This window comes from Priestia megaterium, from assembly GCF_023824195.1.
Lineage (GTDB): Bacteria > Bacillota > Bacilli > Bacillales > Bacillaceae_H > Priestia > Priestia megaterium_D.
Genome location: NZ_CP085442.1, coordinates 1966574 through 2024244 on the forward strand (window position 1 = coordinate 1966574; position 57671 = coordinate 2024244).

A 57671-nucleotide genomic window follows, 5' to 3' on the forward strand; every position below is an offset into this window, starting at 1 on the left:
TGCCGATTATTGATTATCACTGTCACTTAAATCCACAGGAAATTTATGAGAATAAACAGTTTAAAACGTTAACTAACGTTTGGCTAGATGGAGATCACTATAAATGGAGACTGATGAGAGCCAACGGAATTGAAGAAGAAAAGATAACAGGGTCAGCGAGTGACTATGAAAAATTTCTCGCGTGGGCTAAAACAGTTCCGATGACAATTGGGAATCCGCTATATCATTGGACGCATCTAGAGTTAAAGCGTTTTTTTGATATTGATGAAATATTAAATGAACATACGGCACCGTTTATTTGGGAAAAAGCAAACGAGAAATTACGCAGCGGTAAGTTTGGTGCAAGAGATTTTATTACACGTTCTAACGTAAAAGTTATTTGTACAACGGATGATCCAACAGATTCATTAGAGCATCATATGAAACTAAGAGATGTCCAAGAGTTTGGGACCCAAGTACTTCCAAGCTTTCGTCCGGATAAAGGGCTTGAAATCAATCAAGAAGGGTTTAAGAGCTGGATTGCAAAGCTGCAATATTGTTCACATCATTCCATTCACACCTATGATGATTTGTTAAAAGCTCTTGAAAGTCGAGCTCGTTTTTTTCATTCCATGGGAGGGCGTTTATCTGATCACGCACTAAATAAAATGGTATATATGAAGACTTCAAAAGAAGAAGTTTCGGAGATTTTCTTAAAAGCCTTAAAAGGTGAAGGCGTAAGTACTGAGGAAGAAAGTAAATACAAGTCATATACGTTAATCTTTTTGGGGAAGCTGTATAATGAGCTAGGTTGGGCAATGCAATTTCACCTTCATGCTCTTAGAAACAATAACACAAAAATGTTTCGCCAGTTAGGGCCGGATACAGGGTATGACTCGATGTATGACGGACAAGTGGCAGAGCCTCTCGTGAAACTTCTTGATCAAATGGAAGTACAAAATAGTTTGCCAAAGACGATTTTATATTCATTAAATCCAAAAGATAATTATGTATTAGCAAGTATAATTGGCAGCTTTCAAGGAGACGGTGTTCCCGGCAAACTGCAGCTCGGCACGGCTTGGTGGTTTAATGATCAAAGAGAAGGTATGTTAGAACAAATGAAAGCGTTATCAAATATTGGGTTATTTAGTCGTTTTATCGGTATGTTAACAGATTCCCGAAGTTTTCTTTCATATACAAGACATGAATATTTCAGAAGACTAGTATGCAGCTTAATCGGTACGTGGGTAGAAGAAGGGGAAGTACCTAATGACCAACAGTTGCTTGAGCAAATTGTAAAAGGAATATGTTATGAAAATGCTAAAGACTACTTTAGCTTCCCAGCCTACACGCTGCAAAATTAAAGACGCAAAACAGTTTAAAGAATTGCAAGGGGAGAAGGGGGATTACCATGAGTGTTGTGGCAACAGAAAGAAAGGTTGAAATAAAAGTAGAAGAGAAAAATCTTAGTGTAAAAGAAAAAATATCTTATGGTATGGGTGATTTTGGTAACGGTTTCATGTTTGATTTAGGGCAATTGTATTTGTTGAAGTTCTTTACAGATGTGGCAGGCATCCCTGCCGCGGCTGCGGGAGGAATTTTTCTAGTAAGTAAGTTATTTGCGGCAGTTTGCGACCCAATTGTTGGTTCGTCCATTGATTACCGAAAAAACATAGGTGCTAAAGGGAAATTCCGGCCGTATTTACTATTCGGAAGTATGGTGTTGGCCATTTTAACCGTACTTACTTTTATTTCTCCAAACCTTTCACCGGCGGGTAAATTAATTTATGCGTACGCTTCTTATATGATTTGGGGAATTGGCTATTCATTTGTCAATATTCCATACGGATCGCTAGGCGCATCCATGACTCAAAATACTTCTGATCGCACGTCTCTTGCTGCTTTTCGTCAAACAGGATCATTAGGTGCACTGTTTGTAACCAGCATTGCTGTTGTACCGCTCATTCTGTTATTTCCAAATGAAAAAATCGGTTATCCCGTTGTCATGGGAATTATGTCGGTCATTGGAATCATCGCTTTTTATGTATGTTATCGCAATTGCAAAGAACGCATTGTCGTAAAAGAGAGTCCAAAAGAAAAATTATCAGTCAAGTCTATTTTTAAAACGTTTGTAAGTAACAAACCTCTTTTAATTTTAGTGTTTATGACGGTATTTACCATTTCAGCTTACAATATTAAATCAGCTATGCTTATTTACTTTGCACAATATAATTTAGGAAATGTTAAATTGATGGCTTACATGAACTTTATTATTATTGGTTCATCCTTTCTAGGAGTCATTATGCTGCCAAAGCTTGTTAGCCGATTTGGAAAAAAGCAAGCGGCAATGATTGGCTTAGGCATCAGTATTGCAGCGGACACAGTAAATTTCTTTATGCCTTCTAACGTCGTAATTTTTACGATTTTAGCAAGTATTGCTTTTATAGGTATCAGCATTCCTAACGGGATTACATGGGCATTTGTATCAGATATTATTGATTACGGTGAATGGAAAACAGGCGAAAGAAAAGAAGGCACAACGTATTCACTGTTCAACTTTTCTCGAAAGCTCGCTCAGTCGCTATCCGGCTTCTTATCAGGTATTGGTTTAGGGTTAGTTGGGTATATCCCAAACGTGGCACAAAAGGCAGGTACATTAGTGGGGATTAAAAGTTTGCTGTTACTATATCCTGCTATTGCTTTATCCATTGCTGCAGTGATTATTGGTTTTATGTATAAGCTAACGGATAAGAAACACGCGGAGATTGTCCAAGATATTCATGCTAGGTCTTAGTCAAAACTGTCATAACATTTACCATTTGCTTATTATTCCTACTAAGTTGTGATATCCTTATAATAAAAATCAATACTGATTCATTAAAGGAAGGTAAATGAAATGGGTGTTACAATTAAGGATATTGCAAAACTAGCAAACGTATCACATACAACGGTTTCACGTGCATTAAACAATAGTCCGCTTATTAAAGAAAAAACAAAAAAGAAAATTTTAGATATTGCAAATACGCTTAACTATATTCCTGATTATCATGCGAAAAATTTAGTTCTACAAAAATCTCATACAATTGGATTGTTTTTTACGAGCATGGCAAACGGTACGTCACCAAGTTTTTTAGTGGATAGTATTAGAGGGGTAAGTAAAGTGATTGATGTTCAGTATAATTTATTTGTAAGAGGCATTGACGATTATGATGATTATACGTACATCAATAATAAACGTTTTGATGCGATTATTTTAATGAGTCAAAGCGATCGTGATAACACCTTTATATACAACGTAGTAGAAAAAGGCATCCCGTTGATTGTGCTCAACCGCCAAGTTGACGATTCATCGATTATTAATATTTTGTCAAATGACAAAGAAGGAGCCTACAAAGCCGGCGAGTATTTGATTGAATTAGGTCACAGACATATTGCGATCATAGAAGGAATAGAAGGCTTTAAATCAACTCAGCAGCGGAAAGAAGGATTTTTTAACTCGTTAATTGATCACAATGTATCTATTCGCCAAGAGTATATGATTCAAGGGAATTACGATATGCAAAGCGGATATGAAGGAATGAAAGCACTGTTAAGGTTGAAGCAACCGCCTACTGCTGTTTTTTGTTCAAATGATGATATGGCAATCGGTGCAATGAATGCCGCATTCGAGTCTGGGCTAAACGTACCCAATGATATCTCAATTATTGGATTTGATGATATTGAATTAGCCAAATACACCACTCCTTCACTAACGACCGTCAAAAGACCAATCGAGAAAATCAGCATGACCGGAGCAGAAGCAGTTTTATCATTAATGAACAAAGATGACAAAAATATGCTGCAAAATAAAGTTTTAATTAATACCGAATTAATGGTTCGCCAGTCTGTAAAGTCACGCTCATCTATGTAGCCGGTTATTTAGTATAACCGGCCCAAAAATGTTAACGTTAACATTTTTATGATTAAAATAATATAAAAATCTATAAAAACAACAATGTTAATGTGTGCAAAGAAGGAGATGCTAACATGAAGTTAAACCGTCAAATGCAAGCTGACACACGTATATACCCAGAAAAAGTTCTGCAGTTTGGAGAAGGCGTATTTCTAAGAGGGTTTGCTGATTGGCAAATTCATCAAATGAACAAACGCACTGCATTTAAAAGCAGTATAGTAGCTGTCAATCCAAGAATCACGGGAAATGCAGGTAAATTGAATAAGCAAGACGGTTTGTTTACGGTTTCTCTTCAAGGAATTCAAGACGGTAAAGCAGTCAAAGAACACGAAGTAATTGAATCTATTAGCCGCGGTCTAAATCCATATGAAGATTATGAGGCGTATATGCAATTAGCGGAGAAAGAAGAGCTAAGATTTCTTATTTCTAATACAACAGAAGCAGGCATCGCATTTTTAGAAGAAGACCGCTTAGAACATGCACCGCAAAAGAGTTTTCCAGGTAAAGTCACGGCATTTCTATATAAGCGGTTTAAAGCTTTTCAAGGAGACCCCACAAAGGGGCTTATTATCCTTCCTTGTGAATTAGTGGAGCGAAACGGGGATTTGTTAAAGAAAATGGTATTACGCTATGCCGACAAATGGAATTTAGAAAAGAAGTTTACCGAGTGGATACACGAAGCAAACGCTTTTTGCTGCACACTTGTTGATCGAATTGTGCCAGGTTATCCAAATGATGAAAATACGCTCAATGAACTGAGTTATGAAGATGAGTTTTTTGTGATTGCAGAGCCATTTTACTTATGGGTTATTGAGGGACCAGAGTGGGTGAAAGAGGAGTTTCCCGCGGAAGAAGCTGGTTTACATGTGAAATTTGTGAACGACATTGCACCGTATGCGCTGCAGAAAGTCAGAATTTTAAACGGTATTCATACTGCTATGATGCCTGTTGCGTATTTAGCGGAACTAAATACGGTCAGAGAAGCAGTCGAAGATGAAGTAATCGGAACGTTTATTCGAAAGTGTCTATATGAAGAAATTATTCCTAGTTTACCAGTTTCGGAAGAAGAGTCTTTGTCATTTGCTAAATCTGCATTAGAACGCTTTCAAAATCCGTTTATCCACCACGAATTAATGAGCATCTCTTTGAACAGCATGACAAAGTTTAAAACGCGAAACATCCCAACTCTTAAAGAGTACGTTGAAAAGCAAGGAGCGCTGCCTGCTTTGCTTACATTTTCTCTCAGTGCCCTCATTTCTTTTTATAAAGGGAAAAGAGAAGGAGAAAAAATTGAACTATCAGATGACCCTGCAGTTCTAGAAATGTATGAATCTCTTTGGAATACGTATGACGGTACTGAAAAAAGCATTTCTTACATTGTAAAAGAAGTGCTGGGATATAAAGAGCATTGGGGAGAGGATTTAAATATGATTACTAGCTTAACAGAAGCCGTAACGAATGGAGTCTTAGCCATTGAAACTTTCGGAATGAAACAGGCAATGAAAGAAATTCTCTATGTAACCGCAACTAAACAGTAAGAGGTGAAGCATATGAAAGAAGTAATTCGTATTCATCAGGAAGATAATGTAGCAGTAGCTTTACGAGATTTTTTAGCACAAGAGAACCTTATGGTTGATGGAAAAGAAATTTCTCTAAAAGAAGAAGTGAAACGGGGACATAAAATAGCTCTTACGCCAATTTCAGCGGGCGGCAACATTATAAAATATGGTTTTTCAATCGGGCATGCGACTCACTCTATTTCACCTGGTGAATGGGTGCATACGCATAACGCAACAACAAATTTAAACGACGTTAATGAATATAAGTTTCATCAAAAGTTAGCAGTTCCTAAACAAAAAAAACAATCGCTAACGTTTAAAGGATATCGCCGCAAAAACGGAGATGTTGGAATTAGAAATGAGCTTTGGATTGTTCCAACGGTAGGGTGCGTCAACGGTATAGCCGAACAAATGATTAAACAGTTTCAAAAAGAAATAGGGGATATCTCGCCTTTTGAGCATGTAACCGTTCTAAAACACAATTACGGATGTTCTCAGCTCGGTGATGATCACCGTAATACAAGAACCATGCTTACGAGAATGGTACAGCATCCAAACGCTGGAGGAGTATTAGTATTAGGGCTCGGATGTGAGAATAATAGCTTAACAGAATTTAAACAAGTGCTAGGTACAATTGATGAGAGCAGAGTGAAGTTTTTACAATCTCAAGACGTCGAGGATGAAGTTGAGGCAGGAGTCGCCTTACTAAAAGAAATTTATGATGCTGCTAAAGACGATAAAAGAGAAGACGTTGATATTTCAAGGCTCAAAGTAGGTCTTAAATGCGGTGGATCAGATGGATTATCAGGTATTACAGCAAATCCGCTGCTCGGCAAATTCTCCGACTGGCTCATTGCTCAAGGAGGCACAACGGTTTTAACGGAAGTGCCTGAAATGTTTGGAGCAGAGACCTTGCTCATGGAAAGAGCCGTTGATGAACAAACATTTGATAAAATTGTTGATCTTGTTAATGATTTTAAAACGTACTTTCTCAATCATAAACAGCCGGTGTATGAAAATCCTTCTCCCGGTAATAAAGCAGGCGGCATTACAACATTAGAAGATAAATCACTTGGTTGCACTCAAAAAGCAGGCACGGCCCCAGTCGTAGACGTGTTAAAGTACGGAGACAGCTTACAAATTAACGGTTTAAATTTACTAAGTGCTCCTGGAAATGATTTAGTTGCCTCAACTGCTTTAGCCGCTTCAGGGTGTCATATTGTACTTTTTACAACAGGAAGAGGAACGCCGTTTGGAACGTTTGTGCCCACTATGAAAATTTCCACAAACACCGCTCTTTATAACAAAAAGCCGCACTGGATTGATTTTAATGGAGGAGTGCTGGTTGAAGGCGACACGGAAGAAGCTACGTTAGAAAACTTTATTGAGTACATGATTGGAGTTTCTAGCGGAAAGCTTGTAAATAATGAAAAAAATGATTTTAGAGAAATGGCCATTTTTAAAACAGGCGTTACTTTATAAATAAGTCGGTTACTAGATTGTTAAACGAAAGGAGAAAAGCTAGTGAAAAAATATGTGCTTTCTTTGTTTGTGATGACTCTTATTCTTGTTTTACCGTTTTCTGCCCAAGGGGAAGCTCTTTCAGCAAGTGAAAAAATAACAGCAGTTAAAGAACAAATTCAGCCTCCTTCATTTCCAAACCGTACGTTTAATGTTAAGCGGTACGGAGCAGCAGGAGATGGAAAGTCTAATTGAACGGCTGCTTTTAAAAAAGCAATCGAAGCGGCTAACAAAGCAGGAGGAGGGCGCGTTGTTGTTCCGCCAGGAACTTATGTTACCGGTGCGATTTATTTAAAAAGCAATGTAAATCTTCATGTAATGAAAAAAGCTACGATTAAGTTTAGTCAAAATCCTGAAAAATACTTGCCTGCTGTTTTAACAAGATGGGAAGGCGTGGAGCTATATAATTATTCACCGCTTATCTATGCCTATAACGAAAAAAATATTGCGATTACAGGAGAAGGTACGTTAGATGGACAGGGTGATAACGAACATTGGTGGCCCTGGAAAGGAAAAAAGGAGTTTGGATGGAAAGAAGGCGAGCCGAATCAACAGCAAGATCGCGATTTGCTGTTTAAAATGGCAGAAGAGAAAGTTCCTGTTAAAGAGCGCGTATTTGGTAAAGGGCACTATTTGAGACCTAGTTTTATTCAGCCTTATCACAGCAAAAATATCATGATAAAAGGTGTAACCATTTTAAATTCGCCAATGTGGCAAATCAACCCCGTCTTAAGCGAGAACATTTTAATTGATGATGTAAAAATTATAGGTCACGGTCCTAATAATGATGGAGTAGACCCTGAATCGAGTAAAAATGTGCTTATTAAAGATTCTTATTTTGACAATGGAGATGATTGTATTGCGATTAAGTCGGGGCGTAATGCAGATGGAAGAAGAATCAAGGTACCAAGTGAAAATATTATTATTGAAGGAAACGAAATGAAAGATGGCCACGGAGGCGTTGTGATCGGCAGCGAAATATCAGGAAGCGTCCGGAACGTATTTGCTCAGCACAATGTTATGGACAGTCCCAATCTAGACCGGGCGCTGCGTATTAAAACAAATTCAGTTCGCGGCGGAACGATTGAAGATATCGACTTTAGCAACAATACGGTCAAAAGCGTTGGCAGTGAAGTGATTCAAATAGACATGTACTATGAAGAAGGAGACACAGGGAATTTTACGCCCGTCGTTCGTAATATCAACATAGAAAATTTGCAAAGTAATGGAGGGAAATACGGCTTATGGATTCGAGCCTATGAACGTTCTCCCGTCACAAACCTAACGATTCGTCATTCTAATTTCCAGCATGTTGCAACACCATTATTAATGGAGAATGTAAAGAATCCTGTGTTTGAAGAGTTTTGTATAAATGGAAGCTGCATGAATACAAACCGTTAGAAGGTGTGTTCATAATTGGCTTCAAGTAAGAGATGGGACAAAAATATTTTAGTAGAAGAAAAAGCCGCACAATTAATTGAGATTAATTGTGCGGCTTTTTTTCGTTGTAATGACAAACGTAGGTTTAATGTGGTAGTAGCTTCTAGCTGCTTATTGGAGGGCAAGACCCCGTCGGAGGGGAAGCGACGAGAAGGCTCAGCGCTTCCCCTGGAAAGCGAAGTCTTGCACGGGAATCAATAAATGATATGTTTGTGTGTTAATAATGGTAAAAAACTGCTCTGTAATTTCTGCTATTTTATAGATGATTCAAATGACTCGTATTAATTAATAGATAACATGTGTAAAAGAAATGACTTTTAACGATTATTTTCTTAGCAATTTATTACCTAAATGTCGATATGGGAAGTGTAGGGGAAGTTATATAAAAGAATTATAAAAACATTTGTCTTTGTAAGCGTTTTATTATCTTTTTTAATGAAGAGCAAAAAAAGGATGTTTTTCTCTAAAATTTTACCATTGAATATTTTGAATAAAGTTCATAAAATAAACTTGTAAGCGTTTTAAAAGATTAGAAAGTATGTATCTTGAAAGTTGAATAGAGATTTATTTATGAAGAAAATAAATGTGATTTTTTTGCTTTTGATCATCGTTTCCGAGTAGACCTTAACAAGTAGCAGCAAAACGTTCATTTAATGAAATAAAGAAATAGATAGGAGTAGAGAAAAATGTACATCGGTGTCGATTATTACCCTGAACATTGGCCAGAGAATATGATAGAAGAAGATATCCAAGGCATTAAAGAGCTAGGATCAAACATGGTGAGAATAGGAGAGTTTGCTTGGCATCTAATGGAGCCTAAAGAAGGTGAATATGACTTTTCCTTTTTTGATAGCGTTATCAAAAAGCTTAAAAACCAGAATATTGATGTTATGTTTGGTACGCCTACTGCCACTTTTCCGGCTTGGCTTGCGAAGCAATATCCTTCTATTTTATCAAAAGATGAAAATGGGGCGGTCAGGGCATTTGGAGGAAGACGTCAATATTGTTTTAATTCTCCTATTTACCGGCAGTATAGCGCTCAGATTACAGAACAACTAGTAAAGCACTACTGCTTAGAAGAAGCAATCGTAGCATGGCAGGTTGACAATGAATTTGGCCATGAAGGCAGTGACATGTGTTACTGTGAACAATGCCATAAAGAGTTTCAGCAGTTTTTGGAAAGAAAATATAAAGATATTAATGAGCTAAATGAAAAGTATGGCACTATTTTCTGGGGACAAACATATAACGACTTTACCGAAGTGCCTATGCCTGTAAAAACAATTACAACACACAGCCCTTCGTTAAAGCTAGACTGGGCGCGCTTTCGCTCTTTTTCATTAAACAGATATGCTCACGAACAAACAGCGATTGTGAAGAAATATAAAGGTGATCATCAGCTGTTGACAACGAACGTATCAGGAGGCTTTTTTGATAAATGGTTCGATCACGAAGAAAACCTCGAAGTAATGGACTTTGTATCCTATGACAATTATCCGGTATGGGGCGGTCAAACTGAGCCGATCACCCCGGCTCATATTGCACTGGGACATGATTTTAATAGAGGCTTGTTACATAAAAACTTCTGGATTGTAGAGGAATTAATGGGTGCTCAAGGTCATGATGTCATCGGTTATCTTCCGCGACCTAATCAGGCAAAAATGTGGTCTTATCAAGCGTTTGCTCATGGATGTACGAATATGCTGTATTTCCGTTGGCGCGGAATGACAAGAGGAGCTGAGCAATACTGCTATGGAGTTGTAGGTCACGATAATCACTATGGAAGACGCTACAAAGAAGTTCAGTCGTTATTTAGTGAAATCGTTACTTACGAACATGTACTTGAGTCTGATATTAAATCCAATGTTGCCGTTTTGTATGACTATGAAAATATATGGTCATGGCGCTTTCAGCAGCAAAGTGAAGGGTTTGACTTTACGCAAGAGCTTCTTAGAGGATATACACCGTTTTATAAGTTGAATACACCTATTGATGTTATTCCTGCTGCGAGAGATTTTTCAAGCTATAAAGTACTGGTTGTTCCGGCTTTGCAAATCATTGATGAAGAACTAGGTAGAAAATTTACTGAATTTACTGAAAACGGAGGCGTCATCGTTTTTACTTTTAGAACCGGCATTAAAAACAAACAAAATAACATTCATTTTAAACAGACGCTGCCGGGATATGTAAAAGAAATAACAGGAATTGAAATTCATGAAGTGGAAGCACTGTCTTCTACTCAAAAAGCAGCTATTAAAGGAAAAGGACAGTATGAAGGAGAACAAGCAAGTGCTTCCGTGTGGAGAGATATTATCACGCCAGTAACAGCTGAAGTGCTGTATGAGTATGATGATCCATTTTATAGTCAAGCGGCTGTAACGAAAAATCAGTTTGGTCGCGGAACGGTTTATTATGTTGGATGTGGAATTGAGGAGCAGATTTTTGAAAAAATTGCGCTTGATATTGTAAAACAACAGCATATTGAGCATACGGAAAGTGAAGATGGAATTGAAGTATATCCTCGTAAGCTTGGAGAGAAGAGTTATTACTTCCTCATGAATCATACGCAAGAAGTAAAAGTATTTAAAGATATTGTTCTGCAGCCTTACGAAAGTCGAGTTGTGGAAAATATGCAGCCGTAATAGAAGGCTAGAATCTCATAAAGCAATGAGATTCTAGTCACCAATGATATAAAAGCGTTTTATAGGAGAAGGGAGTTAAGTTATATGAGCATGGGGGTACAGTCAAAAGTTTCTCTAAAAACCGTATTATCATACGGAATGGGGAGTTTTGGAAACAATATTATTTATGCGTTAACAAGTACATATTTAATGATTTTTTATACGGATAGTGTAGGATTAAATGCCGCAGCTGTAGGAACTTTATTTCTTATTGCTAGGATATGGGATGGAATTGCAGACATTATTATCGGAATGATTGTTGACAATACAGAAACGAGATTTGGTAAGTTTAGGCCTTATCTTTTAATAGGCGGATTTTTTGCAGCCGTTGCTACAGTCGCGTGTTTTATTAGTCCTGATCTTTCTCATACAGGAAAATTAATTTATGCTTATATCACCTATATCGCGTGGGGAACAAGTTTTGCCATCATGGATATTCCCTATTGGTCGCTTTCGGCAACGATTACACAAGATGTAAAAGAACGAAATAAAGTAGTGGCTTTTCCTAGAACCATTGCAGCAGTAGGCTCTTTATTTGCTAGTTTATTAACTCTTCCACTAGCTCATTATTTTGGAAATTGGTTTATGCTTAGTCTTATTTATGCGTGTATCTTAATGATTACAATGATTATTACATTTTCAGGAGTAAAAGAAACCTATACCGTAAAAAGACAGGAAAAGCAGACGCCAAAAGCAGTTTGGAACTTATTTATTCAAAATAAACCGCTGCGCTACCTGATTTTCTCGATGCTTTTAGTTGAAACGATTTTAACGATTCGAACTACTTTTTCTATTTACTATTTTAAATACAATTTAAATGCAGAGAATATCGCGTCTCTTTATTTAACCTTATTTTTTACAGCACAAATTTTAGGAGCGATCGCGTCTCCTTTTATTTCAAATAAATTTGGAAAGAAACGTGCAGCAATATGGGGAATTGCCCTAAATGCTGTAGCTACTCTTACAATGTTTGTAACTGGTTTTCACGTTATGCCGGTGATGGTTTTAAGCTTTTTAGCTTCTTTCGGCGGTGGAGTTAGCAACATTGCTCAAACATCTATGCTTGCTGACTGTGTAGAATATGGCGAATGGAAAACCGGAAACCGAGCGGAAGGAATGGTGTTCTCTACGAATATCTTCAAAACGAAGGTTGCTTCAGCAGTGGGCGGAGCAGTAGGGGGGTATATTCTTTCAGCAGTAGGATATGTGCCAAATCAAATTCAGTCACACAGCACGCTCATTTGGATCGCTTTAATCTTTACGATGATTCCAGGTATTCTCTGCTTGTTATCACTTGTCCCACTCGCAAAATATGAGTTGACTGAAAAGAGATATTTAGAGATTTTACAGGATATGAAAAAGCGCTCAAGCGGCATAAAAGAAAAACCGGCTATGAAAGTGTCTAGCTAATTCAAATCAGCACAAACATTGTACACAAAAATAACAAGAAAAAAAGACTGCATTTTCTCAGCTCCTCTTGCTATGATGTCAGGTAGACAGATATCAATGTAAAGAGGAGTTTTGTTTATGTTTATTAATTTTTCAAAAGAAGATAAAGATAAAATGCTGAATGAAATTCAAACGTTTTTTTATAACGAACGAGATGAAGAAATCAGTGAATTTGCAGCAGAAAATGTATTAGAGTTTATTAAAGAACATATCGGCCCTCACTTTTATAATCAAGCAATTAAAGATGCGGAAGATATTATGAACCAAGTCATGCTTTCTGCAGAAGAAAATTTACATGCATTAAAAAAACCAATCGAAAAGTAGTTCAAAAAAGGAAATTTGAAGTAGGACAAAAGCGTTTTATGTACAAAAACATAAAGCGCTTTTGTTTGTCTATGAAACAAATTATTTGTTCGCATAAGTGATATATGATACATTCGTTTTAAGATAATATTAACGTTAACGTAAAGGTTATATTTAAAGTGTTTTGCTTTAACTCGATGAGGGCATAACTTCAGCAAGCAGGGACATAATGAGGTAATTGTAGAGGTAATTATATTAGGAAAGAAGGGACTATACGTGAGCGACATTACTAAAGGTCAGCTAACAAAATCTATTGTGAAAGCAAATGAAAATCGTTTAACGGATAATAGTGATTTTGATATCTATCAAGAGTTAGAAAATGTGCTTCAAGGAGTCGGCTTATCAGCAAAAGACAGCGGAGGAAACATTACGTTTTACGGAGAAGATCCGATTGTTCCTAGTACGCTGCGCCTTGCCTCAGCAGCAGCTATTGCACTAGTTGCTAAATCAGTAGCTGTCTCAAAAATTTGGAGAATACGCGGAGGAAAAGGTCAAGATATTCATATGGATTTACGAAAAGCTATTCGAAGATTATCACCTTTTTACGATAAAAAATGGGAAAAGCTTAATGGGTACGCACCAAGTAAAGCAAATGATCCATATAACCCATTAGGCTTTCGCTTTTATCAAACAAAAGATGACAAATGGGTGATGCCGCTGAATCCATATCCACGCTCTAAGCATGAAACGCTAAAGCTGTTAAATTGTATAGAAGACCCTGATGCAGTGGCAAAAGCAATTCGCGGATGGAATGCAGAAGAATTAGAAAAAGCTGCAGCGGAGCGAGCAGTTATCATGCCTGTTGTGCGGACAATTGAAGAGTTTATGAATGAGTCCGTGTATGAAGAAGTAGCGCAACTTCCTTTAATTGAAATTGAAAAGATTGGAGAAAGTGAGCCGATTCCTTTTTCAAAAGATCCTAAAACGCCGCTAGATGGTATTCGAGCATTAGGGCTTGGTCATGTTATTGCAGGAGCAGGATTTGGTAGAGCTCTCGCTTTACACGGTGCGGACGTCTTAAATATTTGGAAGCCAACCGATTGGGAGCATGATACGATTTACGCTACGTCTAATGTCGGTATGCGCTCTTCAACGCTGGATATCGGTGAAAAAGAAGGAAAAGAAAAAATGGTTGAACTTCTAAAAGGAGCCGATATCTTTTTTGCGAACCGTCGATACGGGTTTCTAGAGAGATACGGTCTAACAGCTGAAGAGTGTGCAGAACTAAAACCAGGAATCATTCACTGCACGGTTAACCTGCACGGAACGCAAGGAGAGTGGGCAAAAAGAAATGGGTTTGATCAAACAGCGGGAAGTGTAACGGGAGTCATGGCGTTAGAAGGATCGCCAGAAAATCCTAAGCTGCCTCCTATCGTAGTTGTAAATGATTATGCGGTTTCTTGGTTGCTTGAAGTCGGTGCTTTAATGGCACTGGAAAGAAGAGCAAAAGAAGGAGGCAGCTACCGTGTGCGTGTATCATTGGATCGCGTATCTTTATGGATTTTATCAATGGGCATCTATGACAAAGCGTACGCTCATCAAACAGCTGGTTCGTCAGAGAAGCACGAGTACATTGCACCGGATCTCTTTACAGCCCAAACACCTTTAGGATTGTACCAAGGGCTTACAGAACAAATCGAGATGTCGGAAACTCCAGGGGAATATAAGACGGTTCTCGTTCCTCGAGGTTCTTCACGACCAGAGTGGTTGTGATAACAAGAGGCTGAGACAAAAGTATTTTAGTCAAAGTACAAAACGAACTAATAATCGAAATTATTGATTGTTAGTTCGTTTTTTTGTTGTTATGGTGAACGTAGGTTTCATCTGTTTAGTTGCTTTTAGCTGGTGATCGGAGGGCAAGGCGAAGACTCCTGCGGGAAAAGCGGAACAGATGAGACGCCGCAGGAGCGTAAGCGACGAGGAGGCTCATCGGCCGCCCGCTGAAAGCAAAGTCTTGCACGGAAATCAACAGCGGTATAAAAAGTCATCGATACTAGCTCCTTTATCTCATTTGTTCATCTTTAGATTGGATTGATTTCGTGATGTCTCAATCTCGTTTTTTGGAGGTCAAATTTAAAATGAAAAATAAGAAAAAATATTTGAATAATTATATGATTTCTTATATAATAGCGAAAAGGATGAGGAGTTGACTTGTAATGGAAAACTATACGTCCCGCAAAATGACACAAGAAGAAGTAAAAGTATCAGACGCGACAGCAGCTCAACTAGTGCTAAACAAATCTCTTCGTGACTTTAAAAAAGCACAGCTTTTACTGCAAATTGATCAGTCTTTAGAAAAAAGAGATAAAGAAACTTTTTTACGTTTAACTGAAGAGTTAAAAGAAGTTTGTTAAATAACCTACTAACATAAACAATCAGCCTTTGCTTTTAGTGAGCAAAGGCTTTTTATATGGAAAAAAACGGATAAATGTTTTGTTTTTTCTGAAAGCGGTAAAAGTATAGTATGGATGATAAAGCAAAAACCAGGAAGTCTCTTACTTTATTATTTTTTGCTTTATCATCTACAGCATCTAGATAGTAATACATCACGAAAGAACAAAAAAAAGAGAGGGTTCTTTATATGTATAATAAAATCTTAGTCGCCTTTGACGGTTCCGCACCTTCTATTCGTGCTCTTCAACATGCAAGTAAACTAGCTAAAAGCGTAAATGCTAATAAGCTGACAATTGTACATATTAAGGAAAGAATTCACTTGCAGCAGCCTGTTTTTAGCGTTGACTTAGATGCACTGATAGAAGAAGAAAACCGCGATATTTTATCTGAAGCTCACAATCATTTAACTCAATCAGGTATTCCATATGAGGCATACGGTTTAGAGGGCACCGCTTCAAAGAAGATTATCGAATACGCACATGACAATCAACAAGACGTCATTGTAATAGGAAGTCAAGGAAAGGGCTTTGTTAAAGAGACATTTTTAGGAAGTGTAAGTCACGAAGTTGCTCAATCCGCAGAATGTCCTGTTATCATTGTTAAATAAAAAGCATGTTCTCCTTGGAGAACATGCTTTTTGTTATGAGTTAATCTGTGTCGCCTTTTAAATCGTCTAGTGCTTTAGCTGGTTGGAAATTTTCAATACGGTAAAAACTCCAAGCAATACACTACTTTTATTAGAAAGCTTTAAGAAAATGAAAAAATACATGTCTAAATAACTAATAAGACGAGATAAGACCTAGAAGAAGATATAGCTGTAAAGCCTTACACTTCCATAAGTTATCTCTAAATTCGATAAATTAGCATATATACCGCTTGATTTACTTCTGTTATCCTTTTGTTTGCAGAAAAACTTATAGTGTCAGACGCACAGGGGTATAAAAGTTTTCGCTCTTTTGAGTATATGACTTTTTACAAAAACAACGCGATCTCTACACTTTTTTCTCCTAACAAAGTAAAAGGTGTAGAGAAAGTGATAAAAATACGTAGAGGATATAAAAACAGAGGTAGAAACGTTTTTTCCTTTATATCATAGCTAAAAAGGATAGAAAGCAGGTATGCATGTGCAAACAACACGATTCAACAAAAAGAACAGGCGAGGTGAGAAGACGGCTGGTTCGCACACGGACAAAAGTAAGAAAAAATTCATTTTTGAGACTAGTTCTCTAAAACGATGGCATATCATTATAAGTCTATTTATACTCGTAATCATTTTTACTCTTTTTTCAGCTTTCGTTTCAGGCTTAAGTCTTCACTTTAATCCGGTCTTGCCAACATGGGGGACTGAAGAAAAGAATGAATTTTCGACTATTTATCCGTCCGATAACGATAGCGGCCAGCTCTCTTCTTTTTCAGAAGATGAGTCTCATAAAAAGTTTTTAGAAAACCGGATTGTGAACAAAGATGATTTTTATGCGTTCTATGTTAATTGGGATAAAAATAGTGAACGTTCATTAAAAAATAATATTGACCAAATTGACGTTCTTGTACCTCAATGGTTTTCATTAAATTCGAACTTGGAATTAAAAAGCAGTGTTCAAAAAGGTATCGGAGATTTTGCTAAAAAGCATCATACAAAGGTTTTACCGTTGCTGACAAATGAGTCAAATGGAAAATGGGATGAGCAAACGGTTCACCGCTTGCTGCAATCTCCTCAGGAACAATCCAAACTCATACATAATTTACATCATCAAATTAAAGAAAATGGATATGATGGGGTAAATATAGATTTTGAAAATATCAAAAGCAGCGACAGAGATTTACTAACAGACTTTATGAAGAAACTTTATACAGCCTTCCATGAAGATGGGTTAATGGTAACTATGGATGTGCCTCCAGCTAATAAAGCATTCGATTATAGCCGTTTAGAACAGTATAATGACCGTATGATTTTAATGATGTACGACGAGCACTTTCAAAGCCCGGGTCCTATTGCTTCATTTTCTTGGTATCAAAACAATTTATCAAAATCGTTAAAAGATAAGATGATTGTTAGTCTTGGAAACTATGGATATGACTGGGATGAAAAGAGCAAGCAAGGCGGAGAGGTTGTATCATTTGAAGACGTCATGCGAATGGCTCAAAAAGCCCACTTGAATGTAGAGTGGGATGATAAAAGCAAAACGCCGTATGTAAATTATAAAGACGGAACGGGTACGCATGAGCTATGGTTTTTGGACAGCGTGACATTTTATAACCAGTGGAAAGCTGCTTCATCAAGCGGTGCCAAAGGAGTTGCTTTATGGAGACTGGGAACGGAAGACCCGTCTGTGTGGGATGTAGTAAAAGGACATAAAGTAAGTGAGATTCAGACTGTCAAAAATGGAGAAATTGCTTACAATTATGGAGAAGGAAGCATACTTCATGCAAAAACAGAGGCTTCTTCAGGAGAAAGACGTTTTGCTTTTGATTCGAAAGGATTTATTTCAGGGGAAGAGTACACAGCAATGCCGCAAGCTCCTGAGATTGAGCGGCTGAGCAAAATATTTAACAAAGAAATTGTTTTGACATTTGATGATGGGCCAGATCCTGAATACACAGAGAAAATTTTAAAAATTTTAAAAGCCCATGATGTAAAAGCTACTTTCTTTATGATTGGTGAAAATGCAGTATTTCATCAAGATATTGTTAAACAAGTATATGAAGATGGTCATGAAATTGGAAATCATACATTTTTCCATCCAAATACAATCAATATTTCTAAAAATCAGCTAAAGTATGAAGTAAATGCAACAGAACGAGTCATTCAAGGTATAACTGGTCATTCATCTATTTTATATCGGCCTCCGTATGGAGATAATCAAAACACTTATAATGGTTACGATGAAACGGTATATGACCCAGCTTCATTTCAAAAAATGGCGGATACGACGAAGATGGGATATATAACTGTTAACTACGATATTGATTCGAGTGACTGGAAAGCTAAAAATAGTAAAGAAATTGTAAACCGTGTGATGAAGCAAGCAGAGAACGGTGATATTATCTTACTTCATGATGGAGGAGGAAACCGAGAAGCAACAGTAGAAGCACTGCCTCAAATCATTGAAAAGCTGCAGGCGCAAGGGTATACATTTGTAACAGCAGGGGATTTGACGAACAAAAGCAGGGAAAGTACAATGCCCGCCGTTTTAAAAGCAGAGAATCCGATTATTCAAAACATCAAATTGATTCTAGCGAATATTGCTGCGCTACATACTGTTTTTTTCGTTTTGTTTTATGGAACATTAATTGTATTTACACTGCGTTTGCTTATTGTATTTTATCTTGCTCTTAAACATAAAAGAAAAGCTGATAAACTGCAGTTTGATGCTTCATATCAGCCTTTAGTCAGCGTAGTTGTCGCTGCATACAACGAAGAGAATGTCATAAACAGGACAATTAAATCGGTGTTGAAGAGTTCATATCAAAACCTTGAGATTATTATGGTTGATGATGGTTCAACAGATGGCACATCAAAGGCTGTTACTGAAGCTTTTAAAAACAATGACAAGTTTCATCTTCTTCGAAAGAAAAACGGAGGAAAGGCTGCGGCGATCAATTTGGGTATCCAAAAAGCACAAGGAGATATTATTGTGTCAATTGATGCCGATACCATTATTTCACCTGAAGCTATATCGCTTATGGTGAGACACTTTAACGATGAAAAAGTAGGAGCGGTATCTGGGAACATCAAAGTAGGAAATGTCCGTAATTTATTAACAATATGGCAGCATATTGAATATGTGTCAGGTTTTAATTTAGAGAAACGTGCTTTTTCCATGCTTAATTGCGTGACGGTTGTTCCAGGCGCAATAGGAGCATGGCGAAAAAAACTTGTTCAAGAATTAGGATATTTTACGGCCGATACATTAGCTGAAGATACAGACATGTCTCTGCGTATATTGCGCAGCGGTTATAAAATTTCAATTGAAGAGAAAGCAAGTGCATATACAGAAGCACCGGAAAAGCGTAAAGATTTTCTCAAACAGCGCCATCGCTGGAACTTTGGGACTTTACAGTGCTTGTGGAAGCACAAAAGAGCTTTTGGAGGGCGCAAGCATAAAGCATTAGGTTTTATGGCTCTTCCTAATATGCTGCTGTTTCAATTCATTTTTCCTTTATTTGCACCATTTTTAGACCTTTTATTTGTTTTGAGGCTATGTACTGGAGATGTGAAACATTCGGTTCTTCTATACGGGTGCTACTTTATTGTTGATTTTCTTGTTTGCTTAGTGGCCTTTAGATTAGAGCGAATAAGCAGTAAAGCATTGATTGCTCTAGTGATACAAAGAATTGTGTATCGCTACTTATTACTATGGGTAGCTTGGAAGGCAGTTTTAGCTGCATTAAAAGGAACAAGAGTAGGGTGGAACAAATTAAAACGCTCCGGAAATTTGCAGGTAACAAGAGACAGTTCAGCTGAGAGAACTGGGTGAAATTGCACTATTTAACGAGGTTAATTAGCTTTTGCTGATTAACCTTTTTTTATTAGAAAAACAGTAAAGAGTTCGCTTAATAATGATAGTTAAAAGAACCTTCATTTTTACACGTATCAATAGGGATCATTCACATTCCTTTCTTGTTCATTGAAATGCTGTTCTGCGTACGTACGTATCCGTGTACCTATGGTAAAATGTCAGAGAATAACGCTTATTTGACCAATTCAGTACAGTTGTATCTACAGAGGAACCTTTTTATTGGGGGAATTTTCGTATTATAAAGATAATTATTTTGTGGCGCATTTGTATTCTGCACAGTTTCTTCAACTATTACTTCTATAATGAAAGCAAAGGATGTGAATAAATGAATAGAATTTCTATTAAGCTTGGACTCTTATTTTTAATGTTCATTTTACTAATTGAAGCCGCTCTCTTTTTTTACTTATATAGCGGTCTTGCCAACACACGAATTTCAGAGGAATTAGAAAGTTTGCGTTTAAGAGGAAACAGTCACCGGGAAGTATTAGAGAAGCATCATGATTCGGCTACGCTTAACCATGTTGCACTGATGGAATCTGAAGCAGAAACTGATGTTGTCATAACAGATAAAACAGGAAAAATTATCAGTTCGTCCAGGCCTTTAATTCAAGGTGCAAGAAAAGCAGTAGAGAAATGGAAAGGAAAGTCTCTTACATACAAAGGTGAAATTATGCAAGGCGACTGGAAAAGCAAACCTTATATCGCCACAGCATCACCTATTAAAAAAGGCCGTCAGCAGTTCGGAACCGTTTATATGTTCAAAAACACAAATGATATTCACGAAATGATTGCGAGACTACAGCATCATTTTTACGTAGCGGGAGCTGTTTCCATTTTATTTTCGATTGTGACTATTTTTGCTCTGTCTAAATTTATAACCGCTCCTTTAATCAAGATGAAAAAAGCAACCGAGAAGCTGAGTCAAGGAGATTTGTCTGTAAAGCTTGGTGCTCATTCAAGAGATGAACTCGGACAATTAGGAATGTCCATTCAGTCGCTAGCGAATGAGCTGCAGCGGTTACGAAAAGAGAGAAATGAATTTTTAAGCAGCATTTCACATGAACTTCAAACTCCTTTGATGTATTTAAAGGGCTATGCGGACGTAGCAAGAAGGCCTTCTAATACAACAGAAGAACGTGATAAATATCTTGCTATTGTGGAAGAAGAAGCGGAAAGAATTTCACAGTTAGTCAAAGATTTGTTTCAGCTGGCGCAGCTGGATCAGCATACATTTTTTATTCAAAAACAAAAAGTAGAACTGGCTACATATTTGCACACCATATGCGCGCATTTTAATTTAGCTTTAAAAGAAAAAGAGATGGAGCTGGACATAAGCTGCCCTCAAGGTCTTTACATTTCACTAGATCCTGAAAGATTTCAGCAAGTGATTATCAATTTACTTGATAACGCAATGAAATATTCAAAAGAAGGGACTAAAATTGATTTAATTGTAAAAAAATCAGCTGAATCATTGACAATAACTCTTAAAGATCAAGGAATAGGCATTCCAGAAAAAGATCTGCCTTACGTATTTGACAAGCTGTATCGAGTGGAAAAATCCCGCTCGAGAAAAAGCGGAGGTTACGGATTAGGCTTATCAATTATAAAAGAGATAATAGAGGCTCATGGAGGGGAAATAACAATCACAAGCGAGATGGAAAAAGGAACGACTGTAGAGATTGTATTAAGAGAGGATGGATAGGATGGCAACTATTTTATTAGTGGATGATGAAGCAAGGATGCTGGATTTACTAAAACTTTATCTGCTGCCAAACGGATTTACATGTATAAAATTTGAAAAGGGCACAGAAGCGCTACGCTATCTTTATGAAGGTAACAAAGCAGATTTGATGTTATTAGATATTATGATGCCAAGCAAAGACGGGTGGGAAATTTGCCAAGAAGTAAGAAAAATGTCTGATATACCAGTCATTATGCTCACAGCCCGCAGCCAAACGTTAGATGTAGTAAAAGGATTAAATATAGGGGCAGACGACTATATTACTAAACCGTTTAGCGAAGAAGAATTGGTTGCACGCATCAGTGCGGTTCTTAGACGTTCCTTAAAAGAAAAGAATGAAATCACCTATAAAGGGTTAGTATGGAGCAAGGAAGACCACGTATTACAATATAAAAATCAGCACATTCAAGTGACGCCTAAAGAGTTTGAATTAGTAGGGTTACTTCTTCAGCATTTAAATCGTGTGTTCAGCCGAGACGACTTGCTTGTGTTAGTGTGGGGATATGAGGCGGAGATTGGAGATCGTACTATTGACTCCCATGTGCGAAATGTTCGGGATAAGCTTAGAAAAGCGGGTTTTCCTGTAGACGAATACCTGCAAACCGTATGGGGAATAGGCTATAAGTGGGTTGATGTTAGTTGAAAATGATATGAGCATAGCTATCGAAATTGGTGAAAAGATAAAGTAAGCAGAAGTCACCTTTTCTCTTTACATAGGGTAGGGGGGTATAGTATGATGAAGTCATGAAGGGAGGATGTTAGATGGTCGAAGCGAATCACATGAATAGTGAAGAAAAATGTTGTACGATAAATAGTGAAAGAAAAAGTCACCATTCTCCAGAAGTGAAAAAAAATCTAACAAGCCGATTAAATCGAATTGAAGGACAAATTCGAGGAATTAAAGGATTAATTGAAAAAGATACGTATTGTGACGACGTGATTACTCAAATCGCAGCTGCGCAGTCTGCTTTAAATAGTGTAAGTAAAATTTTGCTTGAAGGTCACTTGAAGCATTGCATTGTAGAACGTGTGCAAGATGGTGATGAAGAAGTAGTAGATGAATTATTAACAACCATTAAACGATTAATGAAATAAAGGAGATGCTAGAAATGGAAAACGTAACATTATCAGTACAAGGAATGTCTTGCGGTCATTGTGTCAAAGCTGTTGAAGGCGGCGTAGGCGAACTTAATGGCGTTAAAAGCGTAGAAGTAAGCTTAGAAGATGCAAAAGTAACAGTTGCATTTGATCCAAGTCAAGTAACGGTCGAAGATATTAAAGAGGCTATTGATGACCAAGGTTATGACGTAGCATAAACAGCATCGCGTGCGAATACCTCCGCACGCTTGATTTAGGAAAAATATATACCCCTTATAGGTATATAACAGGAGGCGAAACGTGATGAGTGACAAACAAAAAGAAGCCACCTTGCAAATTACGGGTATGACATGTGCAGCGTGTTCTAACCGAATTGAAAAAGGATTAAAAAAAATAGAAGGTGTAAAAGAAGCAAACGTGAATTTGGCTTTGGAAAGATCTACTATCATATTTGATCCGGATAAAACAAATCCACAGGCATTTGAAGAAAAAATCGAAAAGCTTGGGTACGGAGTTGTAAGTGAAAAAGCCGAATTTGCTATTACGGGCATGACGTGCGCCGCTTGTTCGACTCGTATTGAAAAAGGATTAAACAAATTAGAAGGCGTGACAAAGGCAAGCGTTAACCTTGCTTTAGAAACGGCTTCTGTTGAATACAGCCCTTCTCAAATAGCTCCGCAAGATATAATGCAGCGAGTTGAAAAGCTTGGATACGGAGCAAAGCTAAAGTCGGAAGAAAAAGAAGAAGAGCAAAGCTACAGAGAAAAAGAACTGAGTAAACAAAAAGGAAAATTTTGGTTTTCGTTTATTTTAAGCGTACCGTTATTATGGGCAATGGTTAGCCATTTTACGTTTACGTCGTTTATTCCTTTACCTCATATGCTGATGAATCCATGGGTTCAGCTCGCTTTAGCTACGCCTGTTCAATTCGTGGTAGGGAAGCAATTTTATGTAGGCGCATTTAAAGCTCTGCGTAACAAAAGCGCCAACATGGATGTTTTAGTAGCACTAGGCACAAGCGCAGCTTATTTCTACAGTCTATACTCTTCTCTTAAATCGCTTGGGTCATCTGCTCATACGGATCAGCTTTACTATGAAACGAGCGCTATATTGATTACGCTTATTCTTTTAGGAAAATTATTTGAAGTAAACGCCAAAGGCCGTTCTTCAGAAGCAATTAAAAAGATGATGGGCTTACAGGCTAAAACGGCCGTTGTAATAAGAGACGGAGCGGAAGTTGAAATTCCAGTGGAAGAAGTGCAAAAAGGCGAAGTTATTTTTATTAAACCTGGTGAAAAAGTACCTGTAGACGGAGAGATTATTGAAGGGCAATCAGCTTTAGATGAGTCTATGCTGACAGGTGAAAGCGTACCGGTAGATAAAAACATTGGAGATAAAGTAATCGGAGCCACACTCAATAAAAATGGTTTTCTAAAAATAAAAGCTACAAACGTTGGCAGAGAGACGGCGCTTGCGCAAATTATTAAAGTAGTAGAAGAAGCGCAGGGGTCTAAAGCGCCTATTCAGCGATTAGCTGACTATATTTCAGGTATATTCGTGCCAATTGTAGTTGGAATTGCTCTTCTTACTTTCTTTGTTTGGTATATTTGGATTGCGCCTGGCGAATTTGCACCGGCTTTAGAAAAGCTTATTGCCGTACTAGTGATCGCATGTCCATGCGCTTTAGGCTTAGCTACTCCAACTTCCATTATGGCGGGGTCGGGCCGCGCAGCAGAATTTGGTATTTTATTCAAAGGCGGCGAGCATTTAGAAGCAACGCATAAAATCGATACGATTCTTTTAGATAAAACGGGAACTGTTACAAATGGAACCCCTGAGTTAACCGATGTACGTATTGCACAAGGCTACGAAGAAAATGAGCTATTACAGTTAGTTGCATCGGCTGAGCGTTTATCGGAGCATCCTCTAGCTCAAGCACTCGTAGCAGGTATAAAAAATAAAGGTATAGAGATTCAAGATCCGTTATCTTTTGAAGCTATTCCAGGGTATGGAGTAAAAGCAACTGTACAAGAGCGAGAGCTGTTAGTGGGAACAAGAAAGCTTATGAACCAGTATAAAGTGAATATTGATACAGCCTTAGAAGAAATGACAAATTTAGAACGAGAAGGAAAAACAGCTATGCTCGTTGCTCTTGACGGAAAATATGCCGGCATGCTTGCTGTTGCAGATACCATTAAAGCGACTTCTAAAGAAGCAGTTTCCACGTTAAAAGAAATGGGCTTAGAAGTGATGATGATTACAGGTGATAATCGTCAAACAGCTCAGGCTATTGCGATGCAAGCGGGTATTGAGCACGTTATAGCAGAAGTGTTGCCAGAAGGCAAAGCAGAAGAAGTGAAAAAGCTTCAGCAGCAAGGTAAAAAAGTCGCAATGGTAGGAGACGGTATTAATGATGCTCCTGCACTTGCGTTAGCTGATATTGGAATGGCCATCGGAACAGGAACGGATGTAGCGATGGAAGCCGCTGATATTACCCTGATGCGAGGAGACTTGATGAGCATTGCAGATGCGATTGAAATGAGTAGAAAAACGATTTCTAATATTAAGCAAAACTTATTCTGGGCAATGGGCTACAACACGCTTGGTATTCCAATTGCAGCAGTTGGGCTGTTAGCCCCTTGGGTCGCTGGAGCTGCGATGGCCTTTAGTTCTGTATCGGTTGTATTAAATGCACTGCGATTGCAGAGAGTGAGGCTATAAGATATGAAAAAGTGGATCGTCTCAGCTATTTTGTACGTGCTCGCAGTCATAGCAGTATATGCTATGTGGGCAATATAAACTAAAAAATATTGGAGTCATCGAGCCACTCTCGGTGAAAGTGATCCAAAAGCAAAACTGCTAAAGAATATTCTTTAGCAGTTTTGTTAGGTACAAGGAATTTTTTTGATTCAATTCATACCCTTTAAGATGAAGGTCTTCTGGATGCTTTTGCTGAGCAATTAACACATCACGTCCATCATCCATAATCCAAATGAAATAATGACGGCTAGAACCATCTCCATAGGTAATGGTCATTTTACAATCGATGCTCCCAGCAGATTCTTCATCTAAGAGAATTTTCATATGCTGTGCCTTTTTTATACTATTGGTGAATGCATTCATATCTTGTTCATCGATAAATGTTTTGAGCGTTTTCATTTTAATGGACGTTACTTCTATCTTTTGTACGCTAGATGAGAGCGTGGAGTGTGCGGAAGCAAAGGGGGCTCCCATCACCAAGCTAACTGCAAGTAAGAGTGAGGACAGAGCAAAGCGTATTTTTAGCATGTTTCTTTCCTCCTTTTATTTTTATACTTTCTCCTTGTGGTAAGTGATTCATACGCAGGTCTTTTTAGGCAAAGGAATTCTTTTTACCAAACTGCTCGTATCTTCACAAAATCTGCACAAAGTCTGGCTACAATAAAGAAAAGGATATCGATCATTTCCATAGATTAGAGAGTTCTTTAACAAAAATTTATAATGTAGAAAAGAGGGACTGTTATGAAAAAACAGCTATTTATTCTTGGTGCATCTGTCATTATTGGACTAAGCGGATGCGGAAACGATTCTAGTCATGAAAAGCCTTCAGCTGACAAAAACGAATCCATGCACGATCACTCAGAAATGAATCACTCTAGTTCAGGAGAGGTTCCAAAAGGATTAAAGCAAGCTGAGAATCCAACATATAAAGTTGGAGATAAAGCCGTTATAAAAGCAGATCATATGAAAGGCATGAACGGGGCTGAAGCAACGATTGTTGGTGCTTACGACACTACGGCCTATACCGTTTCGTATACGCCAAAGACTGGCGGAAAAAAAGTAAAAAATCATAAGTGGGTTATTCAAGAAGAAATAAAAGATGCGGGTAACGAGCAGTTAAAGCCAGGTAGCGAAGTAACGCTTGAAGCAGATCATATGAAAGGTATGAAAGGGGCAAAAGCAACGATTGATTCAGCCGAAAAAACAACGGTGTACATGGTAGACTACACGCCGAGTAACGGCGGAGAGAAAGTGAAAAATCACAAGTGGGTAACCGAAAGTGAACTTTCAACCAAATAGACTGTTAGCGAAAAAAGAGGCTAGTACAAAAGTATTTTAGGTGAAGGAAGATCCGAACGATGAATCGAGATTCTTGATTGAGAATCCAACTCGTTCGGATTTTTTCATTGTTATGGTGAACGCAGGTTTCATGTAGGTGGTGGCTTCTAGCGGTATAACCAGTGATTCATACGATCTCCTTTCCCCTATCTGTTTGTCTGTAGTTTGGATTGATTTAGTTATGACTCAATCTCTTTTTGTTTACTTCTTGTTTTATGTTTTATCATGAGAGATTTCTTGCATGATGGATGAAGAAAACGTATGTTCCTTTCAAAAGAAGTTGTGGTATTAAGTAGAATGCTACGGTAATAAAACGAACAAACTACTGATGAAAGGAGCTAGTTATGAGTGAACATACAGTAAAGCGAACAGGACGCACACGATGGTTCATTTCATCTTTGTTAAGCAGTATGATTATTTTAAATTATTTTGATCGTGTAGCGGTGTCAGTGGCCGCTCCTGCAATACAAGATGCATTTCACTTAACGGGAACAGAGCTCGGAATTGTCTTTTCTATTTATACGTATTCTTATACGATCATGCAAATACCTGCCGGAAGCTTGCTTGATCGATTCGGAGTGGCATGGGTAACAAGAGTTGGTATGGTGATTTGGAGTTTATTAACGATGTCGATGGCTTTTTTGCAAGGAAAACTTCTTCTCTATATCGTCCGGTTTTTAATAGGAATAATGAGTGCTTCAGCATTTCCAGCAGCGTCAAAAGCTACGTCTCTATGGTTTCCTCCAAACGAAAGAAGCTTGCCAAATTCTTTGTTTGATTCAGCGGCCAAATTTTCAAATGTACTTGGCGCGCCTCTTGTAGCGTTTCTCATCACCAAATTTGATTGGCGCACAGCATTTTTATCCATTGGAATTATAAACGTGCTGTTTACGCTGCTGTTTTGGTTTTATTACGAAAAACCGGAAAAGCATAGACGCATATCAGATGATGAGTTGAAGTATATTCAAGAAAATAATCTAAATGCGAACGATGAACAAACATCAAAATTTTTACATACCTTAAAAGTATTATTTACGAATCGAAAAGTTTGGGGGCTAATGATTGGGTTTACAGGCTATGGATATACGTTTAATTTACTGTTAACGTGGCTGCCAACTTTTTTAAAAGAAAAATACGGTATGGATATCATGTCATCGGGTCTGCTTACGGCAGTACCTTGGCTAATTGCTACATTTGCTGGCATTTTAGTTGGCGGTTGGCTTGTTGATTACCTCATAAAAAAGGGATATAACAGTCAAAAAGTATATCGCACGATCATTGTTGTAGGATTATGCTTAGGGTTTGTTTTTTTAGGCTCTATTTTCACCAATAGTGTTGTAGTAGCGATGATTTGTATCTCGATTGGACTGGCAGGTATATCTGCAACGGCACCAATCGGCTGGTCAATTTCTGCTGAAATTGCGCCTGCAGGCTCTATTTCTCTTCTCAGTTCTATTGTTAATTTAGCTAATAATTTGTTTGGTGGAATTATAGCTACAGCTTTAACGGGATATCTTTTGGATAAAACTGGTTCTTTTAATCTAAGCTTTATTGTAGCAGGAATTGTATTGTTGCTAGGCTTAATTTTTTATATTTATGTGCTGGGAGATATTAAACAAATTAAAATTCCAAAAAACCAACGTACGAAGTAAAACCCCATGACTCGTTATGGGGTTTTACTTTTGATTATAAATAACGACCTTGCTCATGCACTTAGTGATGTGAAAAAGTCTAGTCTTCTGATCTGACGCTATTAAAAGGAGAAACAAGGTGAATTTGTTTGAAACATATGATAGGGACTTCTTTTAAAATAGAATTGTTAGTATAGCATGTTCTTAAAAAGGTTAAGATGGTTTTTATGAAGAAATTCTGTGTCTATTTTTGTGATTTCAGCAGAAGTAGATATGAACCGCACTATAAAAAATAGAAAGGCAGAGGAACATGAATCATAAAGAAAGTGAAAACAATACTGAGTTAAATCAAAGTCATTTGTTAAAGGAGCCTCAACGTATAGAATTATCTAAGTATCAAATTTTAAAAGCACTGATACCTGTTATTATACTTGGGATTGTCGTTTTAGTTGCCGTATTACAAAACGATGGTCTTCTTAATTGGATTTAGGCATGTAAAAGGGGCCTGTAACGTACAAACAGACGTCGCAATCAGTAAATGGATTGCAACTTATTTAGGCATGCAATAAAAAGAAACTGCATATAGTATAATTCAAATCGCTTGTACACAGTAGAGGGAAAGAGGGAGATACATGCCAAGAGTAACCGTTTTAGGATACGGAAGTTTTGAAGTGGCAAAAGGAAAAAAGCTTGTCTTGGCACTCGAAGACAACGGTATAAATATTCTTCATCGATGCGGCGGGAAAGCTAAATGCACGACTTGCAGGGTAGAAGTGCTTGAAGGTGAATATTGTGATTTAACACACGCAGAGAAAAATGCATACTCAGAAAGTTCAATTGAAGATCACTTGCGCTTATCATGTCAAATTCGTGTAAATGAAGATATCACCGTTCGACCAATACTAACGGTAGAGAGCTCAGGACGAGAAGCAGGACCTCGACCTGCAGAGTAGTCCTGTAATCGCAAAAAGCAGCGTGTGGAATGTTCAGCATGCTGCTTTTTTCATTTTTATTAAAAAATAACAAGAACAGCTGCGGGGAGAAAAAGCTGTTCTTGTTCAAGTAAAATACCTACGGAATGATTCCTTTAAATTTTAGCATTCTGTAAGAGAAGTAGTAAATCACTCAAAAGAGTGATTATGAAGGCTTTTTTCGAACCGTTATTTGTAAATAGGTTTAATTGGATGCTTCAATCACATCTCCATTTTTGTAAATATGATACCACCCTATGGTACCTGATCCGCCCTGATCCATCCAGTCTTTGTTTTTTGCTACGAATCTGTAGTAAGCTTTATCGTTGTTATCTTTCCGTAAGCGGTCGTCTGTACTGAAGACAATGTTGTCACCGAGTTCTTTTTTACCGAATGTAATAGCTGTGCTGACAGGAAATTGCTTTCTTTCTACCTTGTTCTCATCTAAAGCTGCCCATGTTAAGGGACCAACAATACCATCTGGAGACAAGCTGTGGTCGATTTGAAATTCTTTTACTACGTTTTGTGTTCGCGTACCGAAAATTCCATCAACTGATGTGTTATACTTCACATCTTTTAAGCTTTGCTGTAAGTCTTTTACGTAGCTAGAGTGAGAACCTTTACGAAGCGTAGGCCTCGTTTCTGCTTTAGTTTCAATTTTTTGTGAGTAGGTATCTTTAGCAGCTGTTTCAGTAGTTGGAGTGCTGAATGCTACGCATGTTGTTACAAGCGTGAGAGTAGAAAGCATGACAAGTGTTTTTTTCGTTAACATGAAATAACCTCCTTGTTTGTAGCAACTATTTGTCGCTTTTCATGAGTTTTATAACTAATCAGTAGCTATAAAGTCAATTTATTATAGCGCAGACAGTTTTCTATTTGTTTTTATATTCCTATGATTATATAAGATAGTCATAAAAAACTAGTGAAGTAGATAAATCGTTCTATGTTTTCACTATAATTTCATTTTTCTCTGGTACAGTACGGAATGAAAAAACAGTAGGTTTGAGCGTCTTGTGTACCTGCAGTATGTCTTGCTGTATAACGCTCATAATAAACGAATGAAAAGACTGTAAAGGGGCTTAGATCTCTTTGCAGTCTCTTCATGTTCAAAAGCTCTGCGTTCAATTGATAACCAGAAAGGAAAGTATTTATGTCTACTTTGTATTCTCAGCATATAAGGAACTTTTTTTCAAAAGTAAAGTCCAATAAATCATCACGCAAACAAATCTTTCTCTACATATTAGGAATTTGCTGTTTGTGTATAGCGCTGATTGTAACAAACCACAATTATTCTTTTTATAAAAAACCAATAGCTGAGGTAGTGAAGACGAATGTTGTAGAAAAAAACAAATCTGCTGATTTAAATCATAATAAAGATACCGTGTATTCTCAGGAAATTGTTGCTAAAATCATGAACGGAAAACATAAAGGGAAAATTATCCATTTAGAGAATTCGTACTCATACTCAGGTGCTTATGATCAAAAGTACAATGTAGGGACAGATCTTTTTGTCTCCCTAGAAAAGAATTCAAACCATACTCTAAATGGAACGATTGAAGGAGTAAAAAGGGACAAACAGGTTACCGCTGTTGCGGGTTTATTTGTATTAATTTTGCTGGCTATTGGAAGAAAACAAGGTTTTTATTCAATCATCAGCTTACTTATTAATATTGTCCTTTTAATAGGGGCCCTCAATGTATATTTAGCGCTAGGGAATGTGAGCTTGCTAGCTGTATGTATTGTAGCTGTCGTTCTCTTTACCGTTATTTCTTTATTATTAGTAAGCGGTAATAAGGAAAAAACCCATGTAGCAATTATTTCAACTTTGATAGGTACATTTGTTTCTCTTTTAATTGCGTATGGTGTCATGCAGCTAACAGATTCTAATGGCCTTCATTATGAAGGAATGGAGTTTGTGACGATTCCTCCTCAAAAAATATTTATGAGTGAGGTATTAATAGGATCTTTAGGAGCTGTTATGGATGTCGCGATTACGATTACTTCTTCTGTCTATGAACTATATGAAAAGAATAAAGAGATAGCGCACAAAGACTTACTGAAATCTGGCAAGGAAATTGGCGGAGACATTATGGGAGCGATGACGAATATTTTATTTTTTTCGTATATAAGCGGAACGATCCCAATGGTTCTTCTTTATTTGAAAAATGGCTCTCCTTTAGGATACACGTTTTCGATGAATTTCTCTTTGGAGGTAATCCGTGCTCTTACCGGCAGCATTGGCATTGTTTTAACGATTCCAATTACACTCTATCTTTCGATTCTTTTTATTTTTAGGAAGGGGAACAGAAAGTGAACGTTTTACTATTGCTTGCTCTTATTTTATTTATTCTTATGAGTATTGTGGGCGGGAAAAAAGGAATTAGATCTTTCCTTGCTTTGTTCCTGAATTTTGGCGTTATTTTTCTAACCATTCTCTTTATGCTGTCTATAAAAAATACGATTATTGTTACGTTGATCGCTTGCACAATCATTAGCTGCATCAATTTATTTTACATCAATAAATTCAATCATAAAACGCTTGCTGCGTTTGTTTCAACCATTCTTACCTTGGCCATGTTAGTACTCTTTATTTTTACCATTGAACATCATGCAATGATTCAAGGATTTGGAGAAGAACAGGAAGAAGAAATTAACGCTTTTTCACTTTATGTTGGAATTGACTTTGCTAAAATAGCCATTTGTACAATTATTATGGGGGCCATAGGAGCAATCATTGATATTTCGTTATCTATTTCATCTTCTATGAACGAATTATTTCTTCATAATCCGTCCATAACTAAAAAAAATCTCTTCAATTCTGGTTTAAAAATCGGAAGAGATATTTTGGGCACCACAACCAATACACTGTATTTTGCTTTTGTAGGCGGTTATTTGACTTTAATTATATGGTTTAAGAGATTGTCGTACTCGTTTGGAGATATCATCAATTCAAAAACCTTTTGTGCAGAAGTCATTTCTATTTTAAGCGGAGGTATTGGTGTAGCCATTATTATTCCGATTACTTCTTGGATTAGTGCCTCTGTTTTTTTACAAAAGAGAGAAAAAGCGAAGCGAGTTCTAAAATAAGCCGATTAATTAAAAAGCTACGCCTTAGTTGCTAGTTATAGTCTAACAGTTAAGGTGTAGCTTTTTGTAACAAAGTTTACATGAAAAGACAGCTTAACAAGAATTCGGGAATTTTAAAAGGACATGATAGTATAAAAGGACACTGGCGGGAGCTGTCAATATAACTTTTATGATAAAGATCGAGGATAATTATCCACTATATAAGTTGTATCTAGTAACATAAAGTCCAAGAACCCATCATTAATCGTCCTGTTTAATCCACTTCACTTCTCTAAAAGAGTTGTAAATAATGTAGAAATCAATTATAGTAATGAACGTTAATACATAAGTACATTATTATATATCAATTGAAATGAAGCAGGAGGCGTTCATCGATGAGTACAAAATCTGTAGATAGTATAGAAAAAGCAGCCCAAATTTTAAAGCTGTTAGGAGACAAGACAAGACTTTCGATGCTGAAACTAATAGAGAACAATGAATGCTGTGTATGTGAGTTTGTGGATATCTATCAAGCTAGCCAACCTTCAATTAGTCAGCATTTACGAAAGTTAAGAGATGCTGAACTTGTGAAAGAAAGAAGAAAAGGACAGTGGATTTTTTATTCTCTTAATAAAGAAAGCCAGTACTATGAGTTTGTTCTTAGCATACTTGAATCTGTACCAAGTCAGGACGAGCGTTTAAAAGAGCTAGAAAAACAAGGACTACGTATTAGTTGTTGTGAATAATTGGAGGTTTAAAAAGTGGCATCAGTTATACTAGCATCATTGATTTTTTTAGTAACATTAATTTTTGTTATTTGGCAGCCGAAGAATTTATCAATTGGTTGGTCGGCTTGCGGGGGAGCTATTCTTGCTTTACTGGCAGGCGTTGTTGATTTTCAAGACGTTTTTGAAGTCACTAGTATTGTGTGGAATGCAACTCTTACGTTTATCGCTATTATTATTATTTCTTTAATTTTAGATGAAATTGGTTTCTTTGAATGGGCAGCTCTTCATATGGCCAGAGCTGCAGGTGGGAACGGCGTGCGTATGTTTGTTTACGTGTCTCTTCTTGGAGCTGTTGTAGCAGCGCTATTTGCTAATGACGGAGCAGCCTTGATTTTAACACCTATTGTCTTAGCTATGGTTCGGGCATTAAAGTTCGACGATAAAATGGTTTTTCCGTTTGTTATCGCAAGTGGCTTTATTGCGGATACAACCTCTTTGCCCCTTGTTGTTAGTAACTTAGTCAATATCGTATCGGCCGACTTCTTTGGTATTAGCTTTTCTGAATTTGCATCACGTATGATTGTTCCAGATTTGGTTTCTTTGTTTGCAAGTATTATGGTCTTGTATGTGTATTTCCTTAAGAGGATTCCTAAGAAATACAATGTGGCAGATTTACGGAAGCCGGTAGATGCCATCAAAGATGAAAAAATGTTTCGTTTATCCGGAATTGTCTTAGTTTTGTTAGTACTAGGCTATTTAATTGGAGAATTTTTTAGCGTTCCTGTTTCTATTATCGCAGGCATTATCGCTATCTTGTTTTTAATGATGGCTAAAAAGAGCCGAGCGGTTCATACAAAAAAAGTGTTACAGGGGGCTCCATGGGCGATTGTCTTTTTCTCGATCGGCATGTATGTCGTTGTATACGGCTTGCGTAATGCTGGTTTAACGGAAATTTTGTCTGATGTGATCCAAGCAGCGGCTAGTCATGGACTGTTTGCAGCAACAATTGGTATGGGATTCACTGCCGCTATTCTTTCATCGATTATGAACAATATGCCAACCGTTATGATTGATGCACTAGCAATCGATGCAACACACGCAGCTGGAACAATCAAGGAAGCGTTGATTTATGCAAATGTCATTGGATCGGATTTAGGCCCGAAAATTACTCCGATTGGCTCTTTAGCCACGCTTTTATGGCTTCATGTTCTTTCAACAAAAGGCGTGAAGATTTCGTGGGGAACGTATCTTAAAACAGGTATTATCTTAACTATCCCAACATTATTTATCACGCTTGTTGGATTGTATATTTGGTTACTCATTATTTCATAACATATCAAAAGGAGATTTGACACATGTCTAAAAAAACACTTTATTTCTTATGTACAGGCAATTCTTGTCGTAGTCAAATGGCAGAAGGATGGGCGAAAAAGTACCTTGATAACAATGAATGGGATGTACGCAGTGCCGGTCTTGAAGCACATGGCCTAAACCTTAACGTTGTTAAGGCAATGAAAGAAGCGGGCGTTGACATTTCACACCAAACGTCAGATATCATTGACCCTGCTATTTTAAACAATGCAAATTTAGTGGTTACGTTATGCGGACATGCAGCGGATCATTGTCCAGTAACACCACCTCATGTGAAACGTGAACACTGGGGTTTTGATGACCCGGCAAAAGCTGAAGGAACAGATGAAGAGAAATGGGCCTTCTTCCAACGTGTACGCGATGAAATTGGTGAACGTATTCAACGCTTTGCCGAAACAGGCAAATGATACGTAAAGTCAGATGAGCCGGGAGAATTAGTTCTGGCTTTTTTTAGTGGGAGTATAACAAGAAAGGATATACCTTTAAATTGAACCATGTAACTCTCTCATCAAAACTACTTTTTCCCCATTCATGCTTCAACAGCTCTTTCTATGATAAAATAATAAAACTGACTAAGTTTCACATGGAAATTTGAAATGTAAGGTGATTAAATATATGAAGTTAATTATTGCAGAAAAGCCGGATCAAGGATCGACGCTCGCTTCACAGTTTAAGCCAAAGCGTCACGACGGCTATTTAGAGATTCCACCGAATGAAGTGTTTACAGACGGAGCGTATGTGACGTGGGCAGTGGGGCATTTATGTCAGCTTGTGAGTCCGGAAGATTATAAGCCGGAGTGGAAAAAGTGGTCAATTGACACGCTGCCGATGATTCCAGACCGTTTTCAATATGAAGTGACGCGCTCAAAAGCGAAGCAGTTTCAAGTGGTAAAAAAGCTGCTTAAAAAGCCCACGGTCACAGAAATTATACATGCGGGAGATGCGGGGCGTGAAGGGGAATTAATTGTTCGTAATATCATTCAGCTGTCAGGTGTGCATAAGCCGATGAAACGATTGTGGATTTCTTCTTTAACGCCAAAAGCCATTTATGATGGGTTTCAACAGTTAAAAGACGAAAGCGATACGCGTAACCTTTATTATGAAGCATATACAAGAGCATGTGCAGATTGGGTCGTTGGGATGAATGCTTCACGGGTGTATAGCATTTTGTTAAAAAAGCATGGCATGTCAGATGTTTTTTCAGCAGGACGAGTTCAGACGCCAACTCTTGCTTTGATCGTGAAGCGTGAAAAAGAAATTGATAACTTTAAATCAGAGCCTTTTTGGGAAGTGCTTGCTAAGTTTGATATTGAAGGAAAGAAGTATGAAGGTAAATGGCATCAAGATGGAGAATCGCGTCTTAAAGAAAAAGAAATGGCCTATAAAATTGCTCAGTTTTGCGAAGGAAAAGAAGCGGAAGTTCATGAACTCGTAACGGAGCGAAAAGAGTTCCAGCCGCCGCTATTATTTAACCTATCATCACTTCAAGCAACGGCGAATAAAGCGTTTAAGTTTTCTCCTAAAAAGACGCTTGATGTGCTGCAAGGGCTGTATCAGAAAGGAATTGTTTCTTATCCACGAAGTTTATCTATAAAAAATAGTTGTACATAAATAGTGATAAAGATACAAACTTTGATATTATTGGAATACTAATATGTTAAGTTTGTGTTCATAAATTTAAAGTGTACATAAATAGTTATCTTAGATTCAATCACCAATAAAAATTTAAGCTTCTAATTAACTCCTCTAGTTATATGCCTTCTGTCTGCATTTTTAACCCTAAAACAAATATTGGAATTCTTAAAAAGATATTTTTAAACAAATTATTGTTTTTAGAGCTATATGTTGAGGGCTACTTATCTACTTTTCATATAAAACATAATAAGTAAAAAATATTTAATTCTTTTTGCTTATTTAATGTTAATTTATTGTATAATTAGTATATAAAAGAAATAGTTCTAAAATCACACTCTTGCAAGTTATCTTCTTTATAAAAATCAGAATAGTCAATTATTTTTAAGCTTTATATTGTTACTATAACTTTTTAAAGGGGAAAGATAATGTCTTCAATTGAAAATTTACTAAGGGATAAAATGGGTGAAAGGTCAGGAAAGTACCCTAATTTAGAAACTAGATTAAAACAAATTAACTACTCGTGGGAGCACAATCATATTGAGCTAGAAGGGTACTTTTATTATTTAACATTTAAAGATAGAAACCCTACTATAGATGAGTTTGTACAGCTAATGTATGATCGCATTGCTGACTTTTGCTTGCCTGAAAGAATAAAAAAGGAATATATGGAGAAATTCCTAGAGAAAATGGATGAAAGACATATATACGCTATGAGAGATGAAGCCTGTGATTTGTTTATTAAGGCTAAAGAACAACAAAAGAAAACTGGAGAGCCAGGAGAATTAGCTTTGTTTCTTTTACTAGAATTAGGATTACATGCACCCCAAATTGCTTCAAAAATGTTTTTGAAAACTAATGTAAACATGCCTGTTCATGGATCAGATGGAGTTCATGCAAGGTTTAACAATAACACTGGATTTTTAAATTTGATTTGGGGAGAATCTAAGCTATACCAACAATTGCCTAGTGCTTTAGATGAAATTTGTTCTTCAATTTCAAATTTTATTAATCATGAACAGGATGGATCTATTCCAAAAGAAAGAGACATTAAAATCATTAAAGGGCATCTATCTATTGATGATGAGGATTTGAAAAAGGTATTATTAAAATATTTTGATCCGTATGAAGATGAAAGTAATGAGATAGAAGAATACTTCGCTTGTTTTGTTGGATTTAACTATTCTTTTCTGCGAAACACTCAACGTTTTACAAGAGAAGAAATAGTGCAGAAATTCGAAGAGCAATATCTTCAGAGAATCAAAACAGCTTGTGATTTATTTAAAGAGAAAATAGAGAATCAAGGGATTAAACATTTAAAATTTATATTCTTTTTATTGCCTTTTAAAGATGTTTCAGAAGTTCGTACGAAATTTTATAGAAAGTTAAAGGGTGGTTTTGATGAATAAAGAGCTCTCTGATAAAATTTGGAAAAAGGAAGAATTTATAAAAGATTATGAGTTACTTTTGTCAGAAGGGTTCAAAAAATCTTTTTCTTTATTTAAAGAAGATTCACAGTTATCTTTGCTGTCTTTAAAGCGTTTATTGGAAAGTGCAACGATATTTTCAACTACAGAAGAGAAAGAGTATAAAGAAGCAGCCTATAAAATAGCAATTAATTCATTATTATTATTTAAAGATAATCTTGAAAATTTACATGAATTAATAGAATTTATAATGTTAAGGTTGGGGAATTTTCCTGCAATTGATTTAATGAGCAAAAAAGGGTTAAAAAGCGATGCTCATGATAAAACCTTGCCTTTTCTTTCTGTTGTAGAGTCCATTCAAAAAACACAAGAAAATACCTTGCAAATAAAAGATAATAGTTTTAAATTAACTGATTTCCAAAAAGAATTATGGGGATATTTAGGGTTAGGTCTAACAGTTTCTTTAAGTGCGCCTACTTCAGCAGGGAAGTCTTTTATCTTACAAAATTTTATTATGGATAAACTAATTACTAATAATAGATTTAATGCTATTTATGTAGTCCCTTCTAGAGCTCTGATTACACAAGTTTCTAATACATTAATGAAATCCATGAAAGATAATAATTTAACCAATGTTTCAATAAGTACCGTTCCAAACATTTCAAAAGATAATCATTATGAAAAAGAAGTTTATGTATTGACCCAAGAGAGATTACAGATTTTGCTAAAAGATCATCCGGAAAAAGTTTTTGATCTTGTAATCGTGGATGAATCTCAGTTAATATCGGATGATGATAGAGGGGTTATTTTACAATTTGTATTAGAAAATTTATTAAATATCCATAAAGAGACTCAAATAATTTTTGCTTCTCCTCTTACAGAAAATCCACAGTTATTACCTAAAATTTTCGGGATTGAAAAGTTTAAAAGCATTAAGGAAGAAGAAAGTTCTGTTTCACAAAATTTAATATTTTTAAACGTAGAGAATAATCAAATACAATTAGAAACGCAAATCAATCAAAACAAGGTATTACTTGGAACAGAAACACTAAGCTTTAATGATAGAGAAGCGTCCTTGCTGTCAAAGATAGCAGTTCAATTTGGAATGGGGCATAATAATTTAGTTTACGCTGGTGGACAAGCAAAAAGTGAATTAATCGCAAAAGAAATTTCGAATTTGTTGACAGAAGAAACTGAAGATGAAACAATCTTACATTTTATTGATTTTATAAAAGATTATATCCATGAAGAATACGAACTGGTTCACTCATTAAAGAAAGGGGTAGCCTTTCATTACGGAAATATCCCTGCAATAATTAGATCAACAATAGAAGATTTATATAGTCAAGGTAAACTAAAGTATTTAGTTAGCACCAGCACTCTCCTACATGGAATTAATTTACCAATACAAAATTTATTTTTAGAAAACCCAACAAAAGGTTCTAAAAATACCTCTGAAGGAAGAAAGGACATTCCCATAGCCCCTTTAGAGTTTTGGAATTTAGCTGGAAGGGCAGGGAGGATGGGAATAGACTTTCAGGGGAATGTTTTTATTATAAATATAAAGGATTGGATAGAGAATCCTTTGAACAATCAATTAGATAAAAATGTTGAAATAAAGCCAGCATTTCAGAGACATTTGGTTGAAGATAGTAGTCAACTAATTTCTTTTATAAAAGATAAAGGTCATACTTCAGGTAACCCGGATTCTCAAGGTCTTGAAACAACCTTCGTTAAACTTTATACACATTTTTTGAGTGATACTTTAAATCAAACTTTTGATAACTTAGATTCCCCAGTTAGCGAAACTGTAAGGAATGATATAAGTAGTGCTCTTAAAGAAATGTATAAAGAACTTGAGATTCCGGGTTCGCTAGTGAGAAACAATATCTCTATTTCACCGTATAGGCAAGAACAAATGTTACAATACTTAATAAAAAAAATAGACAAAGAAGGTCCTACAAAATTTATTCCGTTGCATCCTTTAAGAGACTGGAAAGAGGTTTATGATAACTACCTTTGGACGTTCAAAAGAATTCATACAAATCTTCAAAAGATACCTGGTAAAGATCGTTCTCATTTTTACTTTGCTCCTTTAGCTATTAGGTGGATGAGGGGAGAATCATTTTCTGGACTAATCCAAGATGCCTATGATTTTAAAAATAAAAACATGAAAGGAACCCCAAATATATCTACAGTAATTAGAGAAGTAATGTCTAATATAGAAAAACAGTTAAGATTTCGATATGTAAAATATTTTAGTTGCTATTTAGATATCTTAAAATTTGCATTAGATCAAACAGGTAACTCATCATGGAAGGAGAATATCCCTAATATTTCATTATATTTAGAGTTGGGCGCTAGTTCTAGGACTATGATTAGCTTTATGGAATTAGGCTTGTCTAGGGCTACAGCAAGTATATTAACGATAGTAGTAAAGAACAATAATTTAAATACTGAAGATGTAAAGAAGTGGTTATCTAAAGTTGATTTAGAGAAATTGTCACTTCCACTTGTTTGCAAAGAAGAGATAATTAATTTGTTTATATATAATAAACTAACGCGACCTTAAATAAAGCGTATTTCAAATAGTTCATTTCATAGTTCTATCAAGTACTTTTGTTTGTTACATTACAAACTAATCAAAACTATCCCAATAGAGTAAACCCTATTGGGATAGTTCTGTTTTCACGAAATTGCTATAATTAGAGTGTCCCATATGACTTATCCCAAAATGGAGGTGGGAAAATGCGTAAAATAGGGTATTGTCGAGTAAGTTCATCAGATCAAAATCCTAAAAGACAAATTATACAGCTGCAAGAAATAGGCTGTGAAATTATTTATCAAGAACATACCTCTGGAGCTTCAACAAACCGTCCTGAATTACAAAAAATGTTAAGTGATTTGAAAGAAGATGACACTATTCATGTTACAGATTTGACCCGTATAACTAGAAGTACAAAAGATCTATTTGAGCTTATAGATTATATAAAGGAAAAGAGAGCTAACCTTAATTCTTTAAAGGATAATTGGCTTAACCTTTCGGAAAATAATCCTTATAGTCACTTTCTTATTACAGTAATGGCTGGTGTAAATCAATTGGAAAGAGATTTGATAAGGATGAGGCAAAGAGAAGGAATTGAGCTTGCTAAGGAAGAAGGAAAGTATCAGGGAAGATTGAGAAAATATCATGAAAAGCATGCTGGAATGAATTACGCAATAAAACTTTATAATGAAGGAAATATGACTGTAAAACAAATATGCGATATCACCAATGTATCTAGATCAGCTTTATATAGAAATATAAAAAATAATAAATCAAGTTTATTGAAATGATTTATTAAAAAACTTGTTATAAACACTTATAAGGGGAAACATGTTAACACTGTTTCCCTTATAAGCCTTTCATTTCTTAAGCTGTCTTTACTTCTAGTTAAGTACAATACTCGTCATTAAACCTAGATAAATACTTATAAGAAAACAGAATCCAAAAAAAACGGCTAATACGGGAATTGTTTTCTTATAAAAGCTAAGAAAAATCATAAAAAGAAACAGAATCCCAAAGGAAAAAGCAACTATCCCTTGTAATGAAGCTATTATTTCTAAATTGACTGGCGTTTTAATAGAGCTCCCAAGTAAATCTATAACCCACCTCGCTGCACCTTCAGATTTGACTGTAAGATTAATATCATGTGGTGGGGAAATGTGCCTAAAATTCCTGTGAAAAAGAAAACCACTAGGATACTTATGCACTCTGCTTTTACCCAAGGTTTGGGATAGGGGAAAAAGCCAATTGGTGGTTAGCTACTACTTGCAGTTTTCCTGTGCTGTAATTTACTTTTACGTCTTGTATATCTTTTAAAGTCTTTAGAATTTTTTCAATAGTAGCAGCACAAGCAGGACAATCCATTCCATATACTCGATATTCGTTTTTTTCTCCTGTTCCATCTGAAACATGTTCTTCCTCTTCAGATGCTGAACTGTAACTACAACAACTTGACTTAAGTTGTAGATGTTCTTCTTTAGTTAAGGCAATACTATCTGAGCTGCAGCAACTATCTATCTTTATTTCACTTGACGTGTTGCTGCTACAATAAGTTGATTGTTGTTCTTTAGGTTTTTCCTCAACTACCTTAGAGCTGCTTAAACTACAACAGCTTGATTTCTTCTGATAATCTTCCTCTTTTAATAAAGCAATACTATTTGAACTACAGCAACTATCGCTTTTCACTTCATTTTCTAATTTTGTTGAAGGGTTGCTACTGCAACAACTTATATTTGATTCATCTTGTTCATTTTTGTGTGCCATTTCTTCCAACTCCTCATATAGTAAGAAAAGCTTAAATCGTAATTTCTTCCTTCTCAGTAAACAGGACTTGAATCAACTGCTTAATATGTTCATCATTCAAAGAATAAAAAGCTAGTTTTCCTTCTTTACGGTAGCTTGCAATTCCCATATTACGAAGAAGTCTCAAATGATGAGAAGCTGTTGCTACTGTAGACCCAACAATATTAGCTACGTCACAAACACATAATTCTTCTCCCTTATACAAAGCAAGGACAAGCTTCAATCTTGTTTCATCTGCTAAAGCTTTTAAGGTCTTCGTTACACCTTGAGCTTTCTCAACATCTATAGAAGACTTAATACGATTAACTTTTTCTTCGTTATAACAATAAATATCGCAACGGTCTTTTGCCATAATTTCCTCCTTATATTCAAACATTCAAATGTGTATTTGTTTATAATGTATGCCATTTTCAAAGAGTGTTCAAATGTTTATTTGATTATTTTTTGAAACAAGAACTAAATTGATTATAAAAAAACATATGCTGGGTAACAGAGGATAGTTTAAGGTTGATGCAAAAAGGGGGAAAGACATGAAATGTCTTAAAGCATTGAAAGTATTTTATGTACTTTTAGCTGTAGTGGGAGCCATTCTAGCTATCGTTTCTTACTTTCAGCATTCACTTTACTTGAAGTCATTTGGCCTTGTTTTGTTAGGAGCATCGCTCATTTTTAATGGTTACGCTACTCATTTAGAGTGGAAAGGAAAAGGGCCCTTTCTATACATGGGCATAGGTCTAATAGTGATTGTGATAGCTATAGGTGGATTCACTGAGGCATGGTAACTATTAATGTTAATGAAGAAAAGTATATATAGTTAAACTATATATAGAATGTTTTAAATTCTAACATCTAAGAACAACCTAACTATCCTCATTTCTAATAAAGTTGTCTTTCCAAGTTTTATCTCTTATTTATGTAGTAGGTTCTTATTTAGCTGCTCGTTATATAACGAAAAGAAAAGCAATGAAAAAGAAATGAGCACAAACAGCATAAGATTTAAGCAATAAAAAAGGGCAAACCTTTTGGATTTGCTCTTTTTTATGAGTGGATACTCTTCTTTCTATTGAACATCTTTAAAACCTAGGTATGATTGCTTTTTCTTCGAATAGGTTAATTGTAAATACCAATATAGCCGAAAGGAAGTAACAGTTATGCATATAGAAATGAATTTGTTATTCACTATAGGTTCATTACTTGGCTTGTTAGTAGGTGGTGGCCTCCTTAAAATAGTAAGCTATGTAGTTCAGGGAAGGATCCAGTTTATGTATGCCATTTGTGGAGGAATATTATTAGGATTATTGTTCTTCGATATCCTTCCTTCTACTTGGCATATATACGACCTACAAGGAGTGCTATTAGGAATTGTTGTAGGATATATCATCATGCTATGTATTGACCTCTTTTTGCATAAACAAAATAGTGAAATTTCACCTTTACAGGCACTCATTTTATTAACAGTAGCTATATTCTTTCATAATGTAATTACTGGTATTACATTCGGTATAACCGATATACACCAGTCAACTTCTGTGTTTGTAGCCACCATTTTACACCAGATTCCAGAGGGCATGGCAATCATGACTGTTCTTTCTGTAGCAAAAGTACCGCAATTATTCTTTTTACTAATTATAATCTTCTTATCTCTATCCTTAGGTGGTAGTTTATTAATTGGAGAAAGCGTACAAGCTTCCTCACTTAAATTACAAGCTTTATCGACTGGGGGAGCAATCGGTACATTGTCCTTCGTTATCTTTCATGAAGTAATAGGCAAGGCTATAACTCATTTTAGACGTCTACATGTATGGATGCTTATAGGCTTAGGGGTATTAATTATTTACTTTTATCAGTATTCCCTTTCACTGTTTCACGGTCATTAAAGGGATTTTGTTATGAGTTGTTTTAAAAACGACAAGAATGATGGATATACCTTGTAGGTTGAACTTTTCCTTACTATTATAGAGTTAGTTACTAATATAATAGTAGGAAAGGGTGTCTTAGTTGCATAAAAAGTCTTTAGTTGTATTAATCATGTTAATAGTAAGCATAGTTTCTACAGCTTGTTCAAGTTCAAGTACAAGTGAAGAAACGGCTAGTAAGGAAAAAACAAATGCTACAGAGAAAGAGCATCAACAACATTCCGAACACGTTAGTGGTGACATTAGGGAAGAAACAGCAAGCAATGAAATCTTGCCTGAATTTTTAAAGAATAAATCAGAAGATATGCAGGTTATTTATGCAAGTGTTGCCCAAAATAAAGAACTATTAGAGAATATTCCATGCTATTGTGGATGTGGAGAATCGGCAGGACATAAAAATAACTATGATTGCTTTATCTATGAGAATAAAGAAAATGGAAAGGTAGTATGGGATGACCATGGAACAAAATGTGGGGTTTGTCTTGAAATTGCAGCACAGTCAGTTTCTGATTTAAAGTCAGGAAAATCAATCAAACAAATCCGTCAATCAATTGATGAAAAATATAAAAGTGGATATGCAAAACCAACACCTACTCCTGAAATTTAAGTTCGAGTTCCTCAATAATAAACAATATTATGATTTATCATAAAAGAATCCCCAGACAATATTGCTGCCTGGGGATTCTTTTATTCAGGTTTGTTATTTGCATTTGAATCTGGTGTGAAAGAAGGTTTATACCCCTTATATTTTACTGCTGTGACCATTCCGGCCGAAGCATGATGTAAATCATGACAGTGAAACATCCAGTTTCCAGGACTGTCAGCCTTGAATGCCACAACATATTCTTCACCTGGTTTAACATTCAGCGTATCTTTCATTAGTGGTGAACCTTCTATCGGCTTTCCGTTTTTACTCAACACTTGAAAGAAATGTCCATGTAAATGCATTGGATGATCAGCTGATTTAGATGTGTTTTTCAACGTTACTTTAACTACATCACCTTCTTTTACATTTAAAGGTTCAGTATTAGGATAGGTTCTATTGTTGATTGTATAAACCATACTATTGTCTTTCATAGCTGTACCAAGATTCATTTTATATTCAACGTCGTATTTACTATCAAGAGAAAATTCACTTTTTGTAGTTTTACCATATTTAGTGATATCTACATTTGGTATAGATTCTTCTGGATTTAGTTTATCATTAGCTTTCTTTGAGTTATCATAAACGATTTTAGCAACCATATTTTTAGTAGCATCGGTATCATCATGAGATTCAATATATGATGTACCAGGGTTGTTAGCTTTGAATACTAAATCGTATCGTTCACCTGGAGCAACTGTCACCGTTTGATCTTTTATAATAGCAGGATTGTTAATTGGTTGCCCATCTGTTGAGACAATTTTAAATTCATATCCATGTAAGTGTATCTTATGAGAGATATATCCTGCATTGACTAAGCGAATTTTTACTGTATCTCCTTCAGTAACTTTTAGGGTTTCCATATTATTTGCACTTTTTCCATTAATGGTATAAAGATCATACATGCTCATATCATCTTCCATATCCATATTCATATTCATTCCATCCATGCTTTCGGTTGAGTTATCTGTATCGTTCTTATTTTCTTCACTTGTCATGGATCCATGATCCATACCTTCCATGCTACTCTCACCGGACGAAATCCATTCATCTAAAACAAGTGTATAATCTTTATCTACTTTTTCTTCATTTTTTCCTTCTACAATCAGCGTTCCATATAAACCTTTGTCTATTTGATTGACGCTATCCTGATGTGAATGATACCAATATGTTCCCGGAACAGAAGCTGTAAATTCATAAATGAATGTTTTACCCGGCTGTACAGCATTCATAGTGACTCCAGGAATCCCATCTTGACTATTTGGAACAGGAAGTCCATGCCAGTGGATTGTTACAGGTTCAGATAATTCATTTTTTAAGTTGATTTTAACCTTATCTCCTTGTTTGACTCGAATTTGGGATCCAGGGACAGAACCATCATATGTCCAAACAGGTAATTTCGTTCCATTACCAAAATCATGTGTAGCTTCTTTAGCAGTTAGAGTGAATTCCTTTCCTGTCTTTACTTGTGTTGTTCGAGTAGAAGGGAATTTTTCTTTTTTACTTTGTTCTCCCTTGTTTGTATTATCCATGTTAGACATATCGTGATTGTTCCTGTCTTCTTCTTTCATGTTAGACATATCATGCCCTTTCATACTGTCTTCACTATTAGAGCAAGCAACTCCAATGACAACTAACAATGCTAAAATTAAAGTAAGCCATAACTTTTTCACTACAGCACCTCCATATTAATTTAAATATGTCTACAATGTAATTTATAATTGTGCAGAATGTTTGCAGATACTGTAAATAATTAATGGCTTACGAAATTTGTCTAAAGATAATTTTGAATTATTACCCAATCTGCACACTTTCTTCACATATTTTTTCTAAAATTTGTTGAAGGCTAAGTTAAAGGACGTGAAAACATGAATAGACTCTCATTAAAACTTGGCTTATTGTTTCTAGCTTTCATTCTATTGATTGAGGTTGGCTTATTTTTTTATCTATATACTGGGCTGGCTGGCACGAGAATTTCAGAGGAATTAGAAAGTTTAAGACTACGAGGGAACAGTCATCGTGAGGTATTAGAGAAACACCATGATTCTGCTCCCCTAAGCCATGTCGCTTTGATGGAATCAGAAGCAGAGACAGATGTAATTATTACAGATAAAGATGGAAAAATTATACGGACTTCTAGTCCTTTAGTAAAAGGAGCTAGAAAAGCTGTAGAACAATGGCAAGGCTATTCTCTTAGGTATAAAGGGGAAATTATGCAAGGGGATTGGAAAAACAAACCCTATATTGCAACTGCCTCTCCCATTAGAATAAACCAAAAAAACGTCGGAACTGTGTACATGTTTGAAAATACTAAAGATATACAAGATATGATAGCTAGGCTTCAACATCATTTTTATATAGTCGGAGTTATTTCAGTGTTATTTTCAATTATCACTGTTTTTGCGCTTTCTAAATTTATAACACTCCCTCTTATAAGAATGAAACAAGCAACTCAAAAGCTTAGTCAAGGAGATTTTTCTGTAAAGCTGGGTGCACATTCAAGAGATGAATTGGGCCAGTTAGGAACATCTATTCAAATCCTTGCTAATGAACTACATCGTTTAAAGGAAGAACGTAACGAATTTTTAAGTAGCATATCACATGAACTACAAACCCCTCTTATGTACTTAAAAGGGTATGCTGATGTAGCGAAACGCCAATCAAACAGTGAAATGGAAAGAAATAAATACCTTAATATCATTGAAGAGGAAGCTCAAAGGCTATCTCAACTAGTTAAAGATCTATTTCAACTTGCTCAACTTGATCAACATACATTTTTAATTCAAAAACAGAATGTAAAATTATACTCCTATTTACATCATATAACTCAGCATTTTGATCTGGCCTTAAAAGAAAAAGATATTCAACTACATTTAAATTGCCCACGAGAAATTGAGGCGAATATTGACCCTGAAAGATTCCAGCAAGTTGTTGTTAACTTATTAGATAATGCATTGAAGTATTCTGATAATGGATCCGAAATTTTAGTAATAGTGCGAGAACTACCTAAAAAAGTTACGATCACCTTTAAAGATCAAGGAGGAGGAATTCCTTCAAAAGATCTTCCCTATGTCTTTGATAAATTATATAGAGTAGAAAAATCACGATCAAGGAAAAGTGGGGGTTATGGTTTAGGATTATCTATTGTAAAAGAAATTGTGGAAGCTCATGGAGGAGAAGTCACAATAGAAAGTGGAGTAGGAAAAGGCACTATGGTTGAAATCTTGTTAAGAGAGGATGGTTAGAATGCCAACTATTTTGTTAGTTGATGACGAATTAAGGATGTTAGATTTACTTGAACTTTATCTTACTCCAAATGGTTTTACATGTATTAAATTTGATTCTGGAGTTGAAGCGTTAAACTATCTAGAAGAAGGAAATGAAGCTGATTTAATGCTTTTGGATATTATGATGCCCGATAAAGATGGATGGGAGATATGCCAGGAAGTTAGAAGTAGTTCCAAGATTCCAGTAATAATGCTAACCGCGCGTAATCAAACCGTTGATATAATAAAGGGTTTGAATACAGGAGCTGATGATTATATCGTTAAACCTTTTAGTGAAGGAGAACTGATTGCTCGTCTTAGAGCAGTATTAAGGAGAGCTTCAACGGAAAATCAGGAGATTAACTATAAAGGGTTATTATGGAGTCGAGAAAATCACCTGTTAAAATATGAAGATCAAGAAATACAAGTGACTCCAAAAGAGTTTAAATTAGTAGGATTACTCTTACAATACCCAAATAGAGTGTTTAGTCGTGAAGATTTATTAACCTCAGTATGGGGGTACGATGCTGAAATTGAAGGAAGAACAATTGATTCACATGTGCGAAATGTAAGAGATAAACTACGTAAAGCCAACTTTCCTGTAGATAACCACCTTCAAACTGTGTGGGGATTAGGCTATAAATGGGTAGACAGCAATTAGAGCAAGTTGTTGTTGAGTGGTTATCTACCAATGAACTTATAGCCATATTAATTAGTCTATCCCTTAACATAGTCATAAGTATTTTAGGCATTATACCTAGTATATTTCTTACGGCTGCAAACTTGAAAATATTTGGTTTTTGGGAAGGGACTGTCATTTCATTTTTTGGAGAAGTTATAGGAACTAGTGTATCTTTTTGGTTATATAAAAAGGGATTTAAATCATTTTTAAGAGACAAGACGCGAAATCATCCTAAACTAGATAAACTCTTATCAACTACAGGGAAAGATGCTTTTTTTCTAGTTATAGGTCTGCGTCTATTGCCTTTTATACCTTCCGGATTGGTTACATTCCTTGCTGCTGTTGGAAATATGAGCTTTTTAATATTCTTCTTAGCTAGTACTTTGGGAAAGATCCCTGCCATCGTCTTAGAATCCTATTCAACATATCAAGTAGTAAATCTAACGTTAGAAGGAAAATTAATTTTAGCTGGGGCAGCTCTGTTTTTAATTCTCTATACTGTAAGGCGTAAAAAATCTAACAAATAAAATATTATTGCTCCTTAGATTAACAGAACAATCCGAATGTATGGAGGATGTTCATGAAAAATAGACGGGAAAGAAGGCCATCTAATCAGCCGGATCGGTATACGAAACGATCAGTATTTGCTTTTGTTATGATTTGTTTATTCCTTATAGCCATATTAATTCTAAATCCAGCTTCAAGTAGTTATATTTATACCAACCCTCTAAATCAGTGGTTAAGAAGTTATCCGGCGGAATCCATGATGTACGTAATGGGGACTGAAAATAAGCATTTTAGACAAGTACTTCCAAAAGGGGTTGAGCCCCCTAACGTTTTATCCGTTACTGTTGAGATGTTTACAGGTATTCAGCCACAGCGAATCGCTACCCTTCTTTTAGATGAAGTCCCTGGTTTTAAAACGTTTGATACAAAAATAATAGTGGCAGGTGAAGGAACAAACTACAGCAACCTTCCTATCGAATCTTCTCCACCTATGGATGTGTTATTAAAAGAAAGAGAATTATCTAAAGAAAATCTACAGGAATTAGAAAAGACTGAACAAAGTACGGAACATAAACACGAAGAGCCTTCAAAGAGTACAGAAGGTAAGAAAGTAGCCTTCATTTATCATACACATAGCCGTGAATCTTTTTTGCCTTATTTAAAGGGAGAAGATAATCCAGATAACGCCCATGACTCTAAAGTGAATATTATGTTGGTAGGTAAAAAATTAGGTGAACAGTTAGAGCAAAAAGGAATTGGAACTGAAGTAAATACAACTGATGTAGTAAAAGAGTTAGAATCAAAAGGATTAGATTATCGTAGCTCCTATAAGATGACCAGAGAAATTTTACAAACATCTACTAATCAAAATAGAAATTTAACTTTCTTTTTTGACTTACATCGAGATTCTCAAAGAAGAGCTATTACAACAAAAGAAATTAAGGGTAAAGATTATGCCAGATTATTTTTTATTATTGGTACCGAATATAAGAATTATGAAAAAAACTTACAGTTCGCAAAAGGGTTAAATAATCTTTTGGAGAAGAATTATCCTGGCATATCTAGAGGTATATTTGAAAAAAATAAAAGTCAAGGAAATGGCGTGTACAATCAGGACTTATCAACACATTCCATTATTATAGAAGTTGGTGGAGTTGATAATACGATGGAAGAAATGTACCGGACAACAGATGCGTTAGCAGAAGTAATAGCAGAATATTACTGGCAAGCAGAAGCAGTAACAAATCAATAAATAGACAATCTTTCATAGAAATAAATTTTTAAACGAACCCCACAATATTTTCTGCCTTTTGTGGGGAATTTCTTAATTTTTTTAAAAAAAGGGCTTTTTACCCTTCACATAGGGTAGGGGGGTACCGTATAATGTAATTAAGAAAGGAGGAAATTAAATGGATGAATTAGAAAAAATCACTGACAATGATAGTTGTTGTTCTATAAATAATGAACGTAGAAGTCATCACTCTCCAGAAGTGAAGAAAAATCTAACCAGTAGATTGAATCGTATCGAAGGACAAATTCGAGGGATTAAAGGATTAATTGAGAAAGATACTTATTGTGACGATGTAATTACTCAAATTGCAGCTGTACAATCTGCTTTAAACGGTGTAAGTAAGATATTACTTGAAGGACACCTTAAACACTGTATAGTTGAGCGTGTTCAAGAAGGCGATAAAGAAGTAGTAGATGAATTATTGACAACAATTAAACGACTAATGAAATAAAAAAGGAGATGTTAAGAATGGAAAAAGTAACGTTAACAGTTAGAGGAATGTCTTGTGGTCATTGTGTGAAATCTATTGAAGGAAGTGTTGGTGAACTTAACGGTGTACAACATGTAGAGGTAAATCTAAATGAAGCAAAGGTAACCGTTGAATTTGATCAAAACAAAGTATCGTTAGAATCAATTAAAGAAGCTATTGATGACCAAGGTTATGAAGTAGCCTAAATAAAATAGCGTGCGAATTTTTCCGCACGCTTCCTTTAGGAATCGAATATACCTAATAGGGGTATAATAGGAGGTTATAAAATGAGCGAACAGCAAAAAGAAACCACTTTACAAATTAGTGGCATGACCTGTGCAGCTTGTGCAAACCGTATCGAAAAAGGATTAAAGAAAATTGATGGTGTTCAGGATGCTAACGTAAATTTTGCATTAGAAAGATCAACCATTGTATACGATCCATCAAAAACAACTACTCAAGATTTTGAACAAAAAATTCAAAAATTAGGTTATGACATTGTAAATGAAAAAGATGAATTTAGTATTACAGGCATGACTTGCGCAGCTTGTGCAAACCGAATTGAAAAAGGATTGAATAAATTAGAGGGAGTCTCAAAGGCCACAGTCAATTTCGCATTAGAAACAGCAACAGTAGAATATACCCCCTCCCAGGTAAGTACAATAGAAATGATTCAGCGCGTAGAGAAACTGGGATATGGAGCTACATTAAAGTCAGAAGAAAAAGAAGAAGACATGAATCATAGAGAAAGGGAAATCGAAAAGCAAAAAGGGAAGTTTTGGTTTTCACTCATTCTAAGTTTTCCTTTGTTATGGGCAATGGTTAGTCACTTTTCTTTTACTTCGTTTATTCCATTACCATCCATGCTAATGAACCCTTGGGTTCAATTGGCTCTAGCAACTCCAGTGCAGTTTATTGTAGGTAAACAATTTTACGTAGGTGCTTTCAAAGCACTTCGTAATAAAAGTGCCAATATGGATGTTCTCGTAGCTTTAGGAACGAGTGCAGCGTATTTCTATAGTTTATATGTTTCAATTAAATCAATAGGCTCAAACGCTCCAATGATTGAACTATATTATGAAACAAGTGCCGTATTACTCACACTTATTATATTAGGTAAGTTATTTGAAGCAAATGCTAAGGGGCGTTCTTCCGAAGCCATCAAAAAACTTATGGGATTACAGGCAAAAACAGCAACTGTTTTACGAAATGGTGAAGAAGTTGAGATTCCCATTGAAGAAGTACAATCAGGAGATATTGTTTATGTAAAACCGGGTGAAAAGGTGCCTGTGGATGGGGAAATAGTAGAAGGTCAATCAGCTTTAGACGAATCCATGTTAACAGGAGAAAGTGTTCCAGTAGACAAAACTATTGGAGACGCAGTTATTGGAGCAACAATTAATAAAAACGGATTTTTAAAAGTGAAAGCAACAAAAGTCGGAAGAGATACAGCTCTAGCACAAATTATTAAAGTAGTAGAAGAAGCTCAGGGTTCAAAAGCACCTATTCAGCGATTAGCTGATCAAATTTCGGGCATATTTGTTCCAATTGTAGTGGGTATAGCTGTTGTTACCTTCTTAGTTTGGTATATCTGGGTTCAACCAGGTGATTTTGCTTCAGCCCTAGAGAAATTAATTGCCGTATTGGTAATTGCTTGTCCATGTGCATTAGGGTTAGCAACTCCTACTTCTATTATGGCCGGGTCAGGTCGTGCAGCAGAGTTTGGTATCTTGTTTAAAGGTGGAGAACACTTAGAAACTACTCATAGAATTAATACCATTATCTTAGATAAAACAGGTACAGTTACAAACGGTACTCCTGAACTGACCGACGTATTTGTAGCAAGTGGAATTGAAGAACAGGAATTTTTAGAATTAGTAGGTTCAGCTGAACGACAGTCTGAGCATCCTCTTGCTCAGGCAATTGTTGAAGGAATAAAGGCAAAAGGAACTGAACTCGTTAGCCCTTCATCATTTGAAGCCATTCCTGGCTTTGGAATTAAGGCTACTGTAAATGAGAAAGAGTTATTAATTGGAACACGTAAACTAATGAATCAAAACAATATCCAAATTGATAATGATTTAGAAAAAATGATTGAGTTAGAACGTGAAGGAAAAACAGCTATGCTGGTTTCTATAAATGGTCAATATGCAGGATTAATTGCTGTAGCTGATACCATCAAGGAAACTTCTAAAGAAGCTGTAGCTCGATTAAAAGAGATGGGCCTAGAGGTTATTATGATTACAGGTGATAACAAGCAGACTGCCCAAGCAATTGCTCAACAGGTAGGTATTGAACACGTGATTGCTGAAGTATTGCCTGAAGGTAAAGCAGAAGAAGTAAAGAAACTTCAACAGCAAGGTAAAAAAGTAGCGATGGTCGGAGACGGGATTAATGATGCACCTGCTTTAGCATTAGCAGATATCGGAATGGCTATTGGTACCGGTACAGATGTAGCAATGGAGGCTGCTGATATTACCTTAATGCGTGGTGATTTAAACAGCATTGCTGATGCTATCTATATGAGTAAAAAGACAATCCAAAATATTAAACAAAATTTATTCTGGGCATTTGGTTATAACACGTTAGGTATACCGATTGCTGCGATTGGTTTATTAGCTCCCTGGTTAGCAGGCGCAGCAATGGCTTTTAGTTCTGTTTCTGTCGTTCTGAATGCACTAAGATTGCAAAGAGTTAAATTATAAAGGAGTGTAAGAAAATGAAAAAATGGATTATTTCAGCTGTTTTATACCTCCTTATCGTTGTAGCCGCTTATACTATCTGGGCGAGTTTCAATGAGAGTCCAAAAAATGAACACCAAAATCATCAATCGATCTCTTATCCAATGTCGATTGAAAAAAGTTATAACGATAGGGTGCGATAGAGATGGATATGCAGGGAGTCCAAAAACATGTGTTAATCTGTAATGGAAAAAGCTGCGTTAAAAATGGCGGAGAACAAGTCGCAGAAGCGATTCGTGACGAGATAAAGAAAAGTGGTTGTACTAAATTCATTCATACAACTAAGACACTATGTAACGGTCAGTGTAAAAATGGAGCTATTACAATTCTATATCCAGACGGTATCTGGTATAAAGAAATGGACGAAGATTCTGGAAGAAAGCTTATTAAAGAGATAAACAATCCTATTCCTTTAGAGCAAAAGGTCCTATTGGATTATAAAGATCACCAATTTTTTAAAAAGGAAACAGAATAGCAATAGGAGTTTAGCTTTTCTCTGGCTAAACTCTTTTTTTGTACAATAAAGTTAGGAATTTGTCATAAAAACAAATATTTTAATGGAATAATGCAGGTATCTTCAAACTTTCTCCACAATTTCATGGTTTAAATAAGAAGTAAGGTTTTCAGCAAGAGATAAGGAGTGTAGTGATGAAAAATATTTTGATTGTCGAAGATGAGGAGTATATGCTAGATCTACTTAAAATACATCTTTCAGATGAATATAATATTACCGAAGCAAAAGATGGACAAATTGCTCTAGATTATATAGAAAATCAGGTGTTTGATCTCGTTGTTCTAGATATAATGTTACCTCATGTAGATGGATGGACTGTCTGTGAAAGAATACTGAAAAAAGGCAATACTCCTATTATCATGTTAACCGCGAGAAGTGAACTATACGATAAAGTTAAAGGATTAGAATTAGGAGCAGATGATTATTTAATTAAACCATTTGAGTTTGAAGAATTAAAAGCAAGAATAAAGGCTTTACTACGGAGATATGATCGTATTCAAAAAAGAGATGAAGATAGTAACCAAATTACATTTCTAAATGGTCGCTTTGTAATAGACAATGAGAGTAGACAGTTAACTGTTAATAATCAATTAGTAGAATTAACAGCTAAAGAGTTCTCCTTACTTTCTTTACTCTCTTCTCAACCCCAACGAGTATTTACGAGAGAGATTTTACTTGATAATATTTGGGAAATGTATGAATCACGCGATCTACGGACAGTAGATACACACGTTAAAAATATTCGTATCAAGCTTAAAAAGATAGATAACGAAATGAACTTGATCAAAACTGTATGGGGAATAGGTTATAAATTAAATATTCAAGAGGACATAAAATGAACGTCAAAAGTATTGTGTGGAAACTAGGTTTAACAATTATGATTTTATTTTTGATTGTATTGTTACCTTTTGGTTTTTCCATATATCGTATCTTTTCAGGAGTATATTCTACGCAAGTTCATGAAAATGTGAACGAGTTATCAATTAATTTATCTAAAACTTCTATGGATCCTGACAGGAACCAAGAAAATTCTTATGAATACTTAAGCACTATTACAGACAAAGACATTGTTTTAGTTGATAAAAATGGGAAGGTTTTATCAACTAATCACTTATCTCAGTTTAAAAAGGGAGCACCTATACCAAGAGATTTATATCTACGTTTAAGAGAAAGTAAGCATTTTGAAAGAGGGTATACAGATCCTAAAACCAAAGAATATTTCTTTACAGTAGGACGTCCTATATTGGAAAATGGAACATTTAAAGGTGGTATTTTGGTCTTTGCTTCAATTGATGATATTCATCGTTCCCTTCACAATGTGAGAAATTGGATCTTAATCGCGATTATTGGATCTATCTTTTTAGCATTAGGATTTACTTTGTTTGTTTCAAAAAAGCTTTCTAATCCATTAATAAAGATGGAAAAAGCAACAAGAGCAATTGCGCGAGGAAACTTGGAAACAAAGGTCAATATTACCTCTAAAGATGAAGTCGGATCTCTAGCACAAGCAATTAATGATCTTAGTATTGAACTTAATAATTACAGAAGAAATAGAAGTGAGTTCTTAGCAAATATTTCTCATGAACTTAGGACACCAACTTCTTATTTAAAGGGATATGCTCAACTTTTGAAAAAACATCAATATAAAAATAAAGAAGAGTTAGAATCTTATTCAGGAATTATTGAAAGTGAGGCTGAACGCCTTGCGAAGCTTATCCAGGACTTGTTTGAACTTTCAAAGATGGAAGAAGGACGTTTAGAATTATATTTACAACATGTCGATTTAGAAGAAATTATTGAACAATCGGTAAAGAAAGTGATGCTAAAAGCAAAGGAAAAGAATTTAGACCTTAGTTATAATATCGAGGATGAGCTACCTTTAATTTTTTCAGATGGATCACGTATAGAACAAGTGCTATTTAACTTGCTAGAAAATGCTGTGAACTATACAGAAAAAGGAAGTGTTTATTTAAGTACATGGTTAGAAAAAGACCATGTTTGTATATTGATCCAAGATACAGGTATAGGTATACCAGAAGATGAGCTTCCGTTTATATTTGATCGTTTTCATCGAGTAGAAAAATCAAGATCAAGGAAAATGGGTGGAACTGGATTAGGATTATCCATTGTATCCGAAATTATCAAGTTATTGAAAGGAAGTATTGAAGTTCAAAGTAAAAGTGAAAATGGTACATCTTTTCTTATTAGTTTACCATTAGATTCAACAATAGAGGGAAGTAAAGATGAAACATAATAGTTATATTGCTCCTATACTCTTTATCCTTATAGGCTTATCTTGTATGGGGTATTCCCTGGCTTCTGCTTCAGGCTTCCATACCCATTCTGATATATGGTTTAAAGAATATTCTTCCCCTTTAATTTTGTTTATAGTTATTACTATTTCACTAATATGTATATGTCTGTTAAAGAGGAAGCAACAAGTTAAGAATAAGCAAAAATAAAACCAATGGCTTTATAAGCCATTGGTTTTATTTTAGTTAAAGGCTATTCCCTTTTGTTTCGTTGGATAATCAAAAGCAAAATCATACTCCTGTTCAACAAAAACTTGATACCATAATAGAAATATTAATACTGTCCATATCTTTCTACTGTTATCAAACTTACCTAATGCATGTTGTTCAATAAGTGTCATGATAACTTCTTTATTAAGTAAATGCTCCGTATTGCTATTGGTTACTAAGTCTATAGCCCAATCATAAAGTTCATGTTTTAACCAATGACGAATAGGGACCGGAAAACCTAATTTGCGACGTGTGAGAACATGATCTGGAACGATACCTTCAGCTGCTTTACGCAGAATATACTTAGTCGTATTATTAGCAATCTTTAAATTTGTGGGGATTTTGTTTGCAACATCGAAAACTTTAGTATCAAGAAATGGAACACGTAACTCTAATGAATGTGCCATAGTCATTTTATCGGCCTTTAATAAGATATCTCCTCTTAACCAAGTATGAACGTCTATAAACTGCATTTTACTTACATCATCGTAATCATGAGCTTTGGCATAATACGGAGATGTTATATCTGTGAACTCTATATATTCTTTATAGGAAGAAATAATTTTTGATTTTTCAAGTTCAGTGAAGATCTTTGCATTCCCAATATAACGCTGTTGAAGTGGCGTAGTTCCACGCTCTAACAGACTTTTTCCTTTTATGCCTTGGGGAATGATATTACTTATTTGATTTAGGGTTTCATGAAGCCCTGAAGGAATGTATTTAAAGAATCGTAGTGAATGGGGCTCTCTATATATGTTGTAGCCTCCAAACAACTCATCTGCACCTTCCCCGGAAAGGACAACCTTTACATGCTTTCTTGCTTCACGTGCTAAAAAGTATAAAGGAACAGCTGACGGATCCGCGAGAGGATCATCTAAATGCCATACAATCTTTGGGAGTTCATGCAAAAATTCATCTGATGTTATTGTATATTGAATATTTTCTACCCCGAGTTTCTCTGCTGTTTCTTTCGCGATATCCATTTCACTATATCCTTCTGCTTCAAACCCCACAGAAAATGTTTTTAAATCTGGATGGAACTCTTTCGCAATGGATGCAATTAAACTTGAATCAATTCCTCCAGAAAGGAATGAACCTACTGGGACATCACTTCTCATATGCATTTTTACGGAATCAGTTAAAACCTCTCG

At 35.9% G+C, this 57671-nt stretch carries 50 protein-coding genes and 2 pseudogenes (2 of these 52 running past the window's edge); 46 read left to right on the top strand and 6 right to left on the bottom strand.

Annotated elements, in window-relative coordinates; genetic code table 11:
* The 19 genes and pseudogenes from uxaC to LIS78_RS10030 form a co-directional block, all read left to right on the top strand.
* Positions 1-1343: the 3' portion of a glucuronate isomerase gene (gene uxaC, locus LIS78_RS09940; protein ID WP_252285075.1), read on the top strand. The gene continues 79 nt to the left of window position 1, outside the view; only the last 1343 of its 1422 coding nucleotides appear in the window; its start codon lies beyond the left edge, outside the window; its stop codon occupies positions 1341-1343.
* Between the two features lie 47 nt (positions 1344-1390).
* Complete coding sequence (locus tag LIS78_RS09945) at positions 1391-2773, top strand: glycoside-pentoside-hexuronide (GPH):cation symporter (protein WP_116075945.1); 1383 nt, start codon at positions 1391-1393, stop codon at positions 2771-2773.
* A gap of 102 nt (positions 2774-2875) precedes the next feature.
* The gene (locus LIS78_RS09950; protein WP_195780382.1) at positions 2876-3889 is read left to right on the top strand and encodes a LacI family DNA-binding transcriptional regulator; all 1014 of its coding nucleotides are present in this window, start codon (positions 2876-2878) and stop codon (positions 3887-3889) included.
* A gap of 116 nt (positions 3890-4005) precedes the next feature.
* The gene (locus LIS78_RS09955; RefSeq protein WP_195780381.1) at positions 4006-5469 is read left to right on the top strand and encodes a tagaturonate reductase; all 1464 of its coding nucleotides are present in this window, start codon (positions 4006-4008) and stop codon (positions 5467-5469) included.
* A gap of 12 nt (positions 5470-5481) precedes the next feature.
* Positions 5482-6972, top strand: coding sequence for a UxaA family hydrolase (locus tag LIS78_RS09960; protein ID WP_252285076.1), 1491 nt, complete (start codon positions 5482-5484; stop codon positions 6970-6972).
* Positions 6973-7044: 72 nt separating this feature from the next.
* Positions 7045-8412: pseudogene (locus LIS78_RS09965) on the top strand (glycoside hydrolase family 28 protein).
* 15 nt (positions 8413-8427) lie between these two features.
* The gene (locus LIS78_RS09970; protein ID WP_209151515.1) at positions 8428-8652 is read left to right on the top strand and encodes a hypothetical protein; all 225 of its coding nucleotides are present in this window, start codon (positions 8428-8430) and stop codon (positions 8650-8652) included.
* 485 nt (positions 8653-9137) lie between these two features.
* Positions 9138-11093, top strand: coding sequence for a beta-galactosidase (locus LIS78_RS09975; RefSeq protein WP_252285077.1), 1956 nt, complete (start codon positions 9138-9140; stop codon positions 11091-11093).
* A gap of 84 nt (positions 11094-11177) precedes the next feature.
* A complete protein-coding gene (locus LIS78_RS09980; protein WP_209151517.1) occupies positions 11178-12542 on the top strand; it encodes a glycoside-pentoside-hexuronide (GPH):cation symporter in 1365 nt (454 codons plus the stop codon).
* Between the two features lie 117 nt (positions 12543-12659).
* The gene (locus LIS78_RS09985) at positions 12660-12905 is read left to right on the top strand and encodes a DUF2164 domain-containing protein (RefSeq protein ID WP_013082790.1); all 246 of its coding nucleotides are present in this window, start codon (positions 12660-12662) and stop codon (positions 12903-12905) included.
* Between the two features lie 255 nt (positions 12906-13160).
* Positions 13161-14657: a CoA transferase gene (locus tag LIS78_RS09990; RefSeq protein ID WP_209151518.1), complete on the top strand. Its 1497-nt coding sequence runs from the start codon at positions 13161-13163 to the stop codon at positions 14655-14657.
* A gap of 443 nt (positions 14658-15100) precedes the next feature.
* The gene (locus LIS78_RS09995) at positions 15101-15298 is read left to right on the top strand and encodes an IDEAL domain-containing protein (protein WP_013056608.1); all 198 of its coding nucleotides are present in this window, start codon (positions 15101-15103) and stop codon (positions 15296-15298) included.
* Positions 15299-15525: 227 nt separating this feature from the next.
* Positions 15526-15945, top strand: coding sequence for a universal stress protein (locus LIS78_RS10000; RefSeq protein WP_025751987.1), 420 nt, complete (start codon positions 15526-15528; stop codon positions 15943-15945).
* 517 nt (positions 15946-16462) lie between these two features.
* Complete coding sequence (locus tag LIS78_RS10005; protein WP_252285078.1) at positions 16463-19816, top strand: trifunctional glycoside hydrolase family 18/polysaccharide deacetylase/glycosyltransferase family 2 protein; 3354 nt, start codon at positions 16463-16465, stop codon at positions 19814-19816.
* Positions 19817-20183: 367 nt separating this feature from the next.
* Entirely contained in the window at positions 20184-21560 is a 1377-nt protein-coding gene (locus tag LIS78_RS10010; RefSeq protein ID WP_195780374.1) for a sensor histidine kinase, read from the top strand.
* Between the two features lies 1 nt (position 21561).
* A complete protein-coding gene (locus LIS78_RS10015) occupies positions 21562-22242 on the top strand; it encodes a response regulator transcription factor (RefSeq protein WP_252285080.1) in 681 nt (226 codons plus the stop codon).
* A 119-nt stretch (positions 22243-22361) separates the two neighbouring features.
* Positions 22362-22694, top strand: coding sequence for a metal-sensitive transcriptional regulator (locus tag LIS78_RS10020; RefSeq protein ID WP_013056612.1), 333 nt, complete (start codon positions 22362-22364; stop codon positions 22692-22694).
* 14 nt (positions 22695-22708) lie between these two features.
* Entirely contained in the window at positions 22709-22915 is a 207-nt protein-coding gene (gene copZ / locus LIS78_RS10025) for a copper chaperone CopZ (protein WP_013082796.1), read from the top strand.
* An 85-nt stretch (positions 22916-23000) separates the two neighbouring features.
* Complete coding sequence (locus tag LIS78_RS10030; RefSeq protein ID WP_252285081.1) at positions 23001-25418, top strand: heavy metal translocating P-type ATPase; 2418 nt, start codon at positions 23001-23003, stop codon at positions 25416-25418.
* Between the two features lie 138 nt (positions 25419-25556).
* Here the strand turns inward: LIS78_RS10030 and LIS78_RS10035 are convergent, their stop codons facing one another.
* Positions 25557-25985, bottom strand: a complete 429-nt coding sequence (locus LIS78_RS10035; RefSeq protein ID WP_209151522.1) for a hypothetical protein — start codon at positions 25983-25985, stop codon at positions 25557-25559.
* 213 nt (positions 25986-26198) lie between these two features.
* Here LIS78_RS10035 and LIS78_RS10040 point away from each other — a divergent pair, with 213 nt between their 5' ends.
* From LIS78_RS10040 to LIS78_RS10055, 4 genes are all read left to right on the top strand, one after another.
* The gene (locus LIS78_RS10040) at positions 26199-26756 is read left to right on the top strand and encodes a YdhK family protein (RefSeq protein WP_195780370.1); all 558 of its coding nucleotides are present in this window, start codon (positions 26199-26201) and stop codon (positions 26754-26756) included.
* 383 nt (positions 26757-27139) lie between these two features.
* On the top strand, positions 27140-28447 hold the full coding sequence (locus tag LIS78_RS10045) for an MFS transporter (RefSeq protein WP_097823661.1): 1308 nt from the start codon (positions 27140-27142) through the stop codon (positions 28445-28447).
* 289 nt (positions 28448-28736) lie between these two features.
* Positions 28737-28916, top strand: coding sequence for a hypothetical protein (locus LIS78_RS10050; RefSeq protein ID WP_013082801.1), 180 nt, complete (start codon positions 28737-28739; stop codon positions 28914-28916).
* Between the two features lie 142 nt (positions 28917-29058).
* Positions 29059-29379 (top strand): 2Fe-2S iron-sulfur cluster-binding protein, encoded by a 321-nt coding sequence (locus LIS78_RS10055; RefSeq protein ID WP_028408845.1) that lies wholly within the window; start codon positions 29059-29061, stop codon positions 29377-29379.
* A 223-nt stretch (positions 29380-29602) separates the two neighbouring features.
* Here LIS78_RS10055 and LIS78_RS10060 read toward each other — a convergent pair whose 3' ends face one another.
* On the bottom strand, positions 29603-30169 hold the full coding sequence (locus LIS78_RS10060; RefSeq protein WP_195780369.1) for a peptidoglycan-binding domain-containing protein: 567 nt from the start codon (positions 30167-30169) through the stop codon (positions 29603-29605).
* A 378-nt stretch (positions 30170-30547) separates the two neighbouring features.
* On the opposite strand from LIS78_RS10060, the gene LIS78_RS10065 reads away from it, so the two are divergent.
* From LIS78_RS10065 to LIS78_RS10105, 9 genes and pseudogenes are all read left to right on the top strand, one after another.
* The gene (locus LIS78_RS10065) at positions 30548-31711 is read left to right on the top strand and encodes a YibE/F family protein (protein WP_491723621.1); all 1164 of its coding nucleotides are present in this window, start codon (positions 30548-30550) and stop codon (positions 31709-31711) included.
* Positions 31708-32484 carry a YibE/F family protein gene (locus tag LIS78_RS10070; RefSeq protein WP_195780368.1) on the top strand — a complete coding sequence of 259 codons (777 nt, stop codon included), beginning with the start codon at positions 31708-31710 and terminating at the stop codon, positions 32482-32484. Before LIS78_RS10065 ends, LIS78_RS10070 begins: the two co-directional genes overlap by 4 nt.
* A gap of 374 nt (positions 32485-32858) precedes the next feature.
* On the top strand, positions 32859-33209 hold the full coding sequence (locus LIS78_RS10075; RefSeq protein WP_195780367.1) for an ArsR/SmtB family transcription factor: 351 nt from the start codon (positions 32859-32861) through the stop codon (positions 33207-33209).
* Between the two features lie 15 nt (positions 33210-33224).
* Positions 33225-34523, top strand: coding sequence for an arsenic transporter (locus tag LIS78_RS10080; protein WP_252285082.1), 1299 nt, complete (start codon positions 33225-33227; stop codon positions 34521-34523).
* A 23-nt stretch (positions 34524-34546) separates the two neighbouring features.
* On the top strand, positions 34547-34969 hold the full coding sequence (gene arsC, locus LIS78_RS10085) for an arsenate reductase (thioredoxin) (protein WP_252285083.1): 423 nt from the start codon (positions 34547-34549) through the stop codon (positions 34967-34969).
* A 208-nt stretch (positions 34970-35177) separates the two neighbouring features.
* A pseudogene (locus tag LIS78_RS10090) lies at positions 35178-36146 on the top strand (DNA topoisomerase); the annotation flags it as partial.
* Between the two features lie 476 nt (positions 36147-36622).
* The gene (locus tag LIS78_RS10095) at positions 36623-37603 is read left to right on the top strand and encodes a HamA C-terminal domain-containing protein (RefSeq protein WP_252285084.1); all 981 of its coding nucleotides are present in this window, start codon (positions 36623-36625) and stop codon (positions 37601-37603) included.
* Positions 37596-40193 (top strand): DEAD/DEAH box helicase, encoded by a 2598-nt coding sequence (locus tag LIS78_RS10100; protein WP_252285085.1) that lies wholly within the window; start codon positions 37596-37598, stop codon positions 40191-40193. The genes LIS78_RS10095 and LIS78_RS10100 overlap by 8 nt, the downstream gene beginning before the upstream one ends.
* A gap of 176 nt (positions 40194-40369) precedes the next feature.
* Entirely contained in the window at positions 40370-40957 is a 588-nt protein-coding gene (locus tag LIS78_RS10105) for a recombinase family protein (RefSeq protein ID WP_252285086.1), read from the top strand.
* A 424-nt stretch (positions 40958-41381) separates the two neighbouring features.
* On the opposite strand, the gene LIS78_RS10110 is transcribed toward LIS78_RS10105, so the two are convergent.
* Together LIS78_RS10110 and LIS78_RS10115 are read right to left on the bottom strand one after the other, a co-directional pair.
* On the bottom strand, positions 41382-41930 hold the full coding sequence (locus LIS78_RS10110) for a cation transporter (protein ID WP_252285087.1): 549 nt from the start codon (positions 41928-41930) through the stop codon (positions 41382-41384).
* Between the two features lie 31 nt (positions 41931-41961).
* The gene (locus LIS78_RS10115) at positions 41962-42321 is read right to left on the bottom strand and encodes an ArsR/SmtB family transcription factor (RefSeq protein WP_286676953.1); all 360 of its coding nucleotides are present in this window, start codon (positions 42319-42321) and stop codon (positions 41962-41964) included.
* A 178-nt stretch (positions 42322-42499) separates the two neighbouring features.
* Between LIS78_RS10115 and LIS78_RS10120 the strand changes: the two genes are divergently transcribed.
* From LIS78_RS10120 to LIS78_RS10130, 3 genes are all read left to right on the top strand, one after another.
* Positions 42500-42751 (top strand): hypothetical protein, encoded by a 252-nt coding sequence (locus LIS78_RS10120; RefSeq protein ID WP_252285088.1) that lies wholly within the window; start codon positions 42500-42502, stop codon positions 42749-42751.
* 369 nt (positions 42752-43120) lie between these two features.
* Positions 43121-43846: a ZIP family metal transporter gene (locus LIS78_RS10125; RefSeq protein ID WP_252285089.1), complete on the top strand. Its 726-nt coding sequence runs from the start codon at positions 43121-43123 to the stop codon at positions 43844-43846.
* A gap of 121 nt (positions 43847-43967) precedes the next feature.
* A complete protein-coding gene (locus LIS78_RS10130) occupies positions 43968-44492 on the top strand; it encodes a PCYCGC motif-containing (lipo)protein (protein WP_434092343.1) in 525 nt (174 codons plus the stop codon).
* A gap of 80 nt (positions 44493-44572) precedes the next feature.
* Here LIS78_RS10130 and LIS78_RS10135 read toward each other — a convergent pair whose 3' ends face one another.
* On the bottom strand, positions 44573-46201 hold the full coding sequence (locus LIS78_RS10135; RefSeq protein WP_252285090.1) for a multicopper oxidase family protein: 1629 nt from the start codon (positions 46199-46201) through the stop codon (positions 44573-44575).
* A gap of 195 nt (positions 46202-46396) precedes the next feature.
* Here LIS78_RS10135 and LIS78_RS10140 point away from each other — a divergent pair, with 195 nt between their 5' ends.
* The 11 genes from LIS78_RS10140 to LIS78_RS10190 all read left to right on the top strand — a co-directional run bounded on the left by LIS78_RS10140 (position 46397) and on the right by LIS78_RS10190 (position 56252).
* Positions 46397-47773, top strand: coding sequence for a sensor histidine kinase (locus LIS78_RS10140; protein ID WP_252285091.1), 1377 nt, complete (start codon positions 46397-46399; stop codon positions 47771-47773).
* Between the two features lies 1 nt (position 47774).
* Positions 47775-48455, top strand: coding sequence for a response regulator transcription factor (locus LIS78_RS10145; protein ID WP_252285092.1), 681 nt, complete (start codon positions 47775-47777; stop codon positions 48453-48455).
* Complete coding sequence (locus LIS78_RS10150; RefSeq protein WP_252285093.1) at positions 48437-49003, top strand: TVP38/TMEM64 family protein; 567 nt, start codon at positions 48437-48439, stop codon at positions 49001-49003. Before LIS78_RS10145 ends, LIS78_RS10150 begins: the two co-directional genes overlap by 19 nt.
* A gap of 53 nt (positions 49004-49056) precedes the next feature.
* On the top strand, positions 49057-50235 hold the full coding sequence (gene spoIIP, locus LIS78_RS10155) for a stage II sporulation protein P (protein ID WP_252285094.1): 1179 nt from the start codon (positions 49057-49059) through the stop codon (positions 50233-50235).
* A gap of 157 nt (positions 50236-50392) precedes the next feature.
* A complete protein-coding gene (locus tag LIS78_RS10160) occupies positions 50393-50725 on the top strand; it encodes a metal-sensitive transcriptional regulator (protein WP_252285095.1) in 333 nt (110 codons plus the stop codon).
* A gap of 17 nt (positions 50726-50742) precedes the next feature.
* Positions 50743-50949 (top strand): copper chaperone CopZ, encoded by a 207-nt coding sequence (copZ, locus tag LIS78_RS10165; protein ID WP_252285097.1) that lies wholly within the window; start codon positions 50743-50745, stop codon positions 50947-50949.
* 81 nt (positions 50950-51030) lie between these two features.
* On the top strand, positions 51031-53448 hold the full coding sequence (locus LIS78_RS10170; RefSeq protein ID WP_252285098.1) for a heavy metal translocating P-type ATPase: 2418 nt from the start codon (positions 51031-51033) through the stop codon (positions 53446-53448).
* 14 nt (positions 53449-53462) lie between these two features.
* Complete coding sequence (locus tag LIS78_RS10175; protein WP_252285099.1) at positions 53463-53627, top strand: hypothetical protein; 165 nt, start codon at positions 53463-53465, stop codon at positions 53625-53627.
* A gap of 2 nt (positions 53628-53629) precedes the next feature.
* Positions 53630-53959, top strand: coding sequence for a (2Fe-2S) ferredoxin domain-containing protein (locus LIS78_RS10180; protein ID WP_252285100.1), 330 nt, complete (start codon positions 53630-53632; stop codon positions 53957-53959).
* A gap of 173 nt (positions 53960-54132) precedes the next feature.
* Positions 54133-54837, top strand: a complete 705-nt coding sequence (locus LIS78_RS10185; protein WP_252285101.1) for a response regulator transcription factor — start codon at positions 54133-54135, stop codon at positions 54835-54837.
* Positions 54834-56252, top strand: a complete 1419-nt coding sequence (locus LIS78_RS10190; protein ID WP_252285102.1) for a sensor histidine kinase — start codon at positions 54834-54836, stop codon at positions 56250-56252. The genes LIS78_RS10185 and LIS78_RS10190 overlap by 4 nt, the downstream gene beginning before the upstream one ends.
* A 240-nt stretch (positions 56253-56492) precedes the next feature.
* Here the strand turns inward: LIS78_RS10190 and asnB are convergent, their stop codons facing one another.
* Positions 56493-57671: the 3' portion of an asparagine synthase (glutamine-hydrolyzing) gene (gene asnB / locus LIS78_RS10195; RefSeq protein ID WP_252285103.1), read on the bottom strand. 726 nt of this gene lie beyond the right edge of the window; only the last 1179 of its 1905 coding nucleotides appear in the window; the start codon falls outside the window, past its right edge; its stop codon occupies positions 56493-56495.

Bases quoted from the DNA above. Each gene is read 5' to 3' on its own strand.
- LIS78_RS09945 (WP_116075945.1), top strand. From the start codon at position 1,391: ATGAGTGTTGTGGCAACAGAAAGAAAGGTTGAAATAAAAGTAGAAGAG.
- LIS78_RS09950 (WP_195780382.1), top strand. From the start codon at position 2,876: ATGGGTGTTACAATTAAGGATATTGCAAAACTAGCAAACGTATCACAT.
- LIS78_RS09955 (WP_195780381.1), top strand. From the start codon at position 4,006: ATGAAGTTAAACCGTCAAATGCAAGCTGACACACGTATATACCCAGAA.
- LIS78_RS09960 (WP_252285076.1), top strand. From the start codon at position 5,482: ATGAAAGAAGTAATTCGTATTCATCAGGAAGATAATGTAGCAGTAGCT.
- LIS78_RS09975 (WP_252285077.1), top strand. From the start codon at position 9,138: ATGTACATCGGTGTCGATTATTACCCTGAACATTGGCCAGAGAATATG.
- LIS78_RS09980 (WP_209151517.1), top strand. From the start codon at position 11,178: ATGAGCATGGGGGTACAGTCAAAAGTTTCTCTAAAAACCGTATTATCA.
- LIS78_RS09985 (WP_013082790.1), top strand. From the start codon at position 12,660: ATGTTTATTAATTTTTCAAAAGAAGATAAAGATAAAATGCTGAATGAA.
- LIS78_RS09995 (WP_013056608.1), top strand. From the start codon at position 15,101: ATGGAAAACTATACGTCCCGCAAAATGACACAAGAAGAAGTAAAAGTA.
- LIS78_RS10000 (WP_025751987.1), top strand. From the start codon at position 15,526: ATGTATAATAAAATCTTAGTCGCCTTTGACGGTTCCGCACCTTCTATT.
- LIS78_RS10010 (WP_195780374.1), top strand. From the start codon at position 20,184: ATGAATAGAATTTCTATTAAGCTTGGACTCTTATTTTTAATGTTCATT.
- LIS78_RS10015 (WP_252285080.1), top strand. From the start codon at position 21,562: ATGGCAACTATTTTATTAGTGGATGATGAAGCAAGGATGCTGGATTTA.
- LIS78_RS10020 (WP_013056612.1), top strand. From the start codon at position 22,362: ATGGTCGAAGCGAATCACATGAATAGTGAAGAAAAATGTTGTACGATA.
- copZ (WP_013082796.1), top strand. From the start codon at position 22,709: ATGGAAAACGTAACATTATCAGTACAAGGAATGTCTTGCGGTCATTGT.
- LIS78_RS10030 (WP_252285081.1), top strand. From the start codon at position 23,001: ATGAGTGACAAACAAAAAGAAGCCACCTTGCAAATTACGGGTATGACA.
- LIS78_RS10035 (WP_209151522.1), bottom strand. From the start codon at position 25,985: ATGCTAAAAATACGCTTTGCTCTGTCCTCACTCTTACTTGCAGTTAGC.
- LIS78_RS10040 (WP_195780370.1), top strand. From the start codon at position 26,199: ATGAAAAAACAGCTATTTATTCTTGGTGCATCTGTCATTATTGGACTA.
- LIS78_RS10045 (WP_097823661.1), top strand. From the start codon at position 27,140: ATGAGTGAACATACAGTAAAGCGAACAGGACGCACACGATGGTTCATT.
- LIS78_RS10050 (WP_013082801.1), top strand. From the start codon at position 28,737: ATGAATCATAAAGAAAGTGAAAACAATACTGAGTTAAATCAAAGTCAT.
- LIS78_RS10055 (WP_028408845.1), top strand. From the start codon at position 29,059: ATGCCAAGAGTAACCGTTTTAGGATACGGAAGTTTTGAAGTGGCAAAA.
- LIS78_RS10060 (WP_195780369.1), bottom strand. From the start codon at position 30,169: ATGTTAACGAAAAAAACACTTGTCATGCTTTCTACTCTCACGCTTGTA.
- LIS78_RS10065 (WP_491723621.1), top strand. From the start codon at position 30,548: ATGTCTACTTTGTATTCTCAGCATATAAGGAACTTTTTTTCAAAAGTA.
- LIS78_RS10075 (WP_195780367.1), top strand. From the start codon at position 32,859: ATGAGTACAAAATCTGTAGATAGTATAGAAAAAGCAGCCCAAATTTTA.
- arsC (WP_252285083.1), top strand. From the start codon at position 34,547: ATGTCTAAAAAAACACTTTATTTCTTATGTACAGGCAATTCTTGTCGT.
- LIS78_RS10095 (WP_252285084.1), top strand. From the start codon at position 36,623: ATGTCTTCAATTGAAAATTTACTAAGGGATAAAATGGGTGAAAGGTCA.
- LIS78_RS10100 (WP_252285085.1), top strand. From the start codon at position 37,596: ATGAATAAAGAGCTCTCTGATAAAATTTGGAAAAAGGAAGAATTTATA.
- LIS78_RS10105 (WP_252285086.1), top strand. From the start codon at position 40,370: ATGCGTAAAATAGGGTATTGTCGAGTAAGTTCATCAGATCAAAATCCT.
- LIS78_RS10110 (WP_252285087.1), bottom strand. From the start codon at position 41,930: ATGGCACACAAAAATGAACAAGATGAATCAAATATAAGTTGTTGCAGT.
- LIS78_RS10115 (WP_286676953.1), bottom strand. From the start codon at position 42,321: ATGGCAAAAGACCGTTGCGATATTTATTGTTATAACGAAGAAAAAGTT.
- LIS78_RS10120 (WP_252285088.1), top strand. From the start codon at position 42,500: ATGAAATGTCTTAAAGCATTGAAAGTATTTTATGTACTTTTAGCTGTA.
- LIS78_RS10125 (WP_252285089.1), top strand. From the start codon at position 43,121: ATGCATATAGAAATGAATTTGTTATTCACTATAGGTTCATTACTTGGC.
- LIS78_RS10140 (WP_252285091.1), top strand. From the start codon at position 46,397: ATGAATAGACTCTCATTAAAACTTGGCTTATTGTTTCTAGCTTTCATT.
- LIS78_RS10145 (WP_252285092.1), top strand. From the start codon at position 47,775: ATGCCAACTATTTTGTTAGTTGATGACGAATTAAGGATGTTAGATTTA.
- LIS78_RS10150 (WP_252285093.1), top strand. From the start codon at position 48,437: ATGGGTAGACAGCAATTAGAGCAAGTTGTTGTTGAGTGGTTATCTACC.
- spoIIP (WP_252285094.1), top strand. From the start codon at position 49,057: ATGAAAAATAGACGGGAAAGAAGGCCATCTAATCAGCCGGATCGGTAT.
- LIS78_RS10160 (WP_252285095.1), top strand. From the start codon at position 50,393: ATGGATGAATTAGAAAAAATCACTGACAATGATAGTTGTTGTTCTATA.
- copZ (WP_252285097.1), top strand. From the start codon at position 50,743: ATGGAAAAAGTAACGTTAACAGTTAGAGGAATGTCTTGTGGTCATTGT.
- LIS78_RS10170 (WP_252285098.1), top strand. From the start codon at position 51,031: ATGAGCGAACAGCAAAAAGAAACCACTTTACAAATTAGTGGCATGACC.
- LIS78_RS10175 (WP_252285099.1), top strand. From the start codon at position 53,463: ATGAAAAAATGGATTATTTCAGCTGTTTTATACCTCCTTATCGTTGTA.
- LIS78_RS10180 (WP_252285100.1), top strand. From the start codon at position 53,630: ATGGATATGCAGGGAGTCCAAAAACATGTGTTAATCTGTAATGGAAAA.
- LIS78_RS10185 (WP_252285101.1), top strand. From the start codon at position 54,133: ATGAAAAATATTTTGATTGTCGAAGATGAGGAGTATATGCTAGATCTA.
- LIS78_RS10190 (WP_252285102.1), top strand. From the start codon at position 54,834: ATGAACGTCAAAAGTATTGTGTGGAAACTAGGTTTAACAATTATGATT.